The following is a 44,599-nucleotide window of genomic DNA, read 5'->3' as shown; positions in this document are numbered from 1 at the left end:
CTCGAGCTGCCGCTGCTGGACGTGTTCGGCCGCGGCGGGTCGCTGAAGTCCTCCTGGTACGGCGACTGCCTCCCGTCCCGGGACTTCCCCATGCTCGTGGAGCAGTTCAAGCTCGGCCGGCTGCCCCTGGACGCCTTCGTCACCGAGCGGATCGGCCTGGACGAGGTCGAGGCCGCGTTCGAGAAGATGCACCGCGGCGAGGTCCTCCGCTCCGTGGTGGAACTGTGATGGCGGGGCAGGGCCGCGCCCGGATCGACCGCGTCACCACGTCCGGCACGTTCAGCCTCGACGGGGGCACGTGGGAGGTGGAGAACAACGTCTGGATCGTCGGCGACGACGCCGAGGCGATCGTCATCGACCCCGCGCACGACGCCGGCGCTGCTGCCGCTGCCGTCGCGGGCCGCACCGTGGCCGCGGTCCTGCTCACCCACGGCCACGACGACCACATCCGCCACGCCCGCGAGTTCGCCGACAAGGTCGGCGCCCCCGTGCTCCTGCACCCCGCCGACCTCATGCTCTGGGACGCCGTCTACCCGGGCACCGTCCCGGACGCGCAGATCGCCGACGGCGAGGTCTTCACCGTCGCCGGGACCGAGCTGACCGCGCTGCACACCCCCGGCCACTCCCCCGGCTCGGTGTCCTTCTACGCCGAGGGGCTCGGGACGGTCTTCACCGGCGACACCCTCTTCGCCGGCGGCCCCGGAGCGACCGGCAGGTCCTACTCGGACTTCGGCACCATCATCGACTCCATCCGCACACGGCTGCTCACCCTCCCGCCCGAGACCGTGGTGAACACCGGCCACGGCGACCCCACCACCATCGGCACCGAGGCCCCCCACCTGCAGGAATGGATCCACCGCGGCCACTGACCTACGTCCTCGGCGACCGGCGCGCTGCCCATATGACGTGCGGCACAGTGAAGCACAAGGTCTGGCAGAATCGGCCCATGGGGAACGCCTTCGTGTCTGATGACCCGGACGAGACGCGCTCCGCCAACGGTGTGCAGGCGGTCGAACGCGTCGTCAGGGCCCTCGAGATCCTTGCCCAGGAGGGCAGCGCCGCGGTCGGCGACGTGGCCGAGCGCATGGGCGTGCACAAGTCCACGGCCTCCCGCATCCTCGGCGCCCTCGAGACCCATGGCTTCGTGCAGCAGAGCAGCCGGCGCGGAAAGTACCAGCTCGGCGTCGGCCTCCTGCGCATCGCGAGCTCCATCCCGCGCCGCCTGAGCCTGGTCCACGCGGCGCGGCCCGTCCTCGAGGACCTCGCGCAGCAGTACGGCGAGACCGTGAACCTGGCCGTGCGCCGCGACGTCTATGCGGTCAACGTGGACCAGGCGATGGGCTCGGCCAACCTTGCGAGCTTCGACTGGATCGGCAGCCTCACGCCCCTGCACTCGACCTCGAGCGGCAAGGTGTTCCTCGCGTACCTCCACGCGAGTGATCGGGAGGAACTGCTCCGGCGGGCCGAGCTGACGGCCTTCACGCCGCACACGCTCAGCCGGGCAGAGCTCATGAAGGAGCTTCCGGAGATCGTGCGGCGGGGCTACGCCTCCACGCGCGGGGAGCTGGAGGAGGGGCTCAATGCGATCGCAGCGCCCGTGTTCGGGCACATGGGGGATGTGATCGGGGCCGTGAGCCTCTCGGGGCCGGCCTTCCGCTTCGATCCCGCCGCGGATCCCGGGATCGTGACGGCGGTCATCAGGGCGGCCGAAGAGATCACCGAGCTCATGGGTGGTCCGGCCTCCCAGGATCGCTCCCAGGAGGCCGGACGCTGAGCTGTGCCTAGCGGCTGGCCCCGTGCTCGGTCTCCGCGCCGGCGGCGGTCCCCGCGGCGCCTGCGCCGAACCATCCGCTCGGAGCGGGGCTGACGTTCTGCCAGATGTGCTTGGCCTCGCGGTACTCGTCCAGGCCTGAACGGCCGAGCTCACGGCCGATGCCCGATTTGCCGAACCCGCCCCACTCGGCCTGCGGCACGTAGGGGTGGTAGTCGTTGATCCAGACGGTGCCGTGGCGCAGGGCCCCCGCAACCCTCTGGGCCTTGGAGGCGTCGGAGGTCCAGACCGCGCCGGCCAGCCCGTACTCGGTGTCGTTCGCGATCGCGATCGCCTCGGCCTCGTCGCGGAAGGTTTCCACGGTCAGCACGGGGCCGAAGGACTCCTCCCGGACCACGCTCATGCCGGACCGGCATCCGCCGAGGACGGTGGGCGGGTAGAAGAAGCCGTCCGCGAGCGGGCCCTCGTCCGGGATGTAGCCGCCGCACAGGAGCTCGGCGCCCTCGGCGATGCCAGCCTGGACGTAGGCATGCACCTGCTCCCGGTGCCTGGCCGAGATGAGCGGCCCCGTCTCGGCGTCGGGGTCGAAGGGGCCGCCCATCCGGATCGCGGTGGCCCGCTGGACGACCTCGGCCACGAAGCGCTCCGCAATAGACTCCTCGACCACGAGCCGGGCGCCCGCGGAACAGACCTGGCCTGAATGCAGGAAGACGGCCGTGAGGGCATTGTCGACGGCGGCTTCCCAGTCCGCGTCGGCGAAGACGACGTTGGGGTTCTTCCCGCCGAGCTCGAAGGCGACGCGCTTGACCGTCTTCGCGGCGGCCGCCATGATCGTCTGCCCGGTGGAGAGGCCGCCCGTCAGCGAGACGAGGTCGACCCTCGGGTCTGCGCTGAGCGGACCGCCCACCGTGGACCCCCTGCCCGTGACGAGGTTCGCGACGCCGGCCGGCACGCCCGCCTCGGCGAGCGTTTCCATGAGCAGGATCGACGTCGACGGCGTGAGCTCGCTCGGCTTGAGGACGAACGAGTTGCCCGCGACCAGCGCCGGAGCAACCTTCCAGGCCGCCTGCAGCAGCGGGTAGTTCCACGGAGCGATCAGGGCGCAGACACCGAGGGGCTCGTACACGACGCGGCTGATCGCGTTCGGCCGCCCGGTGTCGATGACCCGGCCGACATCGAGTCCGGCGATCTTCCCGTAGTGGCGGAAGCAGGCCGCGATGTCGTCGATGTCGTACTCGGCCTCGACGAGGCGCTTGCCGGTGTCGAGGGCCTCCGCCCGGGCGTAGGCTGCCCTGTCCCGCTCGAGGAGGTCCGCGACGCGGAGCATGACGGCCCCGCGCTCGATCTCCGTCAGGCGACGCCACGGGCCGCCGTCGAACGCCGCGCGGGCGCTCGCGATGGCCCGCTCGGCGTCCTGCGCACTCGACGAGACGACGACGGCGACCTCGCGCCCGTCGGCGGGGCAGCGCACGGTGGACGTGGCGCCGTCGGCCGCCTGCTCCCAGGCACCGCCGATGTAGAGCCCCTTCACCGGTTCGGGGCTGGCCTGTTCGGCGGGCTCGGACAGGGTTGCTACTTGAGCCATGCCGCCACCTTGTCAGGGTTCGCGTCGATCCACTTCTGGGCGGCCGCGTCGGGGCTCATGTTGTCCTTCGCGATGTACCCGGCGACCGTGTTCTGGTCCTGGTTGGTCCAGTGGAAGTTCTTCACGAGGTTGTACGCCGGGCTGCCGGAGTTGGCGAACTTGGTGGAGACGACCTTGTTGAGGTCGTACTTGGGGTAGTCGCACGCGACCTTCGCCGCGTCGGCATCGCACCCGTCGGTGTAGGCCGGGAGGTTGACCTTCACGAGCGGCACCTCGGCCATGAACCACTGGGGCTCGTAGAAGTAGCCGATGAGCGGGGTGTGGTTCTGCTCGGCCTGGCGGAACGCCTGGATGAGGGCCGGCTCGGAGCCGGCGTAGACGACCTTGAAGTTCAGGCCGAGGTTCTTCACGAGCGCCTCGTCGTTGGTGACGTAGGAGGGGTCGCCGTCGAGCAGCTGGCCCTGGCCTCCCGACTCCGAGGTCTTGAACAGGTCAGCGTACTTGTTGAGGTTCTTGGAGTCGGTGATGTCCGGGTACTGCTTGGCCATCCATGGCGGCACGTACCAGCCGATCACCCCGGTGTTGCCGGTAGAGCCGGCGTCCACCGCGGTCTTCTGCTGCTTGATGTACTTGTCGGTCAGATCCGGGTGGCCCCAGTTCTCGAGGACGGCGTCCACCTCGCCGCTGCCGAAGCCCTGCCACGCGACCTCTTCCTTGAGGGTCTTGTAGTTGACGGTGCAGCCGAGCTTCTCCTTGGCGAGGGTGCCGACCACGTAGGCGTCCGCCTCGTAGCCGACCCACGGGTTGACCGCGACGTTGAAGGCGCCGCACTTGGCGCTGCCGCTCGCGGCGGACGAGGCAGCGGAGATGTCCCCGCCGCAGGCGGTGAGCCCGAGGAGGGCGGTGAGCAGGGCGGCGCCGTAGGCTTTCTTCTTCAGCGCTGGGGAAATCCGGGTTTTCTTCATGGCACTTCCTTGATCAGGCGTTGCCCAGGCGGGCAGCGGCGTGCTGGGTGATGCGGTCGAGCATGACTCCGAGTGCGGTGATGGCGATGCCGGCGGCGAGGCCCTTGCCGAAGAGCTGGCTCTGGGAGAAGCCGGAGACGACGAGGTAGCCGAGCCCCCCGCCGCCGACGAGTCCGCCGACCACGACCATGGACAGGACGTAGAGCAGGCCCTGGTTGGCGGCGAGGATGACGGCGGCCCTGGACATGGGCAGCTGGACCTTGGTGACCATCTGCCAAGGCGTGGTGCCCATCGATTCCGAGGCCTCGACGGTGACCGGGGACACGCCGCGGATGCCGTCCGCGACGAGCTTGGTGGCGATCGGGACGCCGTAGGCGACGGCGGCGACGATCGCGGTGAATCGGGTGGGACCGAACAGGGCCAGGGCGGGGACGAGGTACACGAACGACGGAATGGTCTGGAACGCGTCCAGCACCGGCCGCACGATCGAGTCGACGAGCTTGCTGCGCCCCATCAGGACGCCCACGATCACGGCCGCGATCACCACGAGGAAGGTCGCCACGAGCGTGGTCGCGAGGGTCTTCATGCTCTCGTTCCAGAGCCCGGTGCCGAGGATCACCGCCTCGCAGACGAGGGTCGCAGCGCAGGCGCGCCGGCCGCCCAGGGCGAAGGCGATGCCGAGCAGCACGAGTGCCATGGCCCACCAGGGCGACTGCGCCAAGAGCGACTCGAGCGGGTTGACCAGGAGAGCAGTGACGGCCTCCTTGAGCCACTCGGTGAAGCCGGAGAACGTGTGCACGGTCCAGTCGGTGGCGGCGGAGACGGCCTGGGCGAGCGGTCCGCCGAGGTCCGGCGAGGAGGGGAACTTCGCCAGGGCGAGGTAGCTGTGCGAGAGCCAGATGGCCACGGCAGCGAGGGCGGCTGATGCGATGGCGACTGCGCGCCGGCCCTTCGGTCCGCGCAGGCCCCCGCTGCGCGAGCCCCGCTGGACGCGGGCCTCGATCCCCGAGCGCTCGGAGGCCGCCGTCGTCGTGCGGTCGAGCATGATCGCCATGAGGACGATCGCGAGGCCGGAGACGAACGCCGAGCCGACGTCGAGCGACTGCAGGGACTGCAGGACGGGCTGGCCGAGGCCGGGACCGTTGATGAGGGCGGCGATGGTGGCCATGGAGAGGGCCGCCATCGTGCACTGGTTGATGCCGACGACGATCGTGCGCCGTGCCATGGGAAGCTGCACCTTGGTCAGCGTCTGCCACGCCGTTCCGCCCATGGACGTGACGGCCTCGAGCGTGGTCGGCGAGACGTTGCGGATGCCGTGCTCGGTGATGCGCACGAGCGGGGGGAGCGAGTAGATGATCGTCGTGACGATCGCCGAGGCGGGGCCGATCCCGAAGACGAGCGCCAGCGGGGCGAGGTAGGCGAACGAGGGCAGCGTCTGGGCCAGGTCCAGCAGCGGAGAGAGGACTGCGGAGACGCGCCGGCTGCGCGCCATCCAGATCCCCAGCGGCGGCCCTGTCAGGGCGCAGATGCCGACGGCGACGAAGGTCACGATGAGCGTGTCGATGCTCTGCTGCCAGTAGCCGAAGAAGCCGAACAGCAGCACGCACGCTGCCACGAGGATCATCGAGCGGACGCCCGCGAGCACGAACGCCAGCCAGGCGAGCAGGGCCAGGACGCCGAGCCAGCCGACCTCGGGCACGGGACGCAGCGCCGAGGGCTGGCTCAGGAGGTGCTGCAGGAACGCCACGGCCCCGTTCAGGCCGTCGGTGATGGGCTGCACGACCGAGGTGAAGAAGGGCGACTGGCTGCGCGCGGTGTCGAAGCTGTCGCGGAGGCCGTTGAGCCAGAGGTGGACGTCGGTCTTGTCCGCACCACCGAGCTCGAGGGTCTGGGTTCCCCGGAAGAGGCCCCACAGCACCAGCCAGCCCACGACGACCGCGGCCAGCAGCACCGGTCGCCAGTGGCGGCGGACGAAGGCGCCCCGGGAGACCGGCGGCCGGGTTGCCGGCTCAGCGCCCCGCTCGCGCGCCTGAGCGGGAGGTCCGCCGGCGGCCTCGGTGCGGTCGGGCGCCACCGTGCTCATGCCGCACCGCCCCGGCCGCCCGCCACGGATTCCTCCTCCGCGACGACCACGCGCAGGATGTCGTCGTCGTCGACCACCCCGAGGAAGCGCTCCCCGTCATAGACGCGCACCGGCAGGGAGGACTGCAGGACCTGCCGTGCGGCGTCGCGCACCACGCAGTCCGCCTGCATCACGGGTCCCTCGAGCGATTCGTCGGAGCCCGGGGCGCGGACGACGTAGCGCAGGGTGAGCACGTGGGAGCGGGGGACGTCGGAGACGAAGTCGCGCACGTAGGCGTCCGCGGGGTGCGCGACGACCTCGGCCGGCGTCCCGATCTGGACGATCTCGCCGTCGCGCATGATGAGGATGCGGTCGCCGAGCTTGAGCGCCTCCTGCAGGTCGTGGGTGATGAAGACCATCGTCTTCCCCACTTCCTCGTGCAGCCGGCACACCTCGTTCTGCATGTCCCGGCGGATCAGCGGGTCGAGGGCCGAGAACGGCTCGTCGAACAGCAGCACCTGCGGGTCCACGGCCAGCGCCCGGGCCAGGCCCACGCGCTGCTGCATGCCGCCCGAGAGCTGGTCCGGGAACGAGTTCTCGTAGCCGGAGAGGCCCACGAGGTCGACCATCTCCTGGGCCCGGGCGAGCCGGGCTGCCTTGCCCTCGCCGCGGACCTCGAGGCCGTAGGCCACGTTGTCGAGCACCTTCCGGTGCGGGAGGAGGCCGAACTGCTGGAACACCATGGCCATGTGGTTGCGCCGCATGGAACGCAGCTTGGCCTTGCTCGCACAGGTGACGTCCTCGCCGTCGATCCTCACGCTTCCCGCGGTCGGCTCGATGAGCCGCGTCAGCAGCCGCACGAGGGTCGACTTGCCGGAGCCGGAGAGCCCCATGACCACGAAGACCTCTCCCGGGGCGACCTCGAAGGAGACGTCCTTGACGGCGGCGAGGCAGCCGGTCTTGCTCTGCAGCTCTTTCCGGGTCAGGTGCTCGTCCGGGGTTCCGATGATCTTGTCGGCCTTCGCGCCGAAGATCTTCCACAGGCCCTCGACCTTCAGTGCCGGCTCGCTGGAGCCTTCGCGGCGCGCCGCACGGCGTGTAGTTTCGGGGTCCAGAGTCGGGGCGCTCATGATGCCTCCTCGAGTTGGCTGAGCGGGGTGTGGCGGTAGAAGGGTTCGGCTTCGGCGGGGAGCTCACGGCCGAGGATGAGGTCCGCGGCCTTCTCCGCGAGCATCATCACGGGGGCGAAGATGTTGCCGTTGGTCACGTAGGGCATGGCGGAGGCGTCCGCGACGCGCAGCCCCTCGGTGCCGTGGACCTTCATCGTGTGGGGGTCGACAACAGCCATCGGGTCCGAGGCGGGGCCCATCTTCGCGGTGCACGAGGGGTGGAGGGCGGTCTCGGCGTCCCGGGCGACCCAGTCGAGGATCTCCTGGTCGGTGGTGACCGACGGGCCGGGAGAGATCTCCCCGCCGTTGAACGGCGCCATGGCCGGCTGGCGGAGGATCTCGCGGGAGACGTTGACGGCCTCGATCCATTCGCGGCGATCGTTCTCGGTCGAGAGGTAGTTGAACAGGATCGAGGGGCGCTCCGACGGATCCGCCGAGCGGATCTTCAGGTGACCGCGCACATCCGAGTACATGGGTCCGACGTGCACCTGGAAGCCGTGCTCGACCTCGGCCTTCTTCCCGTCGTAGCGCACTGCTACGGGGAGGAAGTGGTACATCAGGTTCGGGTAGGCGACCTCGTCGTTCGAGCGCACGAAGCCGCCGCCCTCGAAGTGGTTCGTCGCCGCTGGCCCCTTCCGTCCCAGCAGCCACTCGAGTCCGATGAAGGGCATTCTCCAGAGGTCGAGGGAAGGCTGCTGGGAGACGGGCTGCAGGCAGGCGTGCTGGATGTAGACCTCGAGGTGGTCCTGGAGGTTCTCCCCGACGCCGGCGAGGGCGACGCGCGGCGCGACACCGACGGACCGGAGGTGCTGCGGATCGCCGATGCCGGCCAGCTGGAGCAGCTGCGGGGTGTTGAAGGCGCCGCCGCAGAGGATGACCTCTCCCGCGCTCACCGTGTGGCTCTGGCCGCCGCGGCGGTACCTGACCCCCGTGGCCCGCGTCCCCTGGAACTCGATCCCGGTCACCGTCGCGAGCGTCCTCACGGTGACGTTGGACCGCTTCCGAGCGGGGCGCAGGTAGCCGCGCGACGCGGAGTAGCGCTCGCCCTTGTGGACGTTTCGGTCGAACGGTCCGAAGCCTTCCTGGCGGTAGCCGTTCACGTCATCTGTGCGCGGGTAGCCGGCTTGGACGGCGGCGTCGAAGAACGCCTGGAACAGCGGGTTGGTGGCGGGCCCGCGCTCGAGGATGAGCGGACCCTCGTGGCCCCGGAAGGGGTCCTCGGGGGAGGCGGCGAGGGCGTTCTCCATCCGCTTGAAGTAGGGGAGGCAGTGGGCGAAGTCCCAGCTCTCCATGCCGGGGTCCGCCCCCCAGCGCTCATAGTCCAGCGGGTTCCCACGCTGGAAGATCATCCCGTTGATCGAGCTCGAGCCGCCCAGGACCTTGCCGCGGGCGTGCGCGACCCTGCGCCCGCCCATGAAGGGCTCCGGATCGGACTCGTAGCGCCAGTCGTAGAACGGGTTGCCGCTCGGGAAGGTGAGGGCGGCCGGCATCTGGATGAAGAGGTCCCACGGGTAGTCGCTGCGGCCAGCCTCGAGCACGAGCACCGTTCGGTCCCCGTCTGCGCTGAGCCGGTCGGTGAGGACGGACCCGGCGCTTCCGCCCCCCACGATCACGTAGTCATAGGTCTGCTTCGTCATGATCCCCACCGATCCGGAACGCCGCCCGTCGCGGCGTCGAGCTTCTCCTGTGCGGTCGTCATGTCTGCTCCTGGGGTTAGGCGGGATAGTGCAAAGACTCGGAGAGTTCAAAGGGAGAGGCCTCAAGGCCCCGGGGAATTGCATAAGGTGCAACAGGCTTCGATTGGCACAACACTCGGGCACCTCCGGAGGGGGTGTCAAGCATTTTTCGAAGGGTCAGAAGAATGTCACCGACAGGAAACATCAGGCCTCGGCGGCCCATTGACCACGACCCCGAGGGACCCATAAAGTAGTCAGGTATATCAGTCGTATTCAGAAGCATTCACTTCACATCGAGCCGGGGTGCGCCCTTGGACTCGGCCTTACACACCCCTGCGGGTGAGGGCCGGGCGAGCGAGGGATTCTCCAGCCGTACTCCCCCCCGTGGCCGACGCACCGAGCCTGAGCTGGAGTATCGAGACGAGCACGGACCTGGCCGTGAATCCGAGGTAGGAGCCCATGTCGGGGAAGCTCGCGAAGTAGCCGCGGCGCCGGTCCGCGGCATACTCGCCCACGAATCTCCCGCGCCTCCTCAGACGTGGCCGTCCACCGTGATGCCGGGGGGAAGGTTGGGCACTTCGTCGGATTCCTGGAGGTAGATCTCGCCATCGCGCACTTCCACGGTGTGCACGCGCACCGGCAGCTTCGCCGGCGGAGCGTCCACGGTGCCCGTGCGGAGGCTGAACTTCGAGGCGTGGAGGGGGCACTCGACCTCGCATCCCTCCACGTAGCCGTCCGCGAGCGAGGCATCCTGATGGGTGCAGGTGTCGTCGATCGCGAACAGTTCGCCCTCCTCGGTGTGGAAGAGCGCGATGGGGGGCCGTGTCTCGATCCGCATGGCGTCGCCCCTCGCGAGCTCCGACAGGGGGCAGATGTGCTTCATGCTCTCGCTCATGGGACTCTCCTCCTCACTGCTGGTTCGTCGCGATGACGTCGCCGACCTTGGACGTCACCCAGTCGTGGAACTCGCCGATGTGGTGCTCGCTCGGCACGAGCACTCCGCCGTGGGCGTAGATCCTGGAGGCCATCGCGGGCTGGCACCGCTCGCACGCATCGAAGTCCTGCTCGTTGACCCGGTGGAACAGCTCCACCGATGCGTCGAGGTCCTTGCCGCTCTCCACCACGTGGGGGAGGTAGAGCCAGTCGCACTCGACGATCGTGCGGTCCGCGGCCATCGGGAACATGCGGTGGATGATGACGTGGTCCGGGACGAGGTTGACGAAGACCGTCGGCTTGATGGTGATCGCGTAGTAGCGGCGGTCCTGGTCCTCGCCGACGCCGGGGATGACGTCGAGGCCCTCCGAGCCGTCCACGGTGAAGCCCTTGATGTCGGCGCCGAACTCGGCTCCGTGGCCCACGAAGTACTGGGCCGCGAGGCCGTCCGCGAACTCGGGAAGCACCTCCGTCAGCTCCGGGTGGATGGTCGCGCAGTGGTAGCACTCCATGAAGTTCTCGATGATGAGCTTCCAGTTGGCCTTCACGTCATAGGTGATCCTGCGGCCCAGGGCCAGGTTCGCCACGTCGTAGCCGTCGATCTTGTGCACGTCGCCGAGCCGGGTCTCGATCGCGCCCATCACATCGTCCTCGAACGAGGGCGGCTCCTCGGCCAGGCACAGCCACACGTAGCCGAGGTACTCGCGGATGTGGACCTTGACGAGGCCGTACTCCTGGCGGTCGATGTCCGGCATCTTGGTGAGATTCGGCGCAGCGATGAGCTTGCCATCGAGGTCGTACGTCCACGCGTGGTACGGGCACTGGAAGGAGCGCTCGGCCTTGCCGGAATCCTCCATGCAGAGCTTGACGCCGCGGTGCCGGCAGATGTTGAAGAACGCCCGGATCTCACCCTTGCGGTTGCGGGAGACGATGACGCTCTCGCGCCCGATCTGGACGGTCTTGAAGGTCCCGGGACCATCGAGGTCTGCCGAGCGAACGGCGCAGAACCACATCTGCTCGAAGATGCGCTCCTGCTCGGCCCGGAAGACGGCTTCGTCGACGTACGTCGAGCCGGGGAGGGTCGCGATGAGGCTCTCGGAGATCCTCACTCCGCCCTTGGCTGCCTCGGTCTTCTCAGGTGCAGTGGTCATGTCTTCTCCTCGTCGGATGGTGGATGAAGGGGAAAGGTCTTCTTCGACGGCGCGTGGGCCGCCTAGTTCAGGAGTGCCCCGAGTGTCTCGGCGATGCGGGCGCGCTGGGAGCGTTCGACGTCCCGCCGCCGCCTCGCGAAGAGCTTGGCCTGCGCGCAGCTGAGCAGCGCCACCGGATCGTCTCCGCGGTAATAGGCGGCCAGGAAGCTGAGGCCCTCGGCGTCGCCCGCCTCGATCTCGATCCGGTCGGCGAGCTCTGCGTGACCGCTGAACTGGATGCGGATTCCGTACTGGTCGGACCAGAAGTACGGGAGCGTGGACTGCGGCTCGGGATCGGGCGATCCCAGGAGGGCACGGACGGCCCGGGCCGGCTGGGTGAGGGCGGCATTCCAGTGGCCGAGCCGATGCGGGCGGCCGAGGTGGTGGTCTCGCCATGCTGCGCAGTCGCCGACAGCGACGACGCCGGGCAGCCGAGTGCGGCCGTGCTCGTCGCAGACCACGCCGTCCGCGACCTCGAGCCCGGACCCGGAGAGCCAGCCGGTGGCCGCCTCTCCGCCGACGGCGACCAGCACCGCGTCGACCTCGATGACGCGTCCGTCGGCGAGTTCGACGGAGCGGACCTGGGCCCCTTCGGACCGGACCGCGTCGATTCCCGCACCGTGGAGGAGCTCGACCCCGTGAGCGGCATGCAGCCCGGCAAGGACGGAACCCATACTCGGACCCACGCAGCGGGCCAGCGGCACGCCCCCACCGGCGAGGATGACGACCTCAGCGCCCGCGGCACGCGCGGTCGAGGCCACTTCCGCCCCGATGAGGCCTGCCCCGACAACCAGCAGCCGCACCCCGGGAGCCAGGGCCTCCCCGAGTCGCTGTGCGTCGTCGAGCGTGCGCAGGGTGTGCACATTCTCGAATCCGTCGAGGGCCGGGAGCACGCGGGCGGTGGAGCCGGTGGCCAGGACGACGCCGTCCGCCTCGACCCTCGTCCCGTCCTCGAGCACCACGGCCCGCTCCCTCGGGTCGAGGGAGGCCGCCCGCTGCCCGAGGACCCACTCGGCGGCGAGGTCCTCGTCATCGCTCTCGAGCCGCAGCGCCTCCGGTCCGACCTTCCCGCTGAGGAAGTCCTTGCTCAGCGGCGGGCGGTCATAGGGACGGTGCGGCTCCTCGCCGATCAGGACGAGCCGACCGTCGAATCCCTCGGCTCGGGCCGCGCGGGCGGCGGACAGGCCGGCGAGGGATGATCCAACGATGGCGAGAGTCTTCATCATGCTCCTGAGATGTGCTGGCCGCGTGGAAATCAATTGCGTTTGGTGCAACTGGTTTCGACATACACAACAGTGAGCGACGCCACAGATCGACGTCAAGGGTTTTTTAAAACGCCAGAAAGATGTCACCGGGGTGAAACATCTTCTCCCCCGAAGGAACGGTTGACCCGTGAGCGACAAGCCCTTACCGTGTTGATATATCAGATGCATATGACAGACCTGAGGGGTGGTGGACCTGCAATGAAGCGGACCAGTGCACTCAAGACCAACAGCGGGCGGGGCCAGCGCGAAGACTGGTCCCGCCTCATCGGGCGCACCGTGGAGGTCTGGCTCGAGGGCCAGCTGGTGGCCACGGGAGAGGTCGAGCAGGCCACGGCGGACGACTCAGTCCTCTGGCTCGCGCCGTGGGGAGTCCAGCGCCGCAAGCTCTACGACAAGTGGGGCGGGTATTCGGTCTGGGCCTGACCGCTCCGGCCGCGGGCAGGACCCGCCCCCCACCTTTTGCGTCATGGCCGCCCGGCAGTAGGGTCACCGTTCATGGGGCAGACGTCGCCCGGGTACCGCCGCACTCCGACGCCGGGCCCGCGGCCGGGATTCAGCGGCAGCGGCTTCGGTGCGGGAATCGTCGCGGGCGCCGCCGTCCTCTACATTGTCTACGGAGCGATCCTGGCCGCCGTCGGCCCGCAGGGCGGCATCGGCACCCTCGCCTTCCTCCCGGGGTTCCTCTACCTGGCCGGGGCGCTCGTGCTCGCCATCCGCAAGGGCCCGTACCGCAACCTCGGCGCCGGCCTGCTCGTCGGCCTGGGCGTATGGCTCTTCCTCGGCGGCGAGATCTGGCTCTCCATGCTCGCCCAGACCGGGGGAATCGCCTGAAATCCCCGCCGCCGCGGGGGTTCCCCAAAAGCTACTCGTTGGTAACCTAGGTCACATGTACCGAGGAACCCGCCTTCGTGGCGCACGCATCCTGATCACTGGAGGAGCCTCCGGAATCGGCCGACTCATGGCCCTCGAGGCGGCCCGGCGGGGCGCCGAGGTGGTGGTCTGGGACCTTTCGGACGACGGCGGCACGGCGGTCGCCGCGGAGATCGTCGCCGCCGGGGGCCTTGCCAGCTCGTACGCCGTGGACGTCACGGACCCGGCCCGCGTCGCGGCAGCGGCCCGCGAGACGGGAGACGTGGACGTGCTCGTGAACAACGCCGGCGTCGTGGCCGGCAAGCCCCTGCTCGAGGCGACCGAGGAGTCCATCCGTCGCACCTTCGAGGTCAACGCCCTCGCGCTCTACTGGGTCACGCGCGCGTTCCTGCCCGGCATGATCGGCCGCCGGCGCGGCACCGTGGCCACCATCGCGAGCGCAGCCGGGCTGATCGGCGTCGCCCGCCAGACGGACTACTCGGCCTCCAAATTCGCCGCGCTGGGCTTCACCGAGTCGCTGCGCGCCGAGCTCCGCGCCGACGGGCACGGAATCGGGACGCTCGCGGTCTGTCCGTACTACATCAACACCGGCATGTTCGCCGGGGTCTCGACCCGATTCCCCCTGCTGCTGCCGATCCTCGAGGAGCAGGAGGTGGCGCTGAAGGTCATCGACGGCATCGAGTCCGGCCGCGAGCAGATCATCCTGCCGCCGTTCGCCCGCCTCGTGCCGCTCATGCGGGCGCTGCCCACGCGGGCGTTCGACCGGCTCGCCGACTTCTTCGGGATCAACCGGGGCATGGACCGCTTCGTGGGGCGGGTGGGGCAGAAGACGCGCTGAGCGCCAAGGCACGCTGAACCCGCGGAGGCAGTTGTCCACAGAGGCGCTTGGGCTCTACTCCGGCGGGTATCCCCGGCCCTACTGTAGGGCCCATGACGTGGGGGCTGCCGTACGCGGGGAACGGTGTGGTCCACGGCGTGCTCATGGGCCTGGGCATCGCCGCGGCGCTGGTGTTCTATGCCCTGGAGAAGCGCCGCCGCGGCCTCGACGACCCGCGGCTGTGGGCTTTGGCGGGGTTCGCGGTGGCCTTCGGTGCGATCGGCTCGCGCATCACGTGGGACCCGACCAGGTCAGTCTCCCCCGTCGACTGGTGGGTGGAGGGCGACCGGAGCATCCTGGCAGGCCTCGTCGGGGCCTGGCTCGGCGTGCACCTCGGCAAGCGGCTCCTCGGGTACCGGCCCTCCACCGGGGACCTGTTCGCCCCGGCCGTGGCGCTCGCCATGTCCATCGGCCGGATCGGCTGCCTGCTCACCGAGCTTCCCGGCACGCCCACGGGCGGCGCCTGGGGCATCGCGCTCACTCCTCAGCAGGCGGCGATGTTCGGCGCGCCGGCAGGTGTGGGGCTGCACCCTTCGTTCGTGTACGAGATCGTGTTCCACGCGGTGGCGTTCGCCCTCATGGTCCGCTACCGCGAGCGCGTGCGGCGCTCGGGAGACCTCTTCGTCCTGTACGTGGCCGCCTACGCCCTCTTCCGTTTCGCCGTCGAGTTCGTCCGCGGCAACGAGGACCTCTGGCTCGGTATGAGCCGGCCCCAGTGGTTCCTCCTCGCGATGCTACCCCTGCTCGCCTGGCGCGTGTGGAAGGTCTTCGCGGGCCCCCACACCGCTGAGACCGCCGCTGCAGCCGGGGCCACGGGAGAGACCGCGTGAACGGGGACCGTCCGGAGCAGGGCGACCCCTCGCCGGAGCCTCCACCCCCGCCGTCCGGCGAGGAGCCGGAGCCCGCACGCGGCGGCTTCCTCCCGCTGTCCCTCGGCCTCGGCCTGCTGTACCTCTACGTGGTGGGGCTTTCGATGCTCCCGGCCATCGGGCCACGGGGCCCGTACGGCGCCCCGCTCGGGCTCGCCATCACCTTCTGGGGCCTGTTCGCCGGCTACCTGGCGCTCGCCGTCGCGCTCGCCATCTGGCGGAAGACCTCGCTGACGGGGGCCGGAATGCTCATCGCCTTCGGCATCTGGCTCCTCCTCGGGGGCGAGCTCTGCGTCGGCGTCCTCGTCCAGATGAGGCAGGCGTGAGGGGAAGGAGGCCGCGCCGGCAACGCTGGCGCGGTTCGGCCTGGAGCGACAGCGCGTTCGGGCTCCTCGCCACGATCATGCTGATCGCCTTGGGGCTGGGTCTGATCATCGCGGCCGGCATCTGCGTGGCCGGCACGGTGAGATAGGGAGCACGTGAGATGAGAAAAGGCCCCCCGCTCCGCGATGACCTTCCCCCGGAACCGAGCCGGTGGTCGCAGGTGCCGCTGGCGACCGGTCTCGGGTGGGTGGGCCTCTTCGTGGTCTACCTCGTGATGTACCTCAGCTCCGGCGGCTACCCGAACGCGCGCGCCGGCGTCGGTGCAGTCGTCCCCGCGGCCATCTACCTCGTCGGTGCCATCGGCCTGACGGTCTGGCGCCCGTCCCGGGCCCTCGGCTCCGGCCTGCTGCTAGGCCTCGGCGTCTGGCTCCTGATCGGCGGCGGGCCCTGCATTGCAGATCTCGCCAGAACACCTGGCGCCGCGTGACCTTCCATCCTCGTCGAACAGGAGCAAGAGCATGAGACCTTCGCCCGCCCCCCGCCGGGCTCCACTGGGACCCGGCCAGCCACTCCGCGGCGACCGGATCCACCGGTACGTCACTGCCTTCTGCCCCGAGTGCCATGCGGAGAATCCGCCGCTCGCGCAGGTCCGGCGGCTCGCCGGGGCGCTCATGGTGCACGACGGGCGCGTGTGGCTCGAGCGCGGCTGCCCGGACCACGGGCTCGTGCGCACCCTCTACGACGAGTCACCGGAGATCCTGGCCTATCTGGAGAAGTGGCAGGCGCCGACCAAGCAGCACGTCCCGGACGACGCCGGGAACTTCAGGGCTGTGCCGGAGGCCTACGCCTTCGGGCTGCCGGCCATGCAGACGCAGCACACGTGCATCCTGCTCCAGGACGTGATCGAGCACTGCAACCTGCGCTGCCCGACGTGCTTCACCGCGTCCGGCCCCCAGCTGCAGGGGGTCGCCCCGCTGGACGAGGTCCTCGCGAACGTGGACACACGTCTGGCCAGGGAGAACGGGCGGCTCGATGTGCTCATGCTCTCCGGCGGCGAGCCCACCCTGTACCCCTATCTCGCGGAGCTGCTCGAGGAGCTCGTGGCCCGCCCGATCGTGCGGATCATGGTCAACAGCAACGGGGTGCTCATCGCCCAGGACGACGGCCTGCTCTCGCTGCTGGAGCGCCACCGCGAGCGGGTGGAGGTCTACCTGCAGTACGACGGCCGGTCCAGGGAGGCCTCGGTCCACCACCGGGGCGGCGACCTCACCCGCATCAAGGACGCCGCGATCGCGCGCCTCTCGGCGGCCGGGGTCTTCACCACCCTCACCATGACCGCGGCGCTCGGCGTCAACGACGGCGAGATCGGCGATGTGGTGATGCGCGCCCTCGAGACGCCGTTCATGGGCGGCGTGGCGCTGCAGCCCGTGTTCGGCTCGGGCCGCGGCCACGGGATCGACCCGTCGGACCGCCTCACGCACGGCGGAGTCCTGGCCAGGCTCGAGGAGCAGACCGGCGGGGTGGTCTCGTGGCACGACCTCACTGCGCTTCCGTGCTCGCACCCGCACTGCGCCTCGGTCGGCTACATGCTCAAGGACGACTCTGGAGTCTGGCGGTCGCTGACGGCCCTGATCGGCCACGACAGGCTGCTGGAGTGGCTCGAGCTCAGCCCCGACGCCATCGCCAACCGCATCGCCGACAGCGCGCTCCCCCTCGGCCTGCGCTCCATTATGAAGTCCTCGCTGCTGGACCTGCTCAGCGAGCAGTCCTCCCTCTCGCATCCGAGCACGGCCGAGCTGTGGAAGAACATCTGCACCCAGTGCGACCTCGGCATCGGCACCCTCACGACCCTCGCGGCCGGCTCGCTGCCCGGCCAGCACCAGCGCCTGCGGAAGCTCCTGGCGGAGCGGGTCACCCGCATCACGGTCAAGCCGTTCATGGACATCTCGACCATGATCGAGGAGCGGCTCACGCAGTGCTGCGTCCACGTCGGGACCAAGGGCGACGACGGCGCGCACCAGTGCGCCCCGTTCTGTGCCGTGCAGGCGTGGCCCCGGCTCGCGCGGCAGCGGATGAGCAGCGCCACGGGGGTGCCGCTGCCGCGGGCGCTCCCCCGCGAGCCGCTGCCGCTGGAGGTGCTGTGAGCGCCGAGGAGGACGCCCGGCGCATCGCCTCCGGGCCGCTCCCCTCCGAGCTGGTGGGCGGCGCGGCCGGTGCGGCGGCGCACCACGGCGCGCGGCCGGCGTCGTCCGCCGCCCCGCCTGAGGACGGCGGCACCGCAGGCGAGGACCAGGCCCCGTTCGACCCGCTGCGGCTGTGCGTCTTCGCGACGATCGCCCTGCTCGGCTGGCTCGCCGGACCCGTGGCGCTCGTGGTCTTCGCCGCCGTGGGATTCGCCGGCTACTGGAGGGCGCGGCGGGCCGGGCTCACCCGGTCGAAGTGCTACCTGCGCGACACCCGGCTCGTCCTCGCCTACCTTGCGGCACTCACCGCCGCGGGGCTCTGGCGCATCTGCTCGCTGCTGGTCCAAGGGGGAATCCTATGAGCAACCGACCGCCCGGCTGGGGGCCGCCCCAGCCGCCACGCTGGCCGCCTCAGCCGCCCCAGCAGCCCGTCTGGCCGCCCCAGCCCCCGCTCTACCCGCCGCCACGGCGCGGAGGGGGGTCGCTCGTGGGCGGCCTCTTCGCGGGGATCGGCGCCCTCGCGCTCCTCTTCGGCCTCTCCGTGGCCCTCGCGAGCATCCGCTGGGTACCGGGCTTCATCGGCGTCCTGCTGTTCCTCGGCTACGTGGCCGGGTCGATCGTCCTCACGGTCCGGCCGGCGACGATGCGCTTCGGGGCCGGCCTGCTGATAGCCATCGGAGCCTGGATCCTCATCGGCGCGGGCCTGTGCGTGGCCGCCCTGTTCGTCATGCCTGCCCTCATCGGCTAGCCGGCCTCAGAAGCCGCTGCCTGACGCGGTCGCTGGATCGGATGGCAGCCCCACCGACGCGGTGTCGGTCGCTGGGCCTGGCTGGTAGGTCGCGGTGCCTGCCGTCACCGACTTCGCGGCGGTTCCGGTGGAGAGATCCCCGAGGGTGATGGTGAGGACCGTTCCGTCGGCGCTCAGGCTTGCCCTCGAGGCGGCGGTGGACTTGCTGCCGTTGGCGCTGGTGGTCTGCTTGAACACGAGGGTCTGGGAGTTGTTGCTGTAGTTGGCGCCGAGGGAGACCGTCCCGAAGCCCACGCCCGGGCAGGCCGTCGTCGAGGCCACAGTGAGGGCGCCGGCCGAGGTGATCTGGACGGTGAAGTCGCTGGTGGTGCCCGACGTCGCCCAGGGGCCTGCCGTCGCTGTCCAGGCGCTGCAGATGGAGCTCGGCTTCATCGCCTCGCTGAACGTGATGACGATGTTGTCCCCCGCATCCGCCGTCCCGGCGGTGCCCCCGTTGTTGACCGCGACTGACTTGACCTTGGGACCGATGCGGCTTCCCACGCTGGCGGAGGCGGTGTTGCCGTACGCGTCCGTGGCCTTGGCTGTGAAGGTGATCGGTCCGGAGTTCAGCAGGCTCAGATCGAGAGTGGCCGACCAGGTGGCGGAACCTGAGGCGGTCGCGGAGGCGCTCTGCCCGGCAGCGTCGCGGGCAGTCACCGCAACCGATGCGCCCGCTTCGGCAGTACCGGCAAGGGGCACAGAGGAGACCTTGTTTCCCATGATCGTCGCGGGCGGGTTGGTGAAGGTCGGCGTCGCCGTCGTGGTCTTCTTCGTTCCGGTCTGGGTGACGGCCTGCCCCGCGTTCCCCGCCGCATCGGTCGCGTAGGCCGCATAGGTGAGCTGGCCGTCGGCGAAGGAGGTCAGATTGAGGCCCACAACGGACCAGGCGCCTGAGGAGTCGGCCTTCGCGTTTCCGCTGACGGGAGAGCCGCCCGCACCCGAGATGCTGAGCGACACGGTCGCGCCGGCCTCGGCCGCCCCGCTGACGGTCGCGGAGGCCGCAGGGGTGGAGGACGCCGTCGCCGCCGAGGAGACGACCAGCGGTGCGATCGTGGTTCCAGCTGGGGCCACCGTGTCCTTGATGGCTGTGGCCGAGGCCGCGGGGCCCACGTTGCCCGCGGCGTCCTGGGCCGCTGCACTGAACGTCACCGTTCCGTCGGTGAAGCCCGAGAGGTCGAGGTTGCCGATGGTCCACGACCCGTTCGACTGGGCAGGTGCCGTCTGGTGCGCGCTGTGCCCCGCGCCGTCGGACGCCGTGACCGTCACGGTGCTGGCGGGCTCGGCGGTGCCCGACACGGTCACCTTGCTGGCGTTGGCGAGGTTGACGTACGAGGGGACCACGAGGCTCGGGGTGCCCGGCGCCTGAGTATCGATCTTCACGGTGAGGGACTGGCTCGGCGCCCGGTTGCCCGAGGCGTCGGTCGCGGAGTACGCGAGCTGGTGCGTTCCGTCACCGGCCACCGAGACCGCGGCATTCGCGCCGGGCGCCGTCACCTGCTGGGCGCCGTCGAGAGAGTAGGAGACGGAGGCGACGCCGCTGCCACCAGGGTTGTCCTGGGCCGTGAGGGTGACGGCGACGGGGCTGATGCTGTTGTAGCCTGCGGCATTCGGGGTGGGTGAGACTGCGGCAGAGACGGTCGGTGCGGTGGCATCGGCGAGGGCAGCGGCGCTCCTGGAGCTCTCCGGGCCGGCCCAGTTGCCGAGCACCGGAGTGACGGTGTAGTACCAGGTGCCGTCGGGGACGCTGCCCTCCGTGCACGAAGCGGCAACCAGGATGCCTGCGCAGCCGCCCGTGGCAGCGACGGGCGTCCCACCGGTGGCGGCGCTGTAGCGCCGCACGCTGTAGCCGGACGCGGCGCGGCCGCCCGCCGTCGTGCTCGAGGTCCAGGCGACCGTGACGTTCGCCTGGGCGGCCTGGGCTGAAGGGGTGCTGCCCTGCAGGAGTGTGTCTGCGACGGCAAGCCCGTCCGGGGCCGTCGAGGTGGCCTGCCAGTACGCGAAGGCGGTGGCGCCGCCCGTGGCCGCGAGCAGGAGGGCTGCCAGAGCGGCCCAGCCGCGGCGGAGGACGTGCCGGAGCCGCGCAGTCGGGGTCAGGACGGACCGGCGGGCGGGCCGGGTCTGGATGGCAGTCACTTGCGCACCTCGAGAGTGAGTGGGATCCGGAACGAGGCGCCCTGGCACCCCGGGTCTGAGGTGAGGTCCATCGCGACGGCGCCCGGAAGGACCACCGTCAGGCTCCCGCTGGCGGGGACCGTGACGGTCGGGGCCAGCGGCACCGCAGGGTTCTGGAACGTGATGCCCGTGGTGACGCACTGCGCGTGCGCGGCGTCTGCCGTGGCGGGGCCCGCAGAGGCCACGCTGTAGAGCTCCACGGGGTAGGGGTTCGGGTTGGTGACGCGCACGGCGGCGTCCGCCACTCCTCCGGGGGTGATCGGCTGCTGGCCGCCGGCTGGCTGGGCAAGGGCCTCGGTGGTGAGGACCTGGAGCTGGCCGGCGGTCTGCGACCCAGATCCGCTTCCGGTCGTTCCCCAGTAGGCGGAGGCGGCGGCACCTCCCCCGAGGACGAGTGCTGCCGCGGTGGCGGCCGCGGAGACGCCCCTGCCGCCCCTGAGCTGCATGAGCTTGTTCATCTCAGTTCCCCCCGGATCCGGAGTACGCCAGCTGGAGGGTCGCACCTTTGCACCCGTCCTGGTTGGCGGCGGTATCGAGCATCTTGATCTGCGGCCACTGGCTGCTCGGCACCCCGAGCGAAGCGAGCGAGGCGGTGCCGTTGGCGGGGACGGTCTGAGGGTAGGGGCCGGTGTACTGGATGACGGCGAAGTCCGCCATGCTGCAGGGCAGGTTCTTGGCCACCGCGTCCGAGGACCTCGTGACCCCGGTCAGAGTCACTGACAGGTTCGTCACCGCCAGCGGCTGGTTGTTCGGATTACTGACGCTCAGGGCCACGGGCAGGATCACCCCAGGGGCGATTCCGGGCGCGACCGTCCCCGCGATGGTGAACGCCTTGGGGCTGCTGACGACGGCGAGCTGCACGCTCGCGGACGCGGACCTCGTGGCTCCGGTCGCGTCCAGGCCCGAGGCGCCGATGGTGAGCGTCGCCGTGGTCGCCTTCGCGGCGGCGTCCACGGTGAGCTGGAGAGCCGACGTCGAACCCGTGGTGCTGGCCGGCGCGAAGGATGCCGCGACGCCCGAGGGCAGCCCGGAGAGGGTGAAGGCGACCGGCCCGGTGAGGTTGGTCCGCGTGAGGCTGAGGTCGAAGACGCCGCTCGAGCCCGCGGCCAGCGAGAGCGACGCTGGCGTGCTGGAGAGCGAAACGGCTCCCGACTGCGGGGTGTTGACCGTCAGGCCCGCAGTGGCGGACGCCGTGGTCTTCCCCGAGGTGCCCACGACCTGGAGGGAGGCAGCCCCAGCGGGAGTGGACGAGGTCGTCGTCACGGTGAAGGTCGACGTCGTCGTCGAACCAGAGGTGAGCGAGACGTTCGACGGTGCGAACCCGGCGGTCGCTGCGGCCGGGAGTGAGCCTGCGGTCAGCGCCACGGAGCCCTCGAAGCCGTTCTGCGACGAGACCGTGACCGTGAAAGATGCCGCGGTCCCGCGGACCACCGACTGGCTGGCCGGCGAGACCTGGATGGTGAACGCCGACTTGGCTGTCTGCCCTGCCGCGGCGAGCAGCGCGCCCGCCGGCAGGGCCACGCCGAGCAGGCTGATGACCACGATGCCGATTGCTCTCCTGATGCCCCGCGGCCCACCCGCCACGAGCTTCCCCAGACCCCGCACGCTCTGCCCCCTCTGGCCGGCGCTGCCGGCATTCCGTTCACGGCTGACGCAGCGCCAGGCGGGTGGGGCCCAGACCCGTCCCGCCAAGCGCTGGAACTGCTAGTTGCTGGTGACGTTGACCGTGATTGTTGCGGTCTTGCAGGCATCCTGGTTGACGTCCGGATCAAGGAATGTGAGCGTGCCACTGCCGACTTGGGTGCCAGTCGACTTGCCGGCAACGGTCGTGTTGGAGGTGTTCGCCGTGACCGTGAACCACGAAGGCGAACACTGCGGGTCACTCGTAGCGACGGTGGCGGCGAGCGCGCCGACCTTGGTGCTTGAGTCGTTCGCGTTGTCGGCGGTGTAGGCCACCGCCGTCGACTGGCCCGGCGCAAGACCAGCCGCGAACGAAGAGTGGAGTGTCACGGTGCCGCCGCCGGCCGAGGCGTTGGCGCTCCCAGTGCCCGTGCCGGTGGTGGTCCAGTACGCAATGGCTGCAGTGCCGCCGATGCCTACCAACCCGGCGGTGGCGACGGCGATGGCGGCCTTGCGCTTGAGGGACAGCTTGCTCATGGGAATGCTCCTTTGTGACGAGGGAAACAGCGCGATACGTGCGGCGAATGCCGAAGACCCCCACTGTTCAGACACTTCGCGGACCCGGATCGGATGATTCCTAGGAGCCCGATGAGAGGACTTTTTCAGCCCGTCAGGGTGCGTGAAAACACGTAGTTGTACCTGTTCTTCGGACAGGTACAACGTGCGCCCTACTTGTTTCCTACGCAGCGGTAGGGTGCGCGGAACGCCGGGCCTCGGCCGTCCCACGCCAGCGCCCAGCAGCGGCGGGCACGACGGGTCACGTAGGTGGCCAGCCCAGCGCACCGCCAGCTATCCGAGGGAGGACTTGTCCACATAGGGCGGTCTGCAGGTCCACAGCCATGCGGCCATGCGGCCATGGTCGAGGATGGGGGGGCACTCGCCTCCGTCCGAAAAGGGAGATCGTGTGCGCACCCGAGACGTCCCAGGGGGGATGCCCCACTATCCGCGACCGGCCACGCTGCAGGATCTTTCCGCCAGCCGTCCACCGCGGGGACGGGGCTCGGTGATGGGCGGACTGGTCGCAGGGTCTGCTGCCATCCCAATGCTCCTAGGACTGGGGATCATGATGTCGCAGGTCCACCCCGCAGCCGTCAGCTATGTGTCACCAGCGCTCTACTACGCGTACCTCGCGATCGCGATTGTCCTGACTGTGCGAGCGCCAACCCGACGCTTCGGCGTGGGCCTGCTGCTGGCACTGGGCCTGCTGACGCTCGTCATCGGGGGCTTCCTTCTTGTTGCGCTGTTCAGTCTGACGAGCTGAGTCCCAACGCCCCGGACGTCGAGGGTCAGCGGGCCGGGGCCACCGCGTCCTCGCTGACGAGGTTGTCCGAGGCGGAGTCCATGTGGGCGAGGATCGTCTCCCGCGCCGTCGCGGCGTCCCCGGACTCGACCGCGTCCACGATGGCCCGGTGCCGGTCCACGCTCATGTTGCTCGTGGCCCGCTCGAGCCCGGCGAACATGATGGACATGCGAATGGACCCCTCGAGCGACTGCCACTGGTGCAGCAGGGTCTCGTTCCCGGAGAGCCGGCAGAGGAGGCGGTGGAAGTCCAGGTCGGCCTCGATCCGGTCCTCGAGCGAGCGGCCCGCGGCCTCGTCCATGCGCTCGAGCGCATCCCGGAGCTCGCCCACGGCCTTGGCGCGCCGCGGCTGCTCGATGAGGGTGCGCGCGGCGAGGGACTCGAGCGCACCGCGCACCGCGAAGATGTCCCGGATCTCCTTCGCGTCGAGGTGGCGGACGCTGAGGCGGCCGCGGGGGCCGGCGGAGGCCAGGCCTTCCTGCTCGAGCTGCCTCAGGGCCTCGCGGAGGGTTCCCCGGCTGATGCCGAGCATCTCGGACAGCTCGGTCTCCACGAGGTGCTGGCCCTGCGCAAGCTCGCCGGAGGTGATGGCGCGGCGGAGCGCTGCGAGCGCCTGCTCGCGCAGGCTCCGCTTCTCGAGTCCCAGCAGGGACGCTGCAACAGCCATGGGTTCCTCCCCGATGTCGACTGTCACCCGACAGCCGTTGACACTCATGATAGGGCGGGCGGGGCCCGAAGGCCCGCGCCCGCCCGTGATTCCGGCGTCCGGCTCAGCCGAGCTCGGACAGGACCTTCGCGACGATCCGGTCCACGCTCAGCCCGTACTTGGCGTGCAGCGTGGGCAGCGCGCCGGCGTCGAGGAACTCGTCCGGGAGCCCGACCGGGACCACACGCCGGGCCCGGCCGGCGCGGACCAGGGCCGAGGCGACGGTCTCGAACAGGCCGCCCACCACGGTGTGGTTCTCGAGCGTGACCGCGAGCCGGTCCCCCGCGAGCTCGGCGAGGACGGTGGCCGTATCGAAGGGCTTGATCGTCGGGGTGTGCACCACGGCGACGTCCACGTGGTGCTTCTCGAGCTCGGCGGCCGCCTGGAGCGCCCGCATGGTCATGAGCCCCGAGGAGACGAACACGACGTCGCTCCCACCGCGCAGCACCTTGGCCTTGCCGAGCTCGAAATCGTAGTCGTACTCGTCGAGGACGGTGGGCACCTTGCCCCGCAGGAGGCGCAGGTAGGTCGGGCCGTCCGAGGCCGCGAGCTGCGGGACGGCCTGGGCGATGTCGATCGAGTCGCAGGGGTCCACGATCGTCAGGTTGGGCATGCCCCGGAAGATCGCCACGTCCTCGGTGGCCTGGTGCGAGGGCCCGTACCCGGTGGTGAGGCCCGGCAGGCCGCCGACGATGTTGACGTTCAGGTTCGGCTCGGCGATGTCGAGGCAGATGAAGTCGTACGCGCGCCGGGCCGCGAAGACCGAGTAGGTCGAGGCGAACGGCACGAGGCCTGCCTCCGCCATGCCGGCGGCCGCGCCGAAGAGCAGCTGCTCGGCCATGCCCATCTGGAAGAACCGGTCCGGGTGGGCCCCGGCGAAGATGTGCATGTCCGTGTACTTGCCCAGGTCCGCCGTGAGGCCCACGATCCGCGGGTCCGCCTCGGCGGCCGCCGCGAGGGCATGCCCGAACGGCGCCGGGGCCGTCTTCTGCCCCGGGTCGGCGAACGAGGCGATCATGGCCGAGGTCTTCAGCTTCGGGGCCGTGCCCATGGCCACTCCTGCGGTGCTCATGCCTTCTCCTCCTGGCCCTTCGCCTGGCTGGCTTCCTGGCGGGCGGCCCAGCCGGCCTCGAGCTGCTCGTTGCAGATCGCCCACTCGTGCTCCTCGATGCGCATGAAGTGCGCCTTCTCCCGCTGCTCGAGCAGCGGCACGCCGCGACCCACCTTGGTGTCGCAGAGCACGACGGCGGGTGCCCCCTCGCCGTCGTCCGTCACCGCGGAACCCGACCCGGCGGCGTCGAACGCCTCCAGGAGGGCGCCGACGTCATTGCCGTCCACGCGGAACACCCGCCAGCCGCAGGCAGCCCACTTGTCGGCGACCGGCTCGGTGCGGAGCACGCCGGCGGTCGCGCCGTCGGCCTGGAGGGCGTTGATGTCCACGACGGCGGTCAGCCGGCCCAGGCGGTGGTGCGCGGCACCCATCGCGGCCTCCCAGGTGGAGCCCTCGTCGAGCTCGCCGTCGGAGAGGAAGTTGACCACGCGGGCGGTGTTGCCGCGGTAGCGCAGCCCGAGGGCCAGGCCCACGGCGACCGTGAGCCCGTGCCCGAGCGAGCCGCCGGAGATCTCCATGCCCGGGGTGTAGGTGGACATGCCGGACATCGGCAGGCGGGAGCCGTCCGAGCCGTAGGTCTCGAGCTCCTCGACCGGGATGGTCCCGGCCTCGGCGAGCGCCGCGTAGAGCCCGATCGCGTAGTGCCCGGTGGAGAGGAGGAACCGGTCGCGGTCCTCCCACTCCGGGTCCTCCGGGCGGAAGCGGAGCTGGTCCGTGTACACGGTGGCCAGGATGTCCGCGGCTCCGAGGGCCTGGCCCACGTAGCCCTGGCCCTGGACCTCGCCCATGAAGAGGGCGTGGCGGCGGATCCTGTGCGCAGCGGCCTCCACGGCGGCGCGGCGCTCGGCCATGCCGGTGGCGGTGCGGGGTTCGAGTGTCGATGAGGTCATCGGTTGCGTCTTCCTCGGTTCCTTCAGTGGGTGTGCGCCGGAGCGGGGGTCTCGGCCGAGATCCGCTCGGCGGCCTCGCGCTCGCGGCGGCCCCAGGTCTCGCGGGTCACGAGGGCGGCCCAGAGGCCGATCGCGCCGTAGGCGCTGAAGAGCAGGGCGGGGCCGACCCAGCCGAAGCTCACGAACAGCAGGGTGGTGATGAACGGGGTGAAGCCGGAGACCATGGCCGAGATCTGGTAGGCGAGCGAGGCGCCGGAGGAGCGGGTCTTGGCCTGGAAGAGCTCCGGGAACCAGGCGCCCTGGGCGCCGGCAAGGGAGTTCTGGCACACGGCGTAGGCGATCACGATCGTGGCGACGATGAACAGGAACATGCCGGTGTTGACCAGGAGGAACATGGGCACGCCGAACAGCACGGCGAACGCGCAGGAGGCGATGTACACCGGCCGGCGGCCCACCTTGTCGGTCAGGGCGCCCCACTTCCAGGTGGCGATGATGCCGATGGCGGAGGCGATGCACAGGGCGATCAGCGTCTGGTTCTTGTCCGCGAGCTTGGACGAGTTGATGTAGGAGATCATGTACGTGATCGACACGGCGTAGCCGGCGGTCTCCGCGATGCGCAGGCCGATGCCCCGCACGATGTTGCGCCAGTCCTCGCGGATCACCTGGGTGACGGGGGACTTCGCGAGCTCACCGTGGTCCCTGACGTCCTCGAAGACGGGCGACTCGGGGACCTTGGAGCGGATGATGAGGCCCACGATCACGAGCGCGAGGCTCGCGAGGAACGGGATGCGCCAGGCCCACTCGTCGCCGAGGTGGACGCTGAAGAGGAACACGAGGTTGGCCAGCAGCAGGCCCACGGGGAAGCCGGCCTGCACGATCCCGGTCACGGCGCCCTTGCGCCGCCAGGGGGCGTGCTCGTAGCTCATGAGGATCGCGCCGCCCCACTCGGCACCGAACGCGAGGCCCTGGATGATGCGGACCGCCACGAGCAGCACGGGCGCGAGGATGCCCACCGCCGCGTAGGTGGGCAGCAGGCCGATCGCGAACGTCGCGAGGCCCATGATGATCAGGGAGGTGACGAGGACCGGCTTGCGGCCGAGTCGGTCGCCGAGGTGGCCGCCGACGATGCCCCCGAGCGGGCGGGCAGCGAAGCCCACGCCGAGCGTGGCGAAGGAGGCCAGCGTGCCCGTGACCGGGTCGGCGCCGGGGAAGAAGGCGTGGTTGAAGTAGAGGGCCGCTGCGGTGCCGAAGCCGATGAAGTCGTACGTCTCGATGACGGCCCCGACGGCAGAGCCGACGGCGACGCGCTTGGCGTCCTTCGTGCCGTGGACCGGGCCGCGCATGGCCAGAGCCTCGTTGCTCATTGCGTTCCTTCCGAAAGAGGGTTCTCTCTCTGCCGCCGTCTCTGTTGACAGTCGACATGATATGCCAGTGTGCTGCGCGTCACCCACTACTGTCAACAGTCGGCACTAGAGGTTGACTGTTGACAATACTTCCCTCTACCGTGGTTGACGTCACACCAGCTCCTTTCCCACGGAGGGACACCGATGTTCCACGACCGACTCGGCTGCTCGTCGATCAGCTTCCGGCACCTGCCGCTCACCGAGGCCCTCGCGACCATGGCCGCCCTCGGCTTCGAGGAGATCGACCTCGGCGCCCTCCCCGGAGTGTGCGACCACGTGCCCTTCGAGCTCACGGACGCGGACATCGCGGACGTGGCCGCCCGGGTGGCCGATTCGGGGCTGCGCGTGCGCTCCGTCAACGGGGACATCGGCGACCTCAACGCCACGCCCGACGGCGCGGGGCTGGCCTCGCGGGCGGCGCACCTCGACCGCCTGCTCGCCCTGACCTGCACCGTCGGGGCGAAGGCGCTCGTGCTCCCCTGCGGCGCCCTCAGCCCCGAGCCGGTCACGGGCCTCGACGAGGACCTCGACCGCGTGGCCCAGCAGCTCGCGGCGGCAGCCGAGCGCGCGGCCGCGGCCGGCGTCGGGCTCTGGACCGAGTCGCTGCACTACTACCGCCTATGCGGGACCCTCGACCGCGCCCTCGCCCTCGCCGACCGGCTCGAGGGCACCCGGGTGCGGCACGTCGTCGACCTCTCCCACGTCGTCGCCTCGGGGAGCCGGCCGGAGGACGCGATTGCCGCCCTCGCCGGCCGGATCACCCACGTCCACCTCCGCGACGCCATGCCGGGGAACATCAACCTCAGCATCGGCAACGGCTCCGTGGACTTCGCCGGGGCCCTGGCCGCCCTCCGCGAGGCCCGCTTCGACGGGCACTTCTCGCTCGAGCTCGAGGCGCACGACCTCACCCACGGGGAGCGCCCCGCGGCCGCCGCCAAGGCCGCGAGCTTCATCACCGACCTCATCTGAACCCCACCCAGACCTCACTGAGACGAACAGAAGGAACCACCATGAGCAGCATCCAGCGCACCGCCGTCCTCACCGGCGCCACCTCCGAGAAGGGCATCGGCGTGGCCACCGCCCGCCGCTACGCCCGCGCGGGATGGGGGGTGGTCATCCTGGACCTCGACGGCGAGAAGTCCGCCAAGATCGCCCAGGACATCGCCAACGAGTTCAACGTCCCCGCCTTCGGGCACGAGGTCGACGTCGCCGACGAGGCCTCGGTCGCCGCCGCCGCGGCCGCCGTGGCCGCCGAGGTCGCTGCTGGACGCCTGCCCGTGGTCGGGGCGCTCGCGAACATCGCGGGCATCACCTCGCCCGTGCCGTTCCTCGAGACGGACCTCGCCCTGTGGAACAAGGTCATGGCGGTCAACGCCACCGGCACCTACCTCGTCACCAAGGCGTTCCTGCCGGCCATGATCGAAGCCGGCTGGGGCCGGGTCGTGAACATGTCCTCGGTCTCCGCCCAGCGCGGCGGCGGCGTGTTCGGCCGCGTGCCCTACTCGGCAGCCAAGGCCGCCATCCTCGGCTTCACCAAGGCCCTCGCCCGCGAGATCGCCCCGACCGGCATCACGGTCAACGCCATCACCCCGGGCGCCGTGGACACCAACATCCGTGTGGGCAGCACCGACGAGCAGGAGGCCGCGATCGCCCGCGACATCCCCCTCGGCCGCACGGCCACGACCGAGGAGATCGCCTCGGTGATCACCTGGCTCTCCTCCGACGGCGCCTCCTACCTCACCGGCACCACGGTGGACATCAACGGCGGCAGCCACATCCACTGACCGGGGCCCCGGCTCCGCCGCCCCAGGAGGCTCACCATGACGCGCATCTCCAACGATCCCGCGGACTTCGCCGACGAGGCCCTCGCCGGCTTCTGCGACGTCCACGCCGACCTCGTCCGCCAAGTGCCCGGCGGCGCCGTGCGCCGGCGCCGCCCCGCCCGGCCCAAGGTCGCCGTCCTCGTGGGCGGCGGCTCGGGCCACTACCCCGCGTTCGCCGGCCTCATCGGCGCGGGCTTCGCCGACGGCGCCGTGGTGGGCAATATCTTCACCTCGCCCTCCACCCAGCAGGCCTGCACGGTGGCGCGGGCCGCCGAGACCGGCGCCGGGGTCGTGTTCACCTACGGCAACTACGCCGGGGACGTCATGAACTTCGCCCTCGCCTCCGAGCGGCTCGCCGCCGAGGGCATCCGGGCCGAGAATGTCCTCGTGACGGACGACGTCGCCTCCGCACCGGCCGCCGAGGCCGATCGCCGCCGCGGGATCGCGGGCGACTTCGTGGTCTTCAAGGCCATGGGCGCGGCCGCGGAGGCCGGGCTCAGCCTCGACGAGGTGGTGCGGATCGGGCGCAAGGCCAACAGCCGCACCCGCACGCTCGGCACCGCGTTCTCCGGCTGCACCTTCCCGGGCGCGGACGCTCCCCTGTTCACCCTCCCGGAGGGGCACATGGGCCTCGGGCTCGGGATCCACGGCGAGCCCGGCCTGCGGGATGTCCCCCTGCCCTCCGCCGCGGAGCTCGGGCGGGCCCTCGTCGAGGGCGTCCTCGCCGAGGCTCCGGCCGGCGAGGGGCACCAGGGGCGCATCGCCGTCATCCTCAACGAGCTCGGCTCCACCAAGCACGAGGAGCTGTTCGTGCTCTGGGGCACCGTGGCGCCGCTCCTGCGCGAGGCCGGGTACGAGATCGTGGCGCCGGAGGTCGGCGAGCTCGTCACGAGTCTGGACATGGCCGGCGTCTCGCTCACCGTGACCTGGCTCGACGAAGAGCTCGAGGAGCTCTGGCTGGCCCCCGCGGAGACGCCCGCCTTCCGCCGCGGCGCCGTCGCCGCCGCCTCCGCCGTGGAGTCCGCGGACGACGACGGCGGGCCGGCCACCGCCGTCGAGGCGCCGCCGTCGTCCGAGGCCTCGCGCGGGTACGCCGCCGCGTGCGTCGCGGCGCTCGAGGCCGCCTCGGACCGGCTCGCGGAGCTCGAGGCCGAGCTGGGCGCCATGGACGCGGTCGCCGGCGACGGCGACCACGGACGCGGCATGGTCCGCGGCGCGGGCGCTGCCGTGGCCGCGGCGCGCGAGGCGCTCGGGGCCGGCCGCGGGGCGGGGTCCGTCCTCGCCGCGGGCGGGGACGCGTGGGCGGACCGGGCCGGCGGGACCTCCGGGGTCCTGTGGGGCGCCGGGCTCCGCGCGTGGGGCGAGGCCCTCGGGGACCTCGAGGTGCCGGACGGGGCGCAGGTCGCCGCCGGGATCTCGGCCTTCGCCGCGCGCATCGCGGCCCTCGGCGGCGCGCAGCCGGGCGACAAGACGCTCGTGGACGCCCTGGTGCCGTTCGAGGAGGAGCTGCGCCGCGCCGTCGTGCGCGGGGAGGGCCTTGCCGAGGCGTGGGGCGGCGCGTGCCTGGCCGCGGAGTCCGCCGCCGCGGCGACCGCCGGCCTCACGCCGCGCAAGGGCCGGGCCCGCCCGCTCGCCGAGAAGAGCGTGGGCACGCCGGATCCCGGCGCCACCTCGCTCGCCGCGGTGTTCGCCGCACTCGGCCCCGCCATCGTTTCAGCAACCCAGGAGGAGGTGTCCGCATGAGCGGGCAGAACACGGCAGCCGCCACGGACGGCCTGCGGATCGTCATCGGCTCGGACGAGGCCGGGGTGGACTACAAGGACGCCCTGCTCAAGGACCTCGAGGCGGACGGGCGGGTGGCCGAGGTGATCGACATCGGCGTGCACCGCGAGGCCGAAGACTTCGCCCGCCCCTACCCCTACGTGGGGCTCGCTGCGGGGCAGCTGATCAGCGAGGGCAGGGCTGACCGGGCGCTCCTGTTCTGCGGGACAGGCCTCGGCGTGGCGATCGCCGCGAACAAGGTCCCCGGGATCCGGGCCGCCACGGCGCACGACCCGTTCTCCGTGGAGCGCTCGATCCTGTCCAACAACTGCCAGGTCCTCACCATGGGCCAGCGTGTGGTGGGGCTCGAGCTCGCGCGGCGCCTCGCGAAGGAGTGGATCGGGTACACGTTCGACCCGGGCTCCGCCTCCGCCGCGAAGGTGCAGGTGCTCAGCGACTACGAGGGCTGCTGAGCACCCGAGGCGAGTGGCGCCGTCGTCCGCCACTCTCTCCCCTCCCCTCCGCCCCCCCGCGTCTGAAGGTCATGTTCTGGGGGTCACCTCATGTGACTCCCAGAACATGACCCCCAGAAGGTGACTTACAGAAGGTGACTCCCAGAAGGTCGGAGCACCGGTCCGCGCGCCGGGCGTGAGGGCTCTGCGGCCCTACTGCTCCTGACCGTGGAAGGGCGGGTCGTCGCTCGCGTCGCTGTTGAGGTCGGCGTCGGGGACGTCGAAGCCGGCCATCGCCTTGTCGACGTCCGAGTTGTCGCGCGGCACGTTGTCCTTCTGGGCGCGGATCCCCTGGGCCTGCTCGCGGATGAGCTGCTCCTCCTCGCTGAAGCGGATGTCATTCGCCTGGTCACCCGAGTCGCGGGGCTCGAGGTCCGGGTTGCCGGTCTTGTAGTCGTTCTCGTTGAGGTTCGCCGTCTGGCCGATGTCTGGGTTCTCAGTCATGCCGCACCTGTACCCCGCGGCGGAAGGCATCAATCGGGCCTGCGTCAGCCGCGCGGGCGCGGGTAGGACTGCCTTGTCCCCTGCCCCGCCGCCAAGGAGAACACGATGAACCTGTTGGACGACGCCGTCAGCCGGCTCGAGCGCTGGGAGTTCCTCGACCGAGTGGCCGAGCCGGTCCGCAAGGCGGCCCACGCCCTCGTCGGCCCGCGCGCGGTCCGCAACGCGCTCAGCGGCATCCCCACCGGCCACCCGCTGCACGCCGTCCTGACCGATGTGCCGATCGGGGCCTGGAGCATGGCGGCCCTGCTCGATGTGAAGGGCCTGCTCGACGCGGAGAATGGCCGCGGTTCCGAGGCCGCCGCCGACCTGCTCGTCGCGGCCGGCCTGGTCGCCGCCGTGCCGACCGCCGCCGCCGGCCTCAACGACTGGTCGGACACCTACGGGCCCACCGAGCGGGTGGGGCTGGTCCACGCCGCGGCGAACACCGTGGCGCTCGGGCTATACGCCGCCTCCCTTGCCGCCCGCCGCGCGGGACGCCGCCCCGCGGGCCGCGCCCTGGGCCTGGCCGGACTCGGCGTCCTAGCCGTGGGCGGCTACCTCGGCGGCCATCTCACCTACTCGAAGGGCGTCAAGGTCAGCCACACGGCCTACCACGAGGGCCCGCTCGACTGGGAGGACCTCCTCGCCGAGGACGAGCTCGCGGACGGGGCCCCGAAGGTGGTCCAGCTCGGCGAGATCCCGCTGCTCGTGACGCGCGACGCCGGGCGGATCGTCGCGCTCGACAACGTCTGCACGCACGCGGGCGGCCCCCTGAACGAGGGGACCATCGAGAACGGCTGCGTCACCTGCCCCTGGCACGGCAGCCAGTTCCGCCTCGCCGACGGTGCCCCGGTGCTGGGCCCGGCGAGCGCGCCGCAGCCGAGCTACGAGACCCGCGTCCGGGACGGCCGCGTCCAGGTCCGGGCCAAGAAGTAGCGCCGGCTCCGCCCGGGCCCCCGGGCGGAGCCGGCCCCCCCCGGCGACCGGGGCTCAGCCGGTCTTGCGGGTGCGCCGCTTGGGCGGCGCCTTCTGCTCCTGAGGCGAGCCCTCGGCGTCGTCCGCCTCCGCCTTCTTCGCGCGGCTGCGGCCGCCCGCGGACGCCTTCGGAGCCTTGGCGCCGGAGGGCTCCTTCGCGCCGCCCGCGGCCTTGCGCCGGTTCTCGACGCTGCGGCGCAGGGCCTCCATGAGGTCCAGGACCTCGGCGCCCCCGCCCTCCTCGGCCGGGGCGCCGAACGTCTCCTCGGTGTCCACGGCATCGCCCTTGGCGAGCTTGGCCTCGACCAGCTGCGTCAGCTGGGCCTGGTACTCGTCGGTGAACTGCCCCGGCTCGAAGTCGGAGGAGAGGCTCTCGACGAGGGAGGAGGACATCTTCAGCTCCTTGTCCGAGATCTTCACCTCGGTGTCCTCGAGCACGGGGAACGCCGCCTCCCGCACCTCGTCGGGCCACAGCAGCGCCTGGAGCACCATGACGTCCCCGCGCACGCGCAGCGCCCCCAGGCGGGACTTCTGCCGCAGCGCGAACTTCACCACGGCGGTCAGCTCGGTCTGCTCGAGGGTGCGCCGCAGGAGCTGGTACGGCTTCACCCCGACCTTCTCGGGCTCGAGGTAGTAGCTCTTCTCGAAGTACATGGGGTCGATCTGCGTATCCGGGACGAACTCGACCACCTCGATCTCCCGGCTGCGCTCCACCGGCAGGGACTTGAGGTCCTCGTCCGTGAGGACGACCGTGCGGCCGCCCTCCTCGTACGCCTTGTCGATGTCCGCGTACTCGACGACCTCCCCGCAGACCTCGCAGCGGCGCTGGTAGCGGATGCGCCCCCGGTCCTTGTCATGGACCTGGTGCAGCTTGAGGTCGTGGTCCTCGGTGGCGCTGTACACCTTCACGGGCACGCTGACCAGCCCGAAGCTGATGGCGCCCTTCCAGATTGACCGCATGAGCCCAGTGAACCGCACATTCCACACGATGGATAGGTCCTCGGCCCGGGCGCGGCGGGCAGGACGGGCCCTTCTCCCCTTGGCTCCGGGACCGCTGCGCCGCACCGTGGGAGGAGCTTCAGACCTGCCGCCACCGCCCAACGAAGGAGCAGCCGTGAACGTCCTCATCGCCTACGCGAGCAAGCACGGGGCCACCCAGGGGATCGCCGAGCGGATCGGCTCGACGCTGACCGCCGAGGGGTTTCCCGTCACCGTCAGACCGGTCGAGGAGGTCGACGACGTGACGCACTACGACGCCGTCGTCCTCGGCAGCGCGGCCTACGCCCTCCACTGGATGCATGCGGCGACCGCCTTCGCCAAGCGGCACCACCGGGACCTGGCCGAGCGGCCGGTCTGGCTCTTCGCGAGCGGACCCCTCGGCGAGGACACGGTGGACAAGGAGGGCCGCGACGTCCGTGAGAGCAGCGAGCCGCGCGAGTTCGACAAGTTCGCCGATGAGCTCAACGTGAGGGGCGACCACGTGTTCTTCGGCAAGTGGGACCCGGAATCCGAGCCGGTGGGGCTCATGGAGAAGATCATGGAGCACCTGCCGGGGAACCCCCGGGGCTCCCTGCCCGCCGGCGACTTCCGCGACTGGGACGAGGTCGAGGCCTGGGCGCACGGCATCGCCGAGGAGCTGCGGGCCGGGTAGGTCTGGGCCGGCGCCGGGGCCAGGGGGCCGGCGCCGCTCCGGGACCGCGGCGCCGCTTCTCGGTTCCGCGGGTCTTGCCCCCTGTTCCGGACGCTGCCCCCCGCTCCGGCAGGGGGCAGCGTCCGGAACCGGGGGCCTCGTCCGCGCTGCTCGGACACCACGCCCCGGTTCGACCGGCGCCCCGACGGGTAGACCCAAGGGGACATCTTCCCCTTGACCGGGGCGCATGGGAGGTTAGCCGCATGGCAGCGCAGCGCGAGACCGTCGAGATCGAGGGCCGCAGGATCAGCCTGTCCAACCTGGACAAGATCATGTACCCCGAGTCCGGGACCACCAAGGGCGATGTCATCGAGTACTACAGGATGGTCGGCCCCGTCATGGTCCCGGCCATCCGGGACAGGCCCGCGACCCGGAAGCGGTGGGTGCACGGCGTGGGCACCGCGGACGATCCGGGGGAGCTGTTCTTCCAGAAGAACCTCGACGAGCGGTCCACTCCCGAGTGGGTCCAGCGGGTCACGCTCCACCACCGCCGCTCGACCAACACCTATCCCCTGGTCAACGACCTGCCCACCCTCGTCTGGCTCGCCCAGATCGCCGCCCTCGAGATCCACGTGCCGCAGTGGCGCGCGGTCGAGGAGGACACCATGATCAACCCGGACCGGCTCGTGATCGACCTCGATCCGGGCCCGGGCGCGGGGCTGCCCGAGTGCGTCGAGGTCGCGCACCTGGTCAAGCCGATCTTCGACGACATGGGCCTGCTGTCCGTCCCGGTCACGAGCGGGTCCAAGGGCATCCACCTCTACGCGAAGCTCGACGGCAGCCAGGAGTGGGAGGCCGTCTCCGCCGTGGCCCGCGAGCTCGCGAAGTCCCTCGAGGCGGACCACCCGGACCTCGTGGTCGCCGACCAGAAGAAGACGCTCCGGCACGGCCGCGTGCTCGTGGACTGGAGCCAGAACAGCGGGCAGAAGACCACGATCGCCCCGTACTCGCTGCGCGGCCGCGTCCAGCCGATGGTCGCCGCCCCGCGGACCTGGGAGGAGATCGGCTCCCCCGGCCTGGCGCACGTGCGCTACACCGAGATGGCGGAGCGCCTCGAGACGTTCGGGGACCTGTTCGCGCCGCTGCACCCGCCCGCGCTGGCCGGGACGCACGATTCCAGCCGCTCGTCCCGCCCGCGGGCCCGCGCCGCCGCCGGCGCCCGCTCGGGTTCCTCCGGCGGTTCCCGCTCCTCACGCGAGGACGACGACGGCGGCGCCCGCGCGCCGTCGTCCGCCGCATCCGCCGGGAGCACCGCCGCGGCCGGAGCCGACCCGCTCACGGTGTACCGGGCCAAGCGGGACGCCGCCAAGACTCCGGAACCGGTCCCAGCCGAGGCGCCCACGCCCGGCGCCGGCGACGCCTTCGTGATCCACGAGCACCACGCGCGCCGGCTGCACTGGGACCTGCGGCTCGAGCACGAGGGGGTGCTGGCCTCGTTCGCCATCCCCAAGGGCATTCCGACCAGCACCGGGAAGAACCACCTCGCCGTGCACACCGAGGACCATCCGCTCGAGTACCTCACCTTCTCCGGCAGCATCCCGCAGGGCGAGTACGGGGCCGGTGAGATGTCCGTCTGGGACACCGGCACCTACGAGGCCGAGAAGTGGCGCGAGGACGAGATCATCGTGATCCTGCACGGACGCGAGGGCGGCGGGCTCGAGTCCGTTGCCGAGGGGCTGGCCGACGGCGGGAATCCGCCGGGCGGGGGCGTCCGGCTCGCGCTCATCCGCACGGAGAAGGGGTCTGCCGGGAAGGAGAACTGGCTCGCGCACCTCATGAAGGACCAGGCCAAGGGGCACTGGCGGCGCGGCCCCCACGCCGGGGCCGGGGCGCCGGACGCCGAGGTCGGCCCGCCCGCGACGTCCGGGCCACCCGCGACGTCTGGGCCACCGGCGACGTCCGGCCCGCCCCCCTCCCCGATGCTCGCCCAGTCAGGCACGGCGGCCCTGGTGCGGCACGGCGACTGGATGTTCGAGATGAAGTGGGACGGCATCCGCGCGATCGTGGACACCCGGGCCGGCTCGGCCCGGCTGATCAGCCGCAACGGGATCGACCAGACCCTCACCTATCCCGAGCTCGCCGACCTCGCCGAGCTCGGGCCCGCCGTGCTCGACGGCGAGATCATCGCCCAGAGCCCGACCGGCCGCCCCGACTTCGGGCTCCTGCAGCAGCGCATGAACCTCAGCCGGCCGGCCGACGTCGAGCGGGCCCGGCGGGCGGTGCCCGTGCAGATCGTGCTGTTCGACCTGCTCGAGTACGAGGGGCGCGACCTCACCGGGCTGCCGTTCCGCGAGCGCCGGGCGGCCCTCGAGCTCCTCGCCGAGGGCGGCCTGCCCGCGAGCGCGCAGCTCTCCCCCGTCTTCGACGGCAGCATCGACGACGTCCTGGAGGCCTCCGCCGAGCACGGCCTCGAGGGCGTCATCGCCAAGCGTCCCTCGGCCCGCTACGAGGCCGGCCGCCGCTCGGGGGCGTGGGTGAAGATCAAGCACGAGAAGACCCAGGAGGTCGTGGTGGCCGGCTGGCGCGAGGGGAAGGGCGGCCGGGCGGGGACGGTCGGCTCCCTCCTGCTCGGCATCCCGGACGACGACGGCGTGCTGCGGTACGCGGGCCGGGTCGGCTCGGGCTTCACGGACCGCATGCTCGCCGAGGTCTCGTCCCGGCTGCGCCCCCTCGAGCGCAAGACCCCGCCCCTCGACGGCGTGCCCCGGGAGGACACGCGGGACGCCCACTGGGTCACGCCGAAGCTCGTCGCGGAGGTCCGGTACGGGGAGCTCACGAGCGGCGGACGGCTCCGTCACCCCGTCTGGCGGGGCTGGCGGCCGGACAAGGCCGCGGCGGACGTGGTGCTGGAGGGCTGAACGCCGGACCATTCGCTGAGGCGCGGCGCGGCCAAAGGATCACTGGATCAGGTATTCCGAGTCGGGCACATCACTGATGAACATGTATCCGGGGGCGTGGGTGATCGCGAAGGGCGGCCTCGAGGCAAGCAGCGCGGCCTGCGGGGTCACGCCACACGCCCAGAACACCGGAACGTCGCCGGGCGCGGGCGCGACCGCGTCGCCGTAGTCGGGGGCTGCCAGATCGGCGATGCCGAGGGCCGCCGGATCGCCCACGTGGACCGGGGCTCCGTGGACGGCGGGCATCCGGGCGCTGAGCCGGACTGCAGTGTCGACGAGGTCCTCCGGGACATACCGCATTGAAACGACCATCGGCCCATGCATCCGGCCCGCAGGGCGGCACTCGATGTCCGTGCGGTACATGGAGACGTTCCTGCCCTGATCAACATGCCGGAGCGGAATGCCGGCCTCGACCAGCGGCGACTCGAACGTGAAGCTGCAGCCGATCAGGAACGTCACGAGGTCGTCGCGCCACACCTCGACGACCTCGGCCGGCTCCCCGTCGAGGTGGCCGTCGCGCCACACACGGTAGCGCGGAATGTCGGTACGCAGGTCAGCCTCGGAGGCCAGCGCCGTCGTCGTCGATCCCGGGTCTGTCACGTCCAGCACGGGACAGGGCTTCGGGTTCCGCTGACAGAACAGCAGCACGTCGTAGGCCCAGTCGGCGGGGACTGAGATCATGTTCAGCTGGGTGTAGCCGGCGGACCAGCCCGAGGTGGGCACCGCCAGGCCGCCGCGGAATGCCGTCCGGGCCTGGCGCGGATGCGCGGACTGGGGGGCTAGGTTCATGGTCGTCAAGGGTGGTCTCCTCGTCGGGCGATTCTTCGGGCGGTCAGGCGAGTTCGCGGTTCTTGGTCTCCGGCAGGCCCAGCAGCGCCAGCACGGCGATGCCATACCCCGCCGCGCCGAAGATCATGGCCCCTCCCACGCCCAGCGTCGTGGCGAGGAATCCCACGAGCGTGGGGAAGAACGCCCCGACGGCCCGGCCGAAGTTGTACGTGAACCCCTGGCCGGTGCCACGGAGGTGAGCCGGGTAGAGCTCCGAGAGGAACGAGCCGAACCCGCTGAAGATTGCTGAAGTGAAGAAGCCCAGCGGGAAGCCCAGGACGAGCACCAGCATGCTGGCGCCGGCGGGGATGTTGACGTAGGCGAAGATGATCAGGGCCGACAGGACCGAGAAGAGCAGGAACGTCTTCTTCCGTCCAAGACGGTCGGTGAGATACCCGCCGGAGACGTACCCGATGAAGGCCCCGGAGATGAGGAACGTCAGGTAGCCGCCCGTTCCCACCACGCTGAGGCCCCGATCCACCTTCAGATAGGTCGGGATCCACGAGGCCAGGGTGTAGTAGCCGCCCTGGACCCCGGTCGCCAGGAACGAGGCGAAGAGCGTGGTGCGGCCCAAGGGGCCGGTGAAGATGTCCCGGAAGCTGCCCCGCTTCTCGCTCGAGAGCCTCCGCTCCGTCGCCGCGTCAGCGTCTGTGACGTTGCGACGGAGGAACAGGAGCAGCACGGCCGGGAGCGCGCCGGTCCAGAAGAGCACGCGCCAGGCCGTGGCCGCGGGAACAAAGCTGAAGACCAGGGTGTAGACGAGGACCGAGAGCGCCCAACCAACCGCCCACGAGCTCTGGATGAACGCCACCGCACGCCCGCGGTACTTCGGCTTCGCGTACTCGGCCACGAGGATCGCCCCCGTGGCCCACTCGCCGCCGAAGCCGAGCCCCTGGAGCGTGCGGAAGGCCAGCAGCTGCTCGAAGCTGCCGGCAAAGCCGCACAGGACCGTGAACAGTGCGAAGGTCCCCACCGTGATCATGAGCGTCTTGGTGCGCCCGATGCGGTCGACAAGCACCCCGGCCAGCGCGCCGCCGATGGCCGACACGACCAGTGTGACGGTCGTCAGGAGGCCAGCCTGGCCGGTCGAGAGGTGGAAGTAGGCGCCAATCGCGACGAGCGAGAGGGGCAGTACCTGGAAATCGTAGGAGTCGAGGGCGTATCCGCCGAAGGCGCCGATCCAGGCCCTCCGTCCGCGCTCCCCGAGGGTGCGGTACCAGGCGAAGCGCCCAGTGTCCTCGCTGACCTGGTTCTCGACATCAGACATGGCAACCTCACGATTCTTGGGGGCGGACGCCCGGAGACTGTGCCGGGCGGCGCCACTGCGTCATCGCCCGAGGTACCCACCACCCTAGAACTTTGTTCAACAATCTGTCCAGAGGTTTTCGTGACCCAGCTCACGCGGGTCCCCGGAGCAACCCAGCAAAGATTGTTGAACAATCCGGCCGATTGATGCATGCTTGGATCACCACCTCGTGAGACGGAGATCACCATGGCAAGCATCGACCTCAACAGCGACGTCGGCGAGTCCTACGGCAACTGGACCTTCGGCGACGACGCCGCGATCTTCGAGAGCGTCTCGAGCGCCAACGTCGCCTGCGGCTTCCACGCCGGCGACCCGAGCGGCATCCGGGCCACGTGCGAGGCGGCGGCCGCGGCCGGCGTCGTGATCGGCGCGCACCCCGCGTACCGCGACCTCGCGGGATTCGGCCGGCGCTTCATGGACGTGGCGCCGAAGGAGCTCATCGACGACGTCATCTACCAGATCGGCGCCCTCGAGGCCCTGGCCCGCTCGGCCGGCACCGAGGTGCACTACGTCAAGCCGCACGGAGCGCTCTACAACACGATCGTGCACCACGAGACCCAGGCGAAGGCGGTCGCCAAGGCCGTGGCCGAGGTGGCCCCGGGCCTGCCGCTGCTCGTCCTGCCGAACTCCGAGATCCAGCGCGCCGCCGAGGCCGCGGGCCTGCGCACTGTCACCGAGGCGTTCGCCGACCGCGCCTACACGCCGGAGGGCACCCTCGTCTCCCGGCGCGAGCCGGGCTCCGTGCTGCACGACCTCGACGGGATCGTGGAGCACGTGCTGCGCATCCTCGATGGCAAGGTCCAGGCCATCGACGGCTCGATCGTCCGCATCGCGGCGGACAGCATCTGCGTCCACGGGGACACCCCGGGCGCCGTCGCCATGGCCGCCCGCGTCCGGGCAGCGGTGGCCGAGGCCGGCGTCGGGATCGCGAGCTTCGCATGACCGCCCACGCGGCCGCGGTCCAGAACCCCGTCCTCGGCCTCCGGCCCGCCGGCGACCGCGCCGTCCTCGTCGAGCTGCGCACCCTCGGCGCCGTCCTGGCGCTGACCTCCAAGCTCGCCGCAGCGCAGCACGCCGGGGACCTCGAGGTCGTCGACGTGGTGGCCGCCGCGACCACGGTGCTCATCGTCGCCGCCTCCCCCGACGCCGTGGCCCGCGCGGCCGCGTACGTGCGGGCCCTCCACCTCGAGGACGCCGAGCGTGCGCCGGGCCGGCTCGTGCACATCGAGACCGTGTACGACGGCGCCGACCTCGAGGAGGCTGCCCGCCTCACCGGGCTCTCGCCGGAGGCGCTCGTCGCCGCGCACAGCGGGGCCGTGTGGGACGCGGCGTTCGGCGGCTTCGCGCCCGGGTTCGCCTACCTGACGCACGACGCCGCCCCGTCCGTCCCGCGGCGCACCTCACCGCGCACCGTGGTCCCGGCGGGATCGGTGGCCCTCGCGGGCGCCTACTCGGCCGTGTACCCCGGGGAGTCCCCGGGCGGGTGGCAGCTGATCGGGCACACGGACGCCGTGATGTGGGACCTCTCCCGCGAGGACCCCGCGCTCGTGGCGCCCGGCGACCGCGTGCAGTTCCTGCCGGTCCGGGCGTCCGCGTCCCTTGCGGCTCCCGCGCCCGGAGGGGCCCCCGTCCAATGTGGAGTTGAGCACGGTGCGCACGCCCCGCACCGTGCTCAAGCCACCATTTCCGCCGGTGGCGAGGCGACGGCGCGCGCGGAGGCGGGGCTCGTCGTCGTGCGCCCGGGCCTGCAGACCACGGTGCAGGATGCGGGGCGGCCCGGCCGCGCGGCCCTCGGGGTGAGCCCCGCCGGGGCGCTGGACCGCGGCGCGCTGCGCCGGGCCAACCGCATGGCCGGCAACGCCCCGGATGCCGCCGGACTCGAGGTGCTCCTCGGCGGCCTCGAGCTGCGCGCCGAACGGGACCAGGTGCTCGCCGTGACCGGCGCACGCGTCCCGCTGCGCATCACCGGGCCCGGCACCGCGCAGGGACATGACCCCTCACAGGGGAGGGATGCGCCGCTGGACGCCCCGTTCGCCCTCCTGGCCGGCGAGACCCTCACCGTCGGTCCCCCGGCCCGCGGGCTGCGCACGTACCTCGCGGTCCGCGGCGGCCTCGAGGCGGATCGTGTCCTCGGCAGCGCCTCGACGGACACCCTCTCGGGGATCGGGCCCGCGCCGCTCGCGGCTGGGGACGCCCTCGCGGTGGCCCCGACCCGCGGCGCCCATGTGGTCGGGCTGCCGGAGGTGCCCCCGCCGCTCCCGGATCCCGCCGCTCCCGCCGAGCTGCGCGTGCTGACAGGGCCCCGGCAGGACTGGTTCACCGATGCGTCCGTGCGGGCCTTCTTCGGGCAGGAGTGGACCGTCACGTCGCAGTCCAACCGGGTGGGCGTCCGGCTCGACGGGGCCCCGCTCGAACGCGCCCGCAGCGGCGAGCTCACGAGCGAGGGCACCGCGCGCGGCGCCGTCCAGGTCCCCGCGAGCGGCCTGCCCGTCCTGTTCCTGGCCGACGCCCCGGTGACCGGCGGATACCCGGTGATCGGCGTCGTCGTCAGCGCCGACCTCGACCTCGCGGCCCAGCTTCCCCCGGGCGCCAGGGTGCGCTTCGTCCCCGTGCCCGGCGCCGCCCCCACGACCCCAGAAGGAAATGCCCATGCGTAAGGTCCTCATCGCCAACCGCGGCGAGATCGCCGTCCGAATCGCCCGCGCGTGCGACGACGCCGGGCTGGCCAGCGTCGCCGTCTACGCTGACCAGGACGCGGACGCCCTCCACGTCGAGGCGTGCACCGAGGCCTACGCGCTCGGCGGCACCGCACCCGCCGAGACGTACCTTGACGTGGAGAAGCTCCTCGCCGTCGCGGAGCGCTCCGGTGCCGACGCCGTGCACCCCGGCTACGGCTTCCTCTCCGAAAACGCGGGCTTCGCCCAGGCCGTCCTCGACGCCGGCCTGACCTGGATCGGCCCCTCCCCGGCGACCATCCGGCTCCTCGGGGACAAGGTTAGCGCCCGCGAGGTGGCCGTCCGCGCCGGCGCGCCGCTGGCCCCGGGCAGCGACGGGCCGGTCGCGAGCGCCGAGGAGGTGCGCGCCTTCGCCGCCGAGCACGGGCTGCCGGTGGCGATCAAGGCCGCCTTCGGGGGCGGCGGCCGCGGTCTCAAGGTGGCGCGCGCCATGGAGGAGATCGAGGAGGCCTTCGACTCGGCCGTGCGCGAGTCCCGCGCGGCGTTCGGGCGCGAGGAGTGCTTCGTGGAGAAGTTCCTCGACCGGCCCCGGCACGTCGAGGCGCAGGTCCTCGCGGACACGCACGGGAACGTGATCGTGGTCGGCACCCGCGACTGCTCCCTGCAGCGCCGCCACCAGAAGCTCGTCGAGGAGGCGCCCGCCCCCTTCCTGACCCCCGAGCAGCGCGAGCGCATCCACTCCTCCGCGAAGGCGATCTGCCGCGAGGCCGGCTACGTCGGCGCGGGCACGGTCGAGTACCTCCTCGACAGCCAGGGCACCATCAGCTTCCTCGAGGTCAACACGCGCCTGCAGGTCGAGCACCCCATCACCGAGGAGACCTCCGGAATCGACCTCGTCGCGGCGCAGCTCGCGGTCGCCGACGGGCACGTGCTGCCCGTGCTCGAGGACCCCGAGCCGCGCGGCCACTCGATCGAGTTCCGCATCAATGCCGAGGACCCGGGCCGGGGCTTCCTGCCCGCGCCCGGGACCATCGAGCGGTTCGCCCCGCCCGCGGGCCCCGGCATCCGCGTGGACGCTGGAGTCCGCGACGGCTTCACCGTCCCCGGCCAGTTCGACTCCCTCCTGGCCAAGCTCGTGGTCACCGGCGCGGACCGGCAGCAGGCGCTGCGCCGGGCCCGTCGCGCCCTGCGCGAGTTCGAGATCCGCGGCCTGCCCACCGTCCTGCCCTTCGACCGGGCGGTCGTGGACTCCCCCGCGTTCGCCGCCGAGGACGGCGCGTTCGGCGTCTACACGACGTGGATCGAGGCCGAGTTCGCCGAGGAGCTCGCGGGGAGCCCCGACTTCACCGCCCCGGCCGCGCACGACGCCGGCCGCCGCACCTTCGCGATCGACCTCGACGGCCGCCGCATGACCCTCGGCCTGCCCGAGTCCCTGCTGGCCGGGCTCGCGGCCGGGAGCGGGGCCGCCGCATCGGCTGGCTCCGGGTCCTCCGGGTCGGCGAGCGCCGCGCACGACGGCGGAGCTCCCTCCGCGGCCGACCTCACCGCCGCGATGGGCGGCACCGTGGTCAAGTGGCTCGTCGAGCCCGGCACCGAGGTCGCTGCCGGGGACGGCGTGGTGGTGCTCGAGGCCATGAAGATGGAGACCACGGTCCAGGCCCACCGGGCCGGGACGGTCGGCGAGCGGGCCGCGGCGGCGGGCGACGCCGTCGTGCCCGGAACGGTCCTGACCACGATCGGGAGCTGACCTCCGGGGGCTGGGCGCGCGGATAGGCTGGCGTCATGACAACTGAGGCGGTCCTGACGAGCCTGCGCCGCGCCGCCGGGAACACGAGGCACGCCGAGACGAGCTCGTGGGTGG

The 44,599-nt window shown here is 71.4% G+C and carries 43 protein-coding genes and 2 pseudogenes (1 of these 45 only partly in view); 24 read left to right on the top strand and 21 right to left on the bottom strand.

Features of this window, described 5'->3' with window-relative positions:
• From ACVWWH_RS18135 to ACVWWH_RS18125, 3 genes and pseudogenes are all read left to right on the top strand, one after another.
• Positions 1-228: pseudogene (locus tag ACVWWH_RS18135) on the top strand (S-(hydroxymethyl)mycothiol dehydrogenase); the annotation flags it as partial.
• Positions 228-869 (top strand): MBL fold metallo-hydrolase, encoded by a 642-nt coding sequence (locus ACVWWH_RS18130; RefSeq protein WP_457317501.1) that lies wholly within the window; start codon positions 228-230, stop codon positions 867-869. The pseudogene ACVWWH_RS18135 and the gene ACVWWH_RS18130, both read left to right, overlap by 1 nt.
• A gap of 77 nt (positions 870-946) precedes the next feature.
• On the top strand, positions 947-1,774 hold the full coding sequence (locus ACVWWH_RS18125; protein WP_457317500.1) for an IclR family transcriptional regulator: 828 nt from the start codon (positions 947-949) through the stop codon (positions 1,772-1,774).
• 7 nt (positions 1,775-1,781) lie between these two features.
• Here ACVWWH_RS18125 and ACVWWH_RS18120 read toward each other — a convergent pair whose 3' ends face one another.
• From ACVWWH_RS18120 to ACVWWH_RS18080, 9 genes and pseudogenes are all read right to left on the bottom strand, one after another.
• A complete protein-coding gene (locus ACVWWH_RS18120; RefSeq protein WP_457317499.1) occupies positions 1,782-3,356 on the bottom strand; it encodes an aldehyde dehydrogenase family protein in 1,575 nt (524 codons plus the stop codon).
• Complete coding sequence (locus ACVWWH_RS18115; RefSeq protein ID WP_066500427.1) at positions 3,344-4,321, bottom strand: ABC transporter substrate-binding protein; 978 nt, start codon at positions 4,319-4,321, stop codon at positions 3,344-3,346. The genes ACVWWH_RS18120 and ACVWWH_RS18115 overlap by 13 nt, the downstream gene beginning before the upstream one ends.
• Before the next feature lie 13 nt (positions 4,322-4,334).
• Positions 4,335-6,404, bottom strand: a complete 2,070-nt coding sequence (locus ACVWWH_RS18110; protein ID WP_457317498.1) for an ABC transporter permease — start codon at positions 6,402-6,404, stop codon at positions 4,335-4,337.
• Positions 6,401-7,513, bottom strand: a complete 1,113-nt coding sequence (locus ACVWWH_RS18105) for a quaternary amine ABC transporter ATP-binding protein (protein ID WP_066500430.1) — start codon at positions 7,511-7,513, stop codon at positions 6,401-6,403. Before ACVWWH_RS18105 ends, ACVWWH_RS18110 begins: the two co-directional genes overlap by 4 nt.
• Entirely contained in the window at positions 7,510-9,189 is a 1,680-nt protein-coding gene (gene betA, locus ACVWWH_RS18100) for a choline dehydrogenase (protein WP_457317497.1), read from the bottom strand. Before betA ends, ACVWWH_RS18105 begins: the two co-directional genes overlap by 4 nt.
• 396 nt (positions 9,190-9,585) lie before the next feature.
• Positions 9,586-9,746 (bottom strand): annotated as a pseudogene (locus tag ACVWWH_RS18095) (MFS transporter); the annotation flags it as partial.
• A gap of 14 nt (positions 9,747-9,760) precedes the next feature.
• Entirely contained in the window at positions 9,761-10,111 is a 351-nt protein-coding gene (locus tag ACVWWH_RS18090) for a bifunctional 3-phenylpropionate/cinnamic acid dioxygenase ferredoxin subunit (protein WP_457317503.1), read from the bottom strand.
• 25 nt (positions 10,112-10,136) lie between these two features.
• A complete protein-coding gene (locus ACVWWH_RS18085; RefSeq protein ID WP_457317496.1) occupies positions 10,137-11,312 on the bottom strand; it encodes an aromatic ring-hydroxylating oxygenase subunit alpha in 1,176 nt (391 codons plus the stop codon).
• A 62-nt stretch (positions 11,313-11,374) separates the two neighbouring features.
• On the bottom strand, positions 11,375-12,577 hold the full coding sequence (locus tag ACVWWH_RS18080; protein ID WP_457317495.1) for an NAD(P)/FAD-dependent oxidoreductase: 1,203 nt from the start codon (positions 12,575-12,577) through the stop codon (positions 11,375-11,377).
• Positions 12,578-12,814: 237 nt separating this feature from the next.
• Between ACVWWH_RS18080 and ACVWWH_RS18075 the strand changes: the two genes are divergently transcribed.
• From ACVWWH_RS18075 to ACVWWH_RS18035, 9 genes are all read left to right on the top strand, one after another.
• The gene (locus ACVWWH_RS18075; protein WP_066500437.1) at positions 12,815-13,039 is read left to right on the top strand and encodes a hypothetical protein; all 225 of its coding nucleotides are present in this window, start codon (positions 12,815-12,817) and stop codon (positions 13,037-13,039) included.
• Between the two features lie 72 nt (positions 13,040-13,111).
• On the top strand, positions 13,112-13,447 hold the full coding sequence (locus ACVWWH_RS18070) for a hypothetical protein (protein WP_066500441.1): 336 nt from the start codon (positions 13,112-13,114) through the stop codon (positions 13,445-13,447).
• A gap of 55 nt (positions 13,448-13,502) precedes the next feature.
• A complete protein-coding gene (locus tag ACVWWH_RS18065) occupies positions 13,503-14,324 on the top strand; it encodes an SDR family oxidoreductase (protein WP_457317494.1) in 822 nt (273 codons plus the stop codon).
• Between the two features lie 92 nt (positions 14,325-14,416).
• Positions 14,417-15,193, top strand: coding sequence for a prolipoprotein diacylglyceryl transferase (locus tag ACVWWH_RS18060; RefSeq protein ID WP_457317493.1), 777 nt, complete (start codon positions 14,417-14,419; stop codon positions 15,191-15,193).
• Positions 15,190-15,558 (top strand): hypothetical protein, encoded by a 369-nt coding sequence (locus tag ACVWWH_RS18055; RefSeq protein ID WP_457317492.1) that lies wholly within the window; start codon positions 15,190-15,192, stop codon positions 15,556-15,558. The genes ACVWWH_RS18060 and ACVWWH_RS18055 overlap by 4 nt, the downstream gene beginning before the upstream one ends.
• Positions 15,559-15,716: 158 nt before the next feature.
• On the top strand, positions 15,717-16,043 hold the full coding sequence (locus ACVWWH_RS18050; RefSeq protein WP_141305613.1) for a hypothetical protein: 327 nt from the start codon (positions 15,717-15,719) through the stop codon (positions 16,041-16,043).
• Positions 16,044-16,074: 31 nt separating this feature from the next.
• Complete coding sequence (locus tag ACVWWH_RS18045) at positions 16,075-17,700, top strand: radical SAM protein (protein ID WP_457317491.1); 1,626 nt, start codon at positions 16,075-16,077, stop codon at positions 17,698-17,700.
• Positions 17,697-18,101 (top strand): hypothetical protein, encoded by a 405-nt coding sequence (locus ACVWWH_RS18040; protein WP_457317490.1) that lies wholly within the window; start codon positions 17,697-17,699, stop codon positions 18,099-18,101. The genes ACVWWH_RS18045 and ACVWWH_RS18040 overlap by 4 nt, the downstream gene beginning before the upstream one ends.
• A complete protein-coding gene (locus ACVWWH_RS18035; protein WP_457317489.1) occupies positions 18,098-18,487 on the top strand; it encodes a hypothetical protein in 390 nt (129 codons plus the stop codon). Before ACVWWH_RS18040 ends, ACVWWH_RS18035 begins: the two co-directional genes overlap by 4 nt.
• A gap of 6 nt (positions 18,488-18,493) precedes the next feature.
• On the opposite strand, the gene ACVWWH_RS18030 is transcribed toward ACVWWH_RS18035, so the two are convergent.
• From ACVWWH_RS18030 to ACVWWH_RS18015, 4 genes are all read right to left on the bottom strand, one after another.
• The gene (locus tag ACVWWH_RS18030) at positions 18,494-20,659 is read right to left on the bottom strand and encodes an OmpL47-type beta-barrel domain-containing protein (RefSeq protein WP_457317488.1); all 2,166 of its coding nucleotides are present in this window, start codon (positions 20,657-20,659) and stop codon (positions 18,494-18,496) included.
• Positions 20,656-21,156 carry a hypothetical protein gene (locus ACVWWH_RS18025; RefSeq protein ID WP_457317487.1) on the bottom strand — a complete coding sequence of 167 codons (501 nt, stop codon included), beginning with the start codon at positions 21,154-21,156 and terminating at the stop codon, positions 20,656-20,658. Before ACVWWH_RS18025 ends, ACVWWH_RS18030 begins: the two co-directional genes overlap by 4 nt.
• Before the next feature lies 1 nt (position 21,157).
• Positions 21,158-22,303, bottom strand: a complete 1,146-nt coding sequence (locus ACVWWH_RS18020) for a COG1470 family protein (protein WP_457317486.1) — start codon at positions 22,301-22,303, stop codon at positions 21,158-21,160.
• Between the two features lie 99 nt (positions 22,304-22,402).
• Positions 22,403-22,855 carry a hypothetical protein gene (locus ACVWWH_RS18015; RefSeq protein WP_066500459.1) on the bottom strand — a complete coding sequence of 151 codons (453 nt, stop codon included), beginning with the start codon at positions 22,853-22,855 and terminating at the stop codon, positions 22,403-22,405.
• A gap of 586 nt (positions 22,856-23,441) precedes the next feature.
• Between ACVWWH_RS18015 and ACVWWH_RS18010 the strand changes: the two genes are divergently transcribed.
• Positions 23,442-23,639, top strand: coding sequence for a hypothetical protein (locus tag ACVWWH_RS18010; RefSeq protein WP_141305609.1), 198 nt, complete (start codon positions 23,442-23,444; stop codon positions 23,637-23,639).
• A 25-nt stretch (positions 23,640-23,664) separates the two neighbouring features.
• On the opposite strand, the gene ACVWWH_RS18005 is transcribed toward ACVWWH_RS18010, so the two are convergent.
• The 4 genes from ACVWWH_RS18005 to ACVWWH_RS17990 all read right to left on the bottom strand — a co-directional run bounded on the left by ACVWWH_RS18005 (position 23,665) and on the right by ACVWWH_RS17990 (position 27,749).
• Positions 23,665-24,345, bottom strand: coding sequence for a GntR family transcriptional regulator (locus tag ACVWWH_RS18005; RefSeq protein WP_447419950.1), 681 nt, complete (start codon positions 24,343-24,345; stop codon positions 23,665-23,667).
• Between the two features lie 103 nt (positions 24,346-24,448).
• Positions 24,449-25,456 carry a transketolase family protein gene (locus ACVWWH_RS18000; RefSeq protein ID WP_457317485.1) on the bottom strand — a complete coding sequence of 336 codons (1,008 nt, stop codon included), beginning with the start codon at positions 25,454-25,456 and terminating at the stop codon, positions 24,449-24,451.
• Complete coding sequence (locus tag ACVWWH_RS17995) at positions 25,453-26,385, bottom strand: transketolase (protein WP_457317484.1); 933 nt, start codon at positions 26,383-26,385, stop codon at positions 25,453-25,455. Before ACVWWH_RS17995 ends, ACVWWH_RS18000 begins: the two co-directional genes overlap by 4 nt.
• A 23-nt stretch (positions 26,386-26,408) precedes the next feature.
• Positions 26,409-27,749: an MFS transporter gene (locus tag ACVWWH_RS17990; protein ID WP_066500469.1), complete on the bottom strand. Its 1,341-nt coding sequence runs from the start codon at positions 27,747-27,749 to the stop codon at positions 26,409-26,411.
• Positions 27,750-27,932: 183 nt separating this feature from the next.
• On the opposite strand from ACVWWH_RS17990, the gene ACVWWH_RS17985 reads away from it, so the two are divergent.
• The 4 genes from ACVWWH_RS17985 to ACVWWH_RS17970 are packed head-to-tail and all read left to right on the top strand — an operon-like array spanning position 27,933 to position 31,845.
• Positions 27,933-28,757 (top strand): sugar phosphate isomerase/epimerase family protein, encoded by an 825-nt coding sequence (locus ACVWWH_RS17985; RefSeq protein WP_457317483.1) that lies wholly within the window; start codon positions 27,933-27,935, stop codon positions 28,755-28,757.
• Positions 28,758-28,798: 41 nt separating this feature from the next.
• Positions 28,799-29,572 carry an SDR family NAD(P)-dependent oxidoreductase gene (locus ACVWWH_RS17980; RefSeq protein ID WP_457317482.1) on the top strand — a complete coding sequence of 258 codons (774 nt, stop codon included), beginning with the start codon at positions 28,799-28,801 and terminating at the stop codon, positions 29,570-29,572.
• Positions 29,573-29,608: 36 nt separating this feature from the next.
• Positions 29,609-31,354 (top strand): dihydroxyacetone kinase family protein, encoded by a 1,746-nt coding sequence (locus ACVWWH_RS17975; RefSeq protein WP_457317481.1) that lies wholly within the window; start codon positions 29,609-29,611, stop codon positions 31,352-31,354.
• Entirely contained in the window at positions 31,351-31,845 is a 495-nt protein-coding gene (locus tag ACVWWH_RS17970) for a ribose-5-phosphate isomerase (protein WP_066500475.1), read from the top strand. Before ACVWWH_RS17975 ends, ACVWWH_RS17970 begins: the two co-directional genes overlap by 4 nt.
• 192 nt (positions 31,846-32,037) lie before the next feature.
• On the opposite strand, the gene ACVWWH_RS17965 is transcribed toward ACVWWH_RS17970, so the two are convergent.
• Positions 32,038-32,328, bottom strand: a complete 291-nt coding sequence (locus ACVWWH_RS17965; RefSeq protein WP_457317480.1) for a hypothetical protein — start codon at positions 32,326-32,328, stop codon at positions 32,038-32,040.
• Positions 32,329-32,433: 105 nt separating this feature from the next.
• Between ACVWWH_RS17965 and ACVWWH_RS17960 the strand changes: the two genes are divergently transcribed.
• Positions 32,434-33,303, top strand: a complete 870-nt coding sequence (locus tag ACVWWH_RS17960; protein ID WP_066500478.1) for a Rieske (2Fe-2S) protein — start codon at positions 32,434-32,436, stop codon at positions 33,301-33,303.
• Between the two features lie 54 nt (positions 33,304-33,357).
• On the opposite strand, the gene ku is transcribed toward ACVWWH_RS17960, so the two are convergent.
• Positions 33,358-34,302, bottom strand: coding sequence for a non-homologous end joining protein Ku (gene ku / locus ACVWWH_RS17955; RefSeq protein WP_457317479.1), 945 nt, complete (start codon positions 34,300-34,302; stop codon positions 33,358-33,360).
• Positions 34,303-34,456: 154 nt separating this feature from the next.
• Between ku and ACVWWH_RS17950 the strand changes: the two genes are divergently transcribed.
• Together ACVWWH_RS17950 and ACVWWH_RS17945 are read left to right on the top strand one after the other, a co-directional pair.
• Positions 34,457-34,993 (top strand): flavodoxin domain-containing protein, encoded by a 537-nt coding sequence (locus ACVWWH_RS17950; RefSeq protein WP_066500483.1) that lies wholly within the window; start codon positions 34,457-34,459, stop codon positions 34,991-34,993.
• A gap of 242 nt (positions 34,994-35,235) precedes the next feature.
• The gene (locus ACVWWH_RS17945; RefSeq protein ID WP_457317478.1) at positions 35,236-37,890 is read left to right on the top strand and encodes an ATP-dependent DNA ligase; all 2,655 of its coding nucleotides are present in this window, start codon (positions 35,236-35,238) and stop codon (positions 37,888-37,890) included.
• A gap of 39 nt (positions 37,891-37,929) precedes the next feature.
• Here the strand turns inward: ACVWWH_RS17945 and ACVWWH_RS17940 are convergent, their stop codons facing one another.
• Together ACVWWH_RS17940 and ACVWWH_RS17935 are read right to left on the bottom strand one after the other, a co-directional pair.
• Positions 37,930-38,718 (bottom strand): putative hydro-lyase, encoded by a 789-nt coding sequence (locus ACVWWH_RS17940; protein ID WP_457317502.1) that lies wholly within the window; start codon positions 38,716-38,718, stop codon positions 37,930-37,932.
• A gap of 43 nt (positions 38,719-38,761) precedes the next feature.
• The gene (locus tag ACVWWH_RS17935; protein WP_457317477.1) at positions 38,762-40,024 is read right to left on the bottom strand and encodes an MFS transporter; all 1,263 of its coding nucleotides are present in this window, start codon (positions 40,022-40,024) and stop codon (positions 38,762-38,764) included.
• Positions 40,025-40,249: 225 nt separating this feature from the next.
• Here ACVWWH_RS17935 and ACVWWH_RS17930 point away from each other — a divergent pair, with 225 nt between their 5' ends.
• The 4 genes in view from ACVWWH_RS17930 to ACVWWH_RS17915 are tightly spaced (at most 35 nt apart) and all read left to right on the top strand, a layout consistent with a single transcriptional unit that may run on beyond the window.
• Positions 40,250-41,005, top strand: a complete 756-nt coding sequence (locus tag ACVWWH_RS17930; protein WP_457317476.1) for a LamB/YcsF family protein — start codon at positions 40,250-40,252, stop codon at positions 41,003-41,005.
• Positions 41,002-42,720, top strand: coding sequence for a 5-oxoprolinase subunit B/C family protein (locus ACVWWH_RS17925; RefSeq protein ID WP_457317475.1), 1,719 nt, complete (start codon positions 41,002-41,004; stop codon positions 42,718-42,720). Before ACVWWH_RS17930 ends, ACVWWH_RS17925 begins: the two co-directional genes overlap by 4 nt.
• Positions 42,713-44,485, top strand: coding sequence for an acetyl/propionyl/methylcrotonyl-CoA carboxylase subunit alpha (locus tag ACVWWH_RS17920; protein WP_457317474.1), 1,773 nt, complete (start codon positions 42,713-42,715; stop codon positions 44,483-44,485). The genes ACVWWH_RS17925 and ACVWWH_RS17920 overlap by 8 nt, the downstream gene beginning before the upstream one ends.
• 35 nt (positions 44,486-44,520) lie before the next feature.
• Positions 44,521-44,599, top strand: the 5' end (the start) of a protein-coding gene (locus tag ACVWWH_RS17915; RefSeq protein WP_066500505.1) for a GntR family transcriptional regulator. 599 nt of this gene lie beyond the right edge of the window; the window shows 79 of its 678 coding nt (coding positions 1-79); it begins with the start codon at positions 44,521-44,523; its stop codon lies beyond the right edge, outside the window.

The organism is Sinomonas sp. RB5 (assembly GCF_054063535.1).
Note: the sequence above shows the minus strand (reverse complement) of the source record. Positions and strands in the feature narration are given on the sequence as shown.

What these genes read in the sequence shown, in the direction of transcription:
- ACVWWH_RS17935 (WP_457317477.1), bottom strand. Translation starts at nt 40,024, where the DNA reads ATGTCTGATGTCGAGAACCAGGTCAGCGAGGACACTGGGCGCTTCGCC.
- ACVWWH_RS18120 (WP_457317499.1), bottom strand. Translation starts at nt 3,356, where the DNA reads ATGGCTCAAGTAGCAACCCTGTCCGAGCCCGCCGAACAGGCCAGCCCC.
- ku (WP_457317479.1), bottom strand. Translation starts at nt 34,302, where the DNA reads ATGCGGTCAATCTGGAAGGGCGCCATCAGCTTCGGGCTGGTCAGCGTG.
- ACVWWH_RS18000 (WP_457317485.1), bottom strand. Translation starts at nt 25,456, where the DNA reads ATGAGCACCGCAGGAGTGGCCATGGGCACGGCCCCGAAGCTGAAGACC.
- ACVWWH_RS18065 (WP_457317494.1), top strand. Translation starts at nt 13,503, where the DNA reads ATGTACCGAGGAACCCGCCTTCGTGGCGCACGCATCCTGATCACTGGA.
- ACVWWH_RS18090 (WP_457317503.1), bottom strand. Translation starts at nt 10,111, where the DNA reads ATGAAGCACATCTGCCCCCTGTCGGAGCTCGCGAGGGGCGACGCCATG.
- ACVWWH_RS17995 (WP_457317484.1), bottom strand. Translation starts at nt 26,385, where the DNA reads ATGACCTCATCGACACTCGAACCCCGCACCGCCACCGGCATGGCCGAG.
- ACVWWH_RS17960 (WP_066500478.1), top strand. Translation starts at nt 32,434, where the DNA reads ATGAACCTGTTGGACGACGCCGTCAGCCGGCTCGAGCGCTGGGAGTTC.
- ACVWWH_RS18085 (WP_457317496.1), bottom strand. Translation starts at nt 11,312, where the DNA reads ATGACCACTGCACCTGAGAAGACCGAGGCAGCCAAGGGCGGAGTGAGG.
- ACVWWH_RS18080 (WP_457317495.1), bottom strand. Translation starts at nt 12,577, where the DNA reads ATGATGAAGACTCTCGCCATCGTTGGATCATCCCTCGCCGGCCTGTCC.
- ACVWWH_RS17990 (WP_066500469.1), bottom strand. Translation starts at nt 27,749, where the DNA reads ATGAGCAACGAGGCTCTGGCCATGCGCGGCCCGGTCCACGGCACGAAG.
- ACVWWH_RS17970 (WP_066500475.1), top strand. Translation starts at nt 31,351, where the DNA reads ATGAGCGGGCAGAACACGGCAGCCGCCACGGACGGCCTGCGGATCGTC.
- ACVWWH_RS17920 (WP_457317474.1), top strand. Translation starts at nt 42,713, where the DNA reads ATGCGTAAGGTCCTCATCGCCAACCGCGGCGAGATCGCCGTCCGAATC.
- ACVWWH_RS18010 (WP_141305609.1), top strand. Translation starts at nt 23,442, where the DNA reads ATGATGTCGCAGGTCCACCCCGCAGCCGTCAGCTATGTGTCACCAGCG.
- ACVWWH_RS17965 (WP_457317480.1), bottom strand. Translation starts at nt 32,328, where the DNA reads ATGACTGAGAACCCAGACATCGGCCAGACGGCGAACCTCAACGAGAAC.
- ACVWWH_RS17985 (WP_457317483.1), top strand. Translation starts at nt 27,933, where the DNA reads ATGTTCCACGACCGACTCGGCTGCTCGTCGATCAGCTTCCGGCACCTG.
- ACVWWH_RS18115 (WP_066500427.1), bottom strand. Translation starts at nt 4,321, where the DNA reads ATGAAGAAAACCCGGATTTCCCCAGCGCTGAAGAAGAAAGCCTACGGC.
- ACVWWH_RS18050 (WP_141305613.1), top strand. Translation starts at nt 15,717, where the DNA reads ATGAGAAAAGGCCCCCCGCTCCGCGATGACCTTCCCCCGGAACCGAGC.
- ACVWWH_RS18130 (WP_457317501.1), top strand. Translation starts at nt 228, where the DNA reads ATGGCGGGGCAGGGCCGCGCCCGGATCGACCGCGTCACCACGTCCGGC.
- ACVWWH_RS18045 (WP_457317491.1), top strand. Translation starts at nt 16,075, where the DNA reads ATGAGACCTTCGCCCGCCCCCCGCCGGGCTCCACTGGGACCCGGCCAG.
- ACVWWH_RS18075 (WP_066500437.1), top strand. Translation starts at nt 12,815, where the DNA reads ATGAAGCGGACCAGTGCACTCAAGACCAACAGCGGGCGGGGCCAGCGC.
- ACVWWH_RS18060 (WP_457317493.1), top strand. Translation starts at nt 14,417, where the DNA reads ATGACGTGGGGGCTGCCGTACGCGGGGAACGGTGTGGTCCACGGCGTG.
- ACVWWH_RS18125 (WP_457317500.1), top strand. Translation starts at nt 947, where the DNA reads ATGGGGAACGCCTTCGTGTCTGATGACCCGGACGAGACGCGCTCCGCC.
- ACVWWH_RS17975 (WP_457317481.1), top strand. Translation starts at nt 29,609, where the DNA reads ATGACGCGCATCTCCAACGATCCCGCGGACTTCGCCGACGAGGCCCTC.
- ACVWWH_RS18025 (WP_457317487.1), bottom strand. Translation starts at nt 21,156, where the DNA reads ATGAACAAGCTCATGCAGCTCAGGGGCGGCAGGGGCGTCTCCGCGGCC.
- ACVWWH_RS18105 (WP_066500430.1), bottom strand. Translation starts at nt 7,513, where the DNA reads ATGAGCGCCCCGACTCTGGACCCCGAAACTACACGCCGTGCGGCGCGC.
- ACVWWH_RS17980 (WP_457317482.1), top strand. Translation starts at nt 28,799, where the DNA reads ATGAGCAGCATCCAGCGCACCGCCGTCCTCACCGGCGCCACCTCCGAG.
- betA (WP_457317497.1), bottom strand. Translation starts at nt 9,189, where the DNA reads ATGACGAAGCAGACCTATGACTACGTGATCGTGGGGGGCGGAAGCGCC.
- ACVWWH_RS18070 (WP_066500441.1), top strand. Translation starts at nt 13,112, where the DNA reads ATGGGGCAGACGTCGCCCGGGTACCGCCGCACTCCGACGCCGGGCCCG.
- ACVWWH_RS17945 (WP_457317478.1), top strand. Translation starts at nt 35,236, where the DNA reads ATGGCAGCGCAGCGCGAGACCGTCGAGATCGAGGGCCGCAGGATCAGC.
- ACVWWH_RS18035 (WP_457317489.1), top strand. Translation starts at nt 18,098, where the DNA reads ATGAGCAACCGACCGCCCGGCTGGGGGCCGCCCCAGCCGCCACGCTGG.
- ACVWWH_RS17925 (WP_457317475.1), top strand. Translation starts at nt 41,002, where the DNA reads ATGACCGCCCACGCGGCCGCGGTCCAGAACCCCGTCCTCGGCCTCCGG.
- ACVWWH_RS17940 (WP_457317502.1), bottom strand. Translation starts at nt 38,718, where the DNA reads ATGAACCTAGCCCCCCAGTCCGCGCATCCGCGCCAGGCCCGGACGGCA.
- ACVWWH_RS18005 (WP_447419950.1), bottom strand. Translation starts at nt 24,345, where the DNA reads ATGGCTGTTGCAGCGTCCCTGCTGGGACTCGAGAAGCGGAGCCTGCGC.
- ACVWWH_RS17930 (WP_457317476.1), top strand. Translation starts at nt 40,250, where the DNA reads ATGGCAAGCATCGACCTCAACAGCGACGTCGGCGAGTCCTACGGCAAC.
- ACVWWH_RS18110 (WP_457317498.1), bottom strand. Translation starts at nt 6,404, where the DNA reads ATGAGCACGGTGGCGCCCGACCGCACCGAGGCCGCCGGCGGACCTCCC.
- ACVWWH_RS18015 (WP_066500459.1), bottom strand. Translation starts at nt 22,855, where the DNA reads ATGAGCAAGCTGTCCCTCAAGCGCAAGGCCGCCATCGCCGTCGCCACC.